Origin of the sequence: Asticcacaulis solisilvae, from assembly GCF_052327315.1 — a bacterium.
Lineage (GTDB): Bacteria > Pseudomonadota > Alphaproteobacteria > Caulobacterales > Caulobacteraceae > Asticcacaulis > Asticcacaulis solisilvae_B.
Window position 1 is genome coordinate 3,336,509 of the sequence record NZ_CP166196.1, and the last position, 56,882, is coordinate 3,393,390.

50 protein-coding genes and 1 other RNA gene (2 of these 51 running past the window's edge) are annotated in these 56,882 nt (G+C 63.9%); 21 read left to right on the forward strand and 30 right to left on the reverse strand.

All coding sequences use genetic code 11. From position 1 onward, the window contains the following. A protein-coding gene (locus AB8717_RS15840; RefSeq protein WP_443748284.1) for an alpha/beta hydrolase family protein crosses the window boundary here: on the reverse strand, window positions 1–176 show its 5' end (the start). The gene continues 1,801 nt to the left of window position 1, outside the view; the window shows 176 of its 1,977 coding nt (coding positions 1–176); it begins with the start codon at window positions 174–176; the stop codon falls past the left edge of the window. A 71-nt stretch (window positions 177–247) separates the two neighbouring features. Beyond that, window positions 248–1,135: a tRNA (adenosine(37)-N6)-dimethylallyltransferase MiaA gene (gene miaA, locus AB8717_RS15845; protein WP_443748285.1), complete on the reverse strand. Its 888-nt coding sequence runs from the start codon at window positions 1,133–1,135 to the stop codon at window positions 248–250. Window positions 1,136–1,211: 76 nt separating this feature from the next. Between miaA and AB8717_RS15850 the strand changes: the two genes are divergently transcribed. The 11 genes from AB8717_RS15850 to AB8717_RS15900 all read left to right on the forward strand — a co-directional run bounded on the left by AB8717_RS15850 (window position 1,212) and on the right by AB8717_RS15900 (window position 15,893). Next, a complete protein-coding gene (locus AB8717_RS15850) occupies window positions 1,212–2,348 on the forward strand; it encodes an Mrp/NBP35 family ATP-binding protein (RefSeq protein WP_443748286.1) in 1,137 nt (378 codons plus the stop codon). A gap of 40 nt (window positions 2,349–2,388) precedes the next feature. Then, entirely contained in the window at window positions 2,389–3,150 is a 762-nt protein-coding gene (locus tag AB8717_RS15855) for a FadR/GntR family transcriptional regulator (protein WP_443748287.1), read from the forward strand. Window positions 3,151–3,350: 200 nt separating this feature from the next. After that, window positions 3,351–4,538 carry an aldose epimerase family protein gene (locus AB8717_RS15860; protein ID WP_443748288.1) on the forward strand — a complete coding sequence of 396 codons (1,188 nt, stop codon included), beginning with the start codon at window positions 3,351–3,353 and terminating at the stop codon, window positions 4,536–4,538. Window positions 4,539–4,546: 8 nt separating this feature from the next. Then, window positions 4,547–6,352, forward strand: coding sequence for an IlvD/Edd family dehydratase (locus AB8717_RS15865; RefSeq protein WP_443748289.1), 1,806 nt, complete (start codon window positions 4,547–4,549; stop codon window positions 6,350–6,352). 204 nt (window positions 6,353–6,556) lie between these two features. Beyond that, a complete protein-coding gene (locus AB8717_RS15870) occupies window positions 6,557–7,918 on the forward strand; it encodes an Nramp family divalent metal transporter (protein WP_443748290.1) in 1,362 nt (453 codons plus the stop codon). A 166-nt stretch (window positions 7,919–8,084) separates the two neighbouring features. Continuing rightward, window positions 8,085–9,398, forward strand: coding sequence for an MFS transporter (locus AB8717_RS15875; RefSeq protein ID WP_443748291.1), 1,314 nt, complete (start codon window positions 8,085–8,087; stop codon window positions 9,396–9,398). A 72-nt stretch (window positions 9,399–9,470) separates the two neighbouring features. Continuing rightward, window positions 9,471–9,831, forward strand: a transfer-messenger RNA (tmRNA) gene (gene ssrA / locus AB8717_RS15880). A 354-nt stretch (window positions 9,832–10,185) separates the two neighbouring features. Then, a complete protein-coding gene (locus tag AB8717_RS15885; protein ID WP_443748292.1) occupies window positions 10,186–11,631 on the forward strand; it encodes a hypothetical protein in 1,446 nt (481 codons plus the stop codon). A 72-nt stretch (window positions 11,632–11,703) separates the two neighbouring features. Then, window positions 11,704–12,261: an SspB family protein gene (locus tag AB8717_RS15890; protein ID WP_443748293.1), complete on the forward strand. Its 558-nt coding sequence runs from the start codon at window positions 11,704–11,706 to the stop codon at window positions 12,259–12,261. A 153-nt stretch (window positions 12,262–12,414) separates the two neighbouring features. Further along, complete coding sequence (locus AB8717_RS15895; protein ID WP_443748294.1) at window positions 12,415–14,925, forward strand: serine hydrolase; 2,511 nt, start codon at window positions 12,415–12,417, stop codon at window positions 14,923–14,925. Between the two features lie 83 nt (window positions 14,926–15,008). Then, on the forward strand, window positions 15,009–15,893 hold the full coding sequence (locus AB8717_RS15900) for a DUF72 domain-containing protein (RefSeq protein ID WP_443748295.1): 885 nt from the start codon (window positions 15,009–15,011) through the stop codon (window positions 15,891–15,893). A gap of 14 nt (window positions 15,894–15,907) precedes the next feature. Here the strand turns inward: AB8717_RS15900 and AB8717_RS15905 are convergent, their stop codons facing one another. The 5 genes from AB8717_RS15905 to AB8717_RS15925 all read right to left on the reverse strand — a co-directional run bounded on the left by AB8717_RS15905 (window position 15,908) and on the right by AB8717_RS15925 (window position 19,655). Continuing rightward, window positions 15,908–16,195: a hypothetical protein gene (locus tag AB8717_RS15905; protein WP_443748296.1), complete on the reverse strand. Its 288-nt coding sequence runs from the start codon at window positions 16,193–16,195 to the stop codon at window positions 15,908–15,910. Between the two features lie 96 nt (window positions 16,196–16,291). Then, window positions 16,292–16,660, reverse strand: coding sequence for a RusA family crossover junction endodeoxyribonuclease (locus tag AB8717_RS15910; protein ID WP_443748297.1), 369 nt, complete (start codon window positions 16,658–16,660; stop codon window positions 16,292–16,294). Beyond that, window positions 16,660–18,978, reverse strand: coding sequence for an ATP-dependent helicase (locus AB8717_RS15915; RefSeq protein WP_443748298.1), 2,319 nt, complete (start codon window positions 18,976–18,978; stop codon window positions 16,660–16,662). The genes AB8717_RS15910 and AB8717_RS15915 overlap by 1 nt, the downstream gene beginning before the upstream one ends. Window positions 18,979–19,072: 94 nt before the next feature. After that, window positions 19,073–19,309 carry a ribbon-helix-helix domain-containing protein gene (locus tag AB8717_RS15920; RefSeq protein WP_443748299.1) on the reverse strand — a complete coding sequence of 79 codons (237 nt, stop codon included), beginning with the start codon at window positions 19,307–19,309 and terminating at the stop codon, window positions 19,073–19,075. Between the two features lie 136 nt (window positions 19,310–19,445). Next, window positions 19,446–19,655: a DUF4169 family protein gene (locus AB8717_RS15925; RefSeq protein ID WP_443748300.1), complete on the reverse strand. Its 210-nt coding sequence runs from the start codon at window positions 19,653–19,655 to the stop codon at window positions 19,446–19,448. 359 nt (window positions 19,656–20,014) lie between these two features. Between AB8717_RS15925 and AB8717_RS15930 the strand changes: the two genes are divergently transcribed. From AB8717_RS15930 to AB8717_RS15940, 3 genes are all read left to right on the forward strand, one after another. Then, complete coding sequence (locus AB8717_RS15930; RefSeq protein WP_443748301.1) at window positions 20,015–20,413, forward strand: YccF domain-containing protein; 399 nt, start codon at window positions 20,015–20,017, stop codon at window positions 20,411–20,413. A 49-nt stretch (window positions 20,414–20,462) separates the two neighbouring features. Then, window positions 20,463–21,491 (forward strand): alpha/beta hydrolase, encoded by a 1,029-nt coding sequence (locus tag AB8717_RS15935; RefSeq protein WP_443748302.1) that lies wholly within the window; start codon window positions 20,463–20,465, stop codon window positions 21,489–21,491. A gap of 151 nt (window positions 21,492–21,642) precedes the next feature. Then, entirely contained in the window at window positions 21,643–22,698 is a 1,056-nt protein-coding gene (locus AB8717_RS15940; protein ID WP_443748303.1) for a GIN domain-containing protein, read from the forward strand. A gap of 469 nt (window positions 22,699–23,167) precedes the next feature. Here the strand turns inward: AB8717_RS15940 and AB8717_RS15945 are convergent, their stop codons facing one another. Beyond that, the gene (locus AB8717_RS15945; protein WP_443748304.1) at window positions 23,168–23,908 is read right to left on the reverse strand and encodes an AAA family ATPase; all 741 of its coding nucleotides are present in this window, start codon (window positions 23,906–23,908) and stop codon (window positions 23,168–23,170) included. Window positions 23,909–24,050: 142 nt separating this feature from the next. Here AB8717_RS15945 and AB8717_RS15950 point away from each other — a divergent pair, with 142 nt between their 5' ends. Next, window positions 24,051–24,815, forward strand: coding sequence for a TOBE domain-containing protein (locus tag AB8717_RS15950; RefSeq protein ID WP_443748305.1), 765 nt, complete (start codon window positions 24,051–24,053; stop codon window positions 24,813–24,815). Between the two features lie 37 nt (window positions 24,816–24,852). On the opposite strand, the gene modA is transcribed toward AB8717_RS15950, so the two are convergent. The 3 genes from modA to fumC all read right to left on the reverse strand — a co-directional run bounded on the left by modA (window position 24,853) and on the right by fumC (window position 28,901). Further along, window positions 24,853–25,605, reverse strand: a complete 753-nt coding sequence (gene modA, locus AB8717_RS15955; RefSeq protein WP_443748306.1) for a molybdate ABC transporter substrate-binding protein — start codon at window positions 25,603–25,605, stop codon at window positions 24,853–24,855. 10 nt (window positions 25,606–25,615) lie between these two features. Next, entirely contained in the window at window positions 25,616–27,214 is a 1,599-nt protein-coding gene (locus AB8717_RS15960) for a porin (RefSeq protein ID WP_443748307.1), read from the reverse strand. A gap of 295 nt (window positions 27,215–27,509) precedes the next feature. Then, a complete protein-coding gene (fumC, locus tag AB8717_RS15965) occupies window positions 27,510–28,901 on the reverse strand; it encodes a class II fumarate hydratase (protein WP_443750906.1) in 1,392 nt (463 codons plus the stop codon). A 314-nt stretch (window positions 28,902–29,215) separates the two neighbouring features. Here fumC and AB8717_RS15970 point away from each other — a divergent pair, with 314 nt between their 5' ends. The 3 genes from AB8717_RS15970 (at window position 29,216) to AB8717_RS15980 (ending at window position 30,343) form a co-directional block, all read left to right on the forward strand. Continuing rightward, complete coding sequence (locus tag AB8717_RS15970; protein WP_443748308.1) at window positions 29,216–29,641, forward strand: MAPEG family protein; 426 nt, start codon at window positions 29,216–29,218, stop codon at window positions 29,639–29,641. 67 nt (window positions 29,642–29,708) lie between these two features. Next, complete coding sequence (locus tag AB8717_RS15975) at window positions 29,709–29,951, forward strand: AbrB/MazE/SpoVT family DNA-binding domain-containing protein (protein ID WP_443748309.1); 243 nt, start codon at window positions 29,709–29,711, stop codon at window positions 29,949–29,951. After that, window positions 29,948–30,343: a PIN domain-containing protein gene (locus AB8717_RS15980; RefSeq protein WP_443748310.1), complete on the forward strand. Its 396-nt coding sequence runs from the start codon at window positions 29,948–29,950 to the stop codon at window positions 30,341–30,343. The genes AB8717_RS15975 and AB8717_RS15980 overlap by 4 nt, the downstream gene beginning before the upstream one ends. A gap of 3 nt (window positions 30,344–30,346) precedes the next feature. On the opposite strand, the gene AB8717_RS15985 is transcribed toward AB8717_RS15980, so the two are convergent. After that, entirely contained in the window at window positions 30,347–32,188 is a 1,842-nt protein-coding gene (locus AB8717_RS15985) for an ABC transporter ATP-binding protein (protein ID WP_443748311.1), read from the reverse strand. 83 nt (window positions 32,189–32,271) lie between these two features. Beyond that, window positions 32,272–33,033, reverse strand: coding sequence for a hypothetical protein (locus AB8717_RS15990; RefSeq protein ID WP_443748312.1), 762 nt, complete (start codon window positions 33,031–33,033; stop codon window positions 32,272–32,274). 99 nt (window positions 33,034–33,132) lie between these two features. Between AB8717_RS15990 and AB8717_RS15995 the strand changes: the two genes are divergently transcribed. From AB8717_RS15995 to AB8717_RS16005, 3 genes are all read left to right on the forward strand, one after another. Continuing rightward, entirely contained in the window at window positions 33,133–33,999 is an 867-nt protein-coding gene (locus tag AB8717_RS15995) for a 50S ribosomal protein L11 methyltransferase (protein WP_443748313.1), read from the forward strand. A gap of 113 nt (window positions 34,000–34,112) precedes the next feature. Further along, window positions 34,113–34,613: a hypothetical protein gene (locus tag AB8717_RS16000; protein WP_443748314.1), complete on the forward strand. Its 501-nt coding sequence runs from the start codon at window positions 34,113–34,115 to the stop codon at window positions 34,611–34,613. 77 nt (window positions 34,614–34,690) lie between these two features. Further along, window positions 34,691–36,538: an aminopeptidase P family protein gene (locus AB8717_RS16005; protein WP_443748315.1), complete on the forward strand. Its 1,848-nt coding sequence runs from the start codon at window positions 34,691–34,693 to the stop codon at window positions 36,536–36,538. Here AB8717_RS16005 and AB8717_RS16010 read toward each other — a convergent pair. The 17 genes from AB8717_RS16010 to AB8717_RS16090 form a co-directional block, all read right to left on the reverse strand. Further along, window positions 36,535–37,269, reverse strand: coding sequence for an SDR family oxidoreductase (locus tag AB8717_RS16010; RefSeq protein ID WP_443748316.1), 735 nt, complete (start codon window positions 37,267–37,269; stop codon window positions 36,535–36,537). The two genes, AB8717_RS16005 and AB8717_RS16010, sit on opposite strands and share 4 nt — an antisense overlap. Beyond that, window positions 37,266–39,347 (reverse strand): NAD-dependent DNA ligase LigA, encoded by a 2,082-nt coding sequence (gene ligA / locus AB8717_RS16015; protein WP_443748317.1) that lies wholly within the window; start codon window positions 39,345–39,347, stop codon window positions 37,266–37,268. Before ligA ends, AB8717_RS16010 begins: the two co-directional genes overlap by 4 nt. A gap of 45 nt (window positions 39,348–39,392) precedes the next feature. Then, window positions 39,393–39,647 (reverse strand): hypothetical protein, encoded by a 255-nt coding sequence (locus AB8717_RS16020; protein WP_443748318.1) that lies wholly within the window; start codon window positions 39,645–39,647, stop codon window positions 39,393–39,395. A gap of 20 nt (window positions 39,648–39,667) precedes the next feature. Then, window positions 39,668–41,398 carry a DNA repair protein RecN gene (recN, locus tag AB8717_RS16025; protein WP_443748319.1) on the reverse strand — a complete coding sequence of 577 codons (1,731 nt, stop codon included), beginning with the start codon at window positions 41,396–41,398 and terminating at the stop codon, window positions 39,668–39,670. 121 nt (window positions 41,399–41,519) lie between these two features. Then, complete coding sequence (locus AB8717_RS16030) at window positions 41,520–42,362, reverse strand: outer membrane protein assembly factor BamD (protein ID WP_443750907.1); 843 nt, start codon at window positions 42,360–42,362, stop codon at window positions 41,520–41,522. 141 nt (window positions 42,363–42,503) lie between these two features. Further along, window positions 42,504–43,397, reverse strand: a complete 894-nt coding sequence (gene lpxC, locus AB8717_RS16035; protein ID WP_443748320.1) for a UDP-3-O-acyl-N-acetylglucosamine deacetylase — start codon at window positions 43,395–43,397, stop codon at window positions 42,504–42,506. A 148-nt stretch (window positions 43,398–43,545) separates the two neighbouring features. Beyond that, window positions 43,546–45,243, reverse strand: coding sequence for a cell division protein FtsZ (ftsZ, locus tag AB8717_RS16040; protein ID WP_443748321.1), 1,698 nt, complete (start codon window positions 45,241–45,243; stop codon window positions 43,546–43,548). 319 nt (window positions 45,244–45,562) lie between these two features. Further along, on the reverse strand, window positions 45,563–46,972 hold the full coding sequence (gene ftsA, locus AB8717_RS16045; protein ID WP_443748322.1) for a cell division protein FtsA: 1,410 nt from the start codon (window positions 46,970–46,972) through the stop codon (window positions 45,563–45,565). Between the two features lie 21 nt (window positions 46,973–46,993). Further along, on the reverse strand, window positions 46,994–47,935 hold the full coding sequence (locus tag AB8717_RS16050; RefSeq protein ID WP_443748323.1) for a cell division protein FtsQ/DivIB: 942 nt from the start codon (window positions 47,933–47,935) through the stop codon (window positions 46,994–46,996). A 277-nt stretch (window positions 47,936–48,212) separates the two neighbouring features. Further along, complete coding sequence (gene ftsH / locus AB8717_RS16055) at window positions 48,213–50,096, reverse strand: ATP-dependent zinc metalloprotease FtsH (RefSeq protein ID WP_443748324.1); 1,884 nt, start codon at window positions 50,094–50,096, stop codon at window positions 48,213–48,215. 182 nt (window positions 50,097–50,278) lie between these two features. After that, entirely contained in the window at window positions 50,279–51,523 is a 1,245-nt protein-coding gene (gene tilS / locus AB8717_RS16060; protein WP_443748325.1) for a tRNA lysidine(34) synthetase TilS, read from the reverse strand. Continuing rightward, entirely contained in the window at window positions 51,511–52,449 is a 939-nt protein-coding gene (locus AB8717_RS16065) for a tetratricopeptide repeat protein (protein ID WP_443748326.1), read from the reverse strand. Before AB8717_RS16065 ends, tilS begins: the two co-directional genes overlap by 13 nt. Window positions 52,450–52,638: 189 nt before the next feature. Next, a complete protein-coding gene (gene pal, locus AB8717_RS16070; RefSeq protein ID WP_443748327.1) occupies window positions 52,639–53,196 on the reverse strand; it encodes a peptidoglycan-associated lipoprotein Pal in 558 nt (185 codons plus the stop codon). Between the two features lie 165 nt (window positions 53,197–53,361). Then, window positions 53,362–54,693, reverse strand: coding sequence for a Tol-Pal system beta propeller repeat protein TolB (tolB, locus tag AB8717_RS16075; RefSeq protein ID WP_443750908.1), 1,332 nt, complete (start codon window positions 54,691–54,693; stop codon window positions 53,362–53,364). Window positions 54,694–54,797: 104 nt separating this feature from the next. Beyond that, on the reverse strand, window positions 54,798–55,700 hold the full coding sequence (locus tag AB8717_RS16080) for a hypothetical protein (RefSeq protein ID WP_443748328.1): 903 nt from the start codon (window positions 55,698–55,700) through the stop codon (window positions 54,798–54,800). Further along, entirely contained in the window at window positions 55,700–56,185 is a 486-nt protein-coding gene (locus tag AB8717_RS16085; RefSeq protein WP_443748329.1) for an ExbD/TolR family protein, read from the reverse strand. The genes AB8717_RS16080 and AB8717_RS16085 overlap by 1 nt, the downstream gene beginning before the upstream one ends. Window positions 56,186–56,198: 13 nt before the next feature. After that, window positions 56,199–56,882 carry the 3' portion of a MotA/TolQ/ExbB proton channel family protein gene (locus tag AB8717_RS16090; RefSeq protein ID WP_443748330.1) on the reverse strand. 21 nt of this gene lie beyond the right edge of the window, so only the last 684 of its 705 coding nucleotides appear in the window; its start codon lies beyond the right edge, outside the window — the gene reads right to left on this strand; it ends in the stop codon at window positions 56,199–56,201.

Below are 56,882 nucleotides of genomic sequence, written 5' to 3' on the forward strand. Positions count from 1 at the left end.
TCCGGCGACAGCGCGATATTCGACACCAGGGGCGAGCGGGCGTAAAGCTCGACCGAGGGCGCCGGTGTTTCCGGCTTGGCCGGCGCCTTCGCGTCTTCGGCGCGCGCCCCGAAAGCCAGTCCCAAACCAGCGCCCGCCCCTGCAAGCAGGATGCGGCGATTGAACGATGCGGTCATGATTTGCCCCCGGCGCCTAATAAACTTCGCCCTGCGACAACCTACGATGAAGTGGACTTTCCGGCAAGACGTCAGAGCGGCGTCCCTGAGCGTCCTCCGAACTGGTTGCGGAACCAGGTCATCTGGCGCTTGGCATAGTTGCGCGTCTTCTGCTGCGCCAGAGCCGTCGCCTCGGCGAGCGCGACGCGGCCTTCCAGGTAATCGACGGACTCCTTAAGCCCCAGCACGCGCATGACCGGCCAATCCTCCTCCAGCCCACGCGCCATGAGGGCGCGGACCTCTTCAAGCGCCCCGCCGGATATCATCAGGTCGAACCGCCGGTCGCAGCGCTCGTACAGCCACGCACGGTCCGGTGTCAGAATTTCGAGATGATAAGAATTATCCGGCAGGACGGGCGTCGTATCGTCCTGCCAGCCGCTTAAGGATCGTCCGGTCTCGAGCCAGACTTCCCAAGCACGGCAAAGCCTTTGCCGGTCGTTGGCCGCGATGCGGGCCTCGGCGCGCGGATCGACTTGCTTCAGGTTTTTCCGAAACGCTTCCTCGCCGAGACGGTCGAAATCACCCCGCGCCTCGCTTCGCGCCGCGCCGCCTATCTCCGGGATTTCGGCCAGCCCGTGGACCAGGCTGTTGAAATAGAGGCCGGTGCCGCCGGTGACGCAGACCGGCGCTCCGCCGGCCAGAGCCGCGTCGAGGAAGGGTTTGGCGGCCCGCACCCATTCGCCGGCCGACCAGGTCGCTTCGGGCGGCAGGTGACCGTACAGCACATGCTGCGCCCGGGCCTCATCGTCCCGCGACGGCCGCGCCGTCAGGATGGGCACGTCGGCATAGAGCTGCATCGAATCGGCATTGAGGATGATGCCGCCGGTCCGTTCCGCCCAGTCGAGCGCCAGGGCCGACTTGCCCGAAGCGGTCGGGCCGGCCAGCAGGCGGATCGGGGCATTGGAAGCGGACAGGGACATTTTGGGCTTTAAAGCGCGAAAGGTTGCGCCTATGTGAGGCGGCAGTTCCAATTAGTTCGCCGGAGACCGTTCGTCCATGCCCGATTTGACCAGGGAAGCCGTGCTCGATGTGCTCAACCGCATCCCCGATCCCCTCTCGGGCCAGGGCCTGTCCGAAGCGGGACTGGTGCGCGGGCTGGTCGTTTCACCCGAACGTGTCGGCTTCATGATCGAAGTGCCGCAAGACCAGGTGCCCGGCTATCAGGATGTGCGGTCCCAGGCCGAAGCGGTGCTGGCCCGTCTGCCGGGGGTCAAAAAGGCGCAGGTCGTGCTGACCGCGGAAGCCCCCGGCGCCCCTCCGCGAGACGCTCCGCGCGGTCCGTCGGCCAAGCTGTCGGACCGCGCCGTCAACGACGGCAAACCGAAGGCGCCGGTCGCCACGGCACGTCCGGATCATGTGCGCCACGTCATCGTGGTCGGTTCCGGCAAGGGCGGGGTCGGCAAGTCGACCCTGTCCCTGGCCATCGCGCTGGGCCTGAAGGCGCAAGGCCTGCGGGTCGGTTTCCTTGACGCCGACATCTACGGCCCTTCGGCGCCGGTCATGCTCGGCCTCCGTACGCCGCCCGAATTCGGCGAAGACAAGCGCATGGTCCCGCCCGAGGCCTTCGGGCTCAAGGTCAATTCTGTCGGCTTCCTGGTCGATCCGGACCAGGCCATGATCTGGCGCGGCCCGATGGCGTCGCAGGCCCTGACCCAGCTCCTGACCCAGACGCGCTGGGGCACGCCTGAGGAACCGCTGGACGTGCTGGTCGTCGACCTGCCGCCCGGCACCGGCGATGTCCAGCTGACCCTGACCCAAAAAACCCTGATCGACGGCGCCGTCGTCGTTTCGACTCCGCAGGAAATGGCTCTGGCAGATGCCCGCCGCGCCGTGACCTTGTTCGGAAAAACCGGAATAAACGTCCTCGGCATCGTCGAGAACATGGCGTGGTTTCCCGCACCCGACGGCGGTGAAATCGAGATTTTCGGCCGTGGCGGCGCCCGTGCCCTGGCCGGGACGCTGAACGTACCCTTCCTCGGCGAAGTGCCCCTCGATCCCGCCTTGCGCCAGGGCAGCGACACCGGCCGGCCGCTCACCGCCACGGAGCCCGGGGGCGCCATGGCAAGGCGGTTCTCTGAGATCGCCGCGGCCATAGCGCACGCCCTGGCGGCCGAAGGCCCCGCACGCAACTAATCGTTTGTACCGGCAGGCCAATTCATGGCATGACGCGGTTATGACATCGCTCGACAACACCGCCAAGACCTCGCGCCGCCTGCGCCCTGCCCCGCCTGCCGGTCGTGCCTATCAGGGCCGTATTCACGGCGCGCTGGCCTATCGCCTGGGGGTCGATATCCTCAACGGCGTTTATGCTCCGGGCGAAGTCTTGCCGAACGAGATCGAGGCCGCCGCCAAGCTGGCCATATCGCGCTCCGCCTATCGCGAAGCCATGCGGATTCTCGCCGCCAAGGGCATGGTCGAAAGCCGCCCCAAGACCGGCACCCGCGTCACCGAGCGCGAGCGCTGGAACCTGCTCGATCCCGAAGTGCTGGGCTGGATGTTCGACACCGAGCCGTCGGAAAGCTTCATCGCCTCGCTGTTCGAACTGCGCCTGATCACCGAGCCGGCCGCCGCCGAACTGGCCGCCCAGCGCCGCACCGAGGCCGAGATCGCGACCATGCGCGCCGCGCTGGTCACCATGAAGAGCGAAACCCTGATGACCGAGGCCGGCCGCCGCGCCGACCTCGAGTTCCACCGCACCCTGATCGGCGCCACGCGCAACGAAGCCCTGGTCTCCCTCTCGAGCTCGATCGAGGCCGCCGTCGCCTGGACGACGCGCTACAAGGCGCGCCACAACGCCCTGACCCGCGATCCGATCCCCGACCATGAACGCGTATGCGACGCCATCGCCGCCGGCGACCCTGCCGCCGCCCGCGCCTGCATGGATACGCTGATCCGCATGGCGCACCAGGACACGCGCAAGGTTTCGGCGGCCTGAGCCGATCTCGATAGAAAAAGTGTGAAGCGGTTTTTCGCAAAAAACATTGCGAAAAAACCGAAAAATCCGCATCGCGGATGGCGCGAAAATGTGCCGCAACGGAATTTATCTGTTGTATCTTATTGTCTGACCATTTAACGCCCGGTATGAATGAGGCGCCGCGTCAACGAGCGGCGTCCTATATGGGAGAGACAACGACCATGAAGACCTCCAGGTCCTTTCTGCTCAAAAGCGCCTTCGCGGTATCCGCGATCGCCATGCTGACACTGGCCGCCTGCTCGAAGCCGGCCGACAAGGCCGCGCCGTCGGCCGACGCCGTGACCGCCACCCGCGCCGACTGGGGCGCCCTGTCGGACGGCACCAAGGTCGAAGCCGTCGAACTCAAGAATTCCAAGGGTGTCAGCGCGCGCATCATCTCCTACGGCGCCACGCTCCAGGACCTGATGGTCCCCGGCGCCGACGGCAAGGCCGCCGACGTCGTCATCGGCTACGATTCGATCGATGGCTACGAAAAGACCCCGAACTATACGGGCGTCACGGTCGGCCGTTACGCCAACCGCATCGCCAAGGGCAAGTTCACGCTGGACGGCAAGGACTACACCCTGGCCATCAACAACAAGCCGAACGCGCTGCACGGCGGCCTCAAGGGCTTCGACAAGCATGTGTGGGCGATCGAGGACGTAAAGTCGGGCGCCGACGCTGCTTCGGTGACGCTGAAATACGTCTCGCCGGACGGCGAAGAAGGCTATCCCGGCACGGTGACGACCGAAGTCACCTATACGCTCAATGAAAACAACGACCTGACGATCAGCTACAAGGCCACCACCGACAAGCCGACCGTCATCAACCTGACCAACCACTCGCTGTTCAACCTGGGTGGCGTGCCGGTCTCGCGCCCCGCGACCGACGCCTATGTCAAGATCGAGTCCGATGCCATCCTGGCCGTCGACAAGACGCTGATCCCGTCGGGCGAACTGCCGGTCAAGGGTACGCCGTTCGACTTCACGACGCCGGGCCTGGTCTCCGACCGCATCAAGTCGGACCACCCGCAGATCGTCATCGGCAACCAGGGCATCGACCACAACTTCATCATCCGTGGCGGCCTGACGGCTACGCCGAAGCTGGCGGTGACGGTCGAGGACAAGGTTTCGGGCCGCGGCATGCAGATCTCGACGACCGAACCGGGCGTCCAGATGTATACCGGCAACTTCCTTGACGGCACCATCGTCGGCAAGGGCGGCCAGAAGCTGGTCAAGTACCAGGCCATGGCCTTCGAATCCCAGCACTATCCGGACAGCCCGAACCACCCGACCTATCCGACCACGCGCCTGGATCCGGGCCAGACCTATACCCAGACGACTGTTCATCACTTCTACACTGTGAAGTAACCCGACTTATGACTGCCTCCTCCAGAACACCCAAGGTTCCATTCCGCTCACGCGCCTGGTTCGACAATCCCGCCAATGCCGACATGACGGCGCTGTATCTTGAGCGGTACCTGAACTTCGGGCTGTCGCTGGAGGAGTTGCAGTCGGGCAAGCCGATCATCGGCATCGCCCAGACGGGTTCCGATCTCAGTCCGTGTAACCGCCACCACCTCGTGCTTGCCGACCGCGTCCGCGACGGCATCCGCGAGGCCGGCGGTATCCCGCTGGAATTTCCGGTCCATCCGATCCAGGAAACCGGCAAGCGTCCGACGGCGGGCCTCGACCGGAATCTCGCCTATATCGGCCTGGTCGAAGTCCTCTACGGCTATCCGCTCGATGCCGTGGTCCTGACCATCGGCTGCGACAAGACCACCCCGGCCTGCCTTATGGGCGCGGCCACCGTCAATATCCCGTCGATCGCCTTGTCGGTCGGCCCCATGCTCAATGGCTGGTACAAGGGCGAGCGCACCGGTTCCGGCACGATCGTCTGGAAGGCGCGCGAACTGCTGGCGGCCGGCGAGATCGACTACCAGGGCTTCATCAAGATCGTCGCCAGTTCAGCCCCGTCGACCGGCTATTGCAACACCATGGGCACGGCGACGACGATGAACTCTTTGGCCGAAGCGCTGGGCATGCAGCTCCCCGGCTCGGCCGCCATTCCGGCGCCGCACCGCGACCGCCAGGAGATCGCCTATCTCACCGGCAAGCGCATCGTCGAAATGGCCTACGAGGACCTGAAGCCGTCTGACATCCTGACCAAGGACGCCTTCATCAACGCCATCCGCGTCAATTCGGCGATCGGCGGTTCGACCAATGCCCCCATCCACCTCAACGCCCTGGCGCGTCACATCGGCGTCGAGCTGTCGATCGAGGAATGGCAGCAGTACGGCGAGGAGATCCCGCTGCTGGTCAACCTGATGCCCGCCGGCGAATATCTCGGTGAGGACTATCACCACGCCGGCGGCGTGCCCGCCGTCGTGCGCCAGCTGATGGACCAGAAGCTCATCAAGGAAGGCGCCCTGACCTGCACGGGCAAGTCGATCGGCGAAAACTGCAAGACCGCGATCATCGAAGACGAGAAGGTCATCCGCCCCTACGGCCAGCCGCTGAAGGAACGCGCGGGCTTCCGCGTGCTGTCGGGCAACCTGTTCGACTCGGCCGTCATGAAGGTCAGCGTCATTTCGCCCGAATTCCGCCAGCGTTACCTGTCGAACGCCGCCGACCCCGAGGCTTTCGAAGGCCGCGCCATCGTGTTCGACGGGCCTGAGGACTATCACCACCGCATCGACGACGAGTCGCTCGGCATCGACGAACACTGCATCCTCTTCATGCGCGGCGCCGGCCCGATCGGCTATCCGGGTGCAGCCGAGGTCGTCAATATGCGCCCGCCCGCCTACCTCATCAAGAAGGGCGTCCACAGCCTCGCCTGCATCGGCGACGGCCGCCAGTCGGGCACGTCGGGTTCTCCGTCGATCCTCAACGCCTCTCCGGAAGCGGCGGCCGGCGGTAACCTCGCCCTGCTTGTGACCGGCGATCGCGTGCGCGTCGATCTCAACAAGAATACGGTCAACCTGCTGATCAGCGACGAAGACCTTCAGGCCCGTCGCGATGCGCTGGAAGCCAAGGGCGGCTACCAGTACCCGCAAAGCCAGACGCCGTGGCAGGCCATGCAGCGCCGCACCGTCGGCCAGATGGGCACCGGCGCCTGCCTGGAAGACGCCGTCGAGTTCCAGCGCCTGGCCCAGACCATGGGCCTGCCGCGCGACAACCACTAAATTCAGCGGTCTTCGACCGCAGAATTTAGTGTTTTTAGCTCAAGCGCCGCATGGCTCGCGCAAACGTGCGCGGCGGGCGGTCGCCCTTGCCAACGGCGATACAAACGCCGTTGGAGATAGAGCTCCAAACCTGAACAAAGCCTCCGTCCCCAAGACGGAGGCTTTTCGGTTGGCGTTTGCGGAAATCCTCCCTACCTTGGCTGCATGTTCAGCCGCATCACCCAGTTCGGCCACGCCACGGCGCGCGCCCTGAAGCTGCCCGGTACGGCGACCGCGCCGTTTTGTCCCAGCGAGGTCCAGGGCATCGTCGAGGTCGCGCCCCGGACCACGCCGCTCAGGCGCTTCCTCAGCTTCGCCGGTCCGGGTCTCCTGGTCGCCGTCGGCTATATGGATCCCGGCAACTGGGCGACCGACATCGCCGCCGGTTCGCAGTTCGGCTACGGCCTGCTGTTCATCGTCCTGCTGTCGGCCCTGGCCGCCATGCTGCTGCAGGTCCTGGCCGCGCGCCTTGGCCTGGTCGCCCGTCTCGACCTCGCCCAGGCCTGCCGCGCCCACTACCCCCGCTTCGTCAATCTCGGCCTGTGGGGCCTGGCGGAACTGGCCATCATCGCCACCGATATCGCCGAGGTGCTGGGCGCGGCGCTCGCCTTCAAGCTCCTGTTCGGCCTGCCCCTGATGTGGGGCATCGCCCTGACCTCGTTGGACCTGCTGATCGTGCTGGGGCTTAAAGGCCGCGGCTTCCGCCAGGTCGAGGCTATCATCCTCAGCCTCGTCACCACGATCGGCCTGTGTTTTCTGATCGAGCTTTTCCTCGCAAAGCCGTCGGCCGGCGGCATACTGATGGGCGCCGTGCCCGATCTCGGCCGCCTTGGCGATCCCGAGGCCCTGTACCTCGCCATCGGCATAGTCGGCGCCACCGTCATGCCGCATAACCTGTACCTGCACAGTTCGATCGTGCAGACGCGCAAAACCGAAGCCGGACTGCACGGCACGCGCGAAGCCATCACCATGACGACGCTCGATACCGTCGTGTCGCTGGTGCTGGCGGCCTTCGTCAACGCCGCGATCCTGATCCTGGCGGCGTCGGCCTTCCACGCGCACGGCCATACGACCGTCGCGGATATCGAGGACGCCAAGGCACTACTGTCGCCGCTGACCGGCGCCGCGGCCGCCGGGCTTCTGTTCGCCGTCGCGCTTTTTGCCTCGGGCCAGAGCTCGACCTTCACCGGCACCATAGCCGGCCAGGTCATCCTGGAAGGCTTCCTCGACATCAGGATTCCCTGCTGGCAAAGGCGCGTCATCACGCGGGTCCTGGCCATCGTGCCGGCCTTGATCGGCGTCGCCGTCATGGGCGAGCATGGGGTAGGCACGCTGCTGGTCATGACCCAGGTGGCGCTGTCGCTGCAACTGCCATTCGCCGTCTGGCCACTGATCCGCCTGACCGGGCGCAAGACGGTCATGGGCGCCCATACAACGCCGGTCTGGATGCAAGTCACGGCCTGGGCGCTGTTCGCCGCCATCCTCGCCGCCAATGTCATCATGGTGGCGCATCTCTTCCCGCACTGAGGTCCGGGGCGGTATCTGATCACACAATTCGCCCGCCGCGCGAACGGCCGAACGGCGTTATTCCTTATTCGATTTTTTAGCCTTGCCACCGGTGTCATGAGTTGCATAGTATGCAAGCCGAAGAAACCGGGTTAAATCTCGGCCAAGCAAAAAAACAGGGATCGTCATGTCGCAGGCCAAAGCCACCACTGCCAAAATCGGCAATTACCGATGGGGCATCGTCGCCCTGTTGTTCGCCGCCCTGGCCATCAATTACACGCACCGTCAGATGCTTGGCCTGTTCAAGCCCGAGCTTGAAGCCAAGTTCGGCTGGAGTGAGGAAAGCTATGCCGGCCTCGTCTTCTGGTTCCAGTGCGCCTATGCCATCGGGCAGCTCTGCTTCGGCCGCTTCCTCGACGTCGCTGGTGTGCGCATCGGCTATACCATCGCCTACGCCGCCTGGACCCTGGCGCACATGGCGACCGGCATGGTCACCGACCTGACCCAGTTCACCATGGCCCGCTTTGCGCTGGGCCTGGGCGAATCCGGGTCCTTCCCGTCCAGCCTCAAGGCGATCACCGAGTGGTTCCCGCAAAAGGAACGCGCCCTGGCCGCCGGCATCTTCAATTCCGGCACCTCGATCGGCGTCATGATCGCCGCCGCCGGCGTGCCGTTCATCGCCCTGACCACCTTCAAGATCGGCACCTTCCCCATGGAATTCCATGGCCTGGGCCTGGGCTGGCGCGGGTCGTTCATGGTCACCGGCGCCCTCAGCCTGCTTTGGCTGGTTCCCTGGCTTCTGATGTACCGCCGTCCGCACCAGCACAAGAAGCTGACCCCGGCCGAGCTTGAGCACATCCGCCAGGACCCGGCCGACTCCGTCGAAAAGGCGCCGTTCTGGAAGGTCGTGTCGAAGAAGGAAACCTGGATCTATGCCCTGGCCAAGTGCATGATCGACCCGATCTGGTGGTTGTACCTGTTCTGGCTGCCGGACTTCTTCCACAAGAACTACGGCCTCGATATCTCGTCCTTCGGCGCGCCGCTGGTCGTCATCTACCTGATCTCCGATATCGGCAGCGTCGTCGGCGGCTGGATGTCGTCCTTCCTGATCGGACGCGGCCTGTCGGTCAACGTGTCGCGCAAGGTAACCTTCTTCCTGTTCTCGCTGTTCGCCCTGCCGATGTTCTTCATCCACATGGTCCACGACCTGTGGCCCGCCGTCCTGATCATCGGCCTGGCCACGGCCGGCCACCAGGCCTTCTCGTGCAACGTCTACACCATGCCGTCGGACCTGTTCCCGCGGTCGGCCGTCGGCACGGTACTGGGCATTGGCGGCGCCATGGGCGCGGTCGGCGGCATGGTGATGTCGCTGTTCGTCGGTTGGATTTTGCAGACCACGCATTCCTATACGCTGATCTTCGCGATCGCCGCCTTCACCTACTTCACGGCATTTGTCTTCGTCCACTTCCTGACGCCGAAGTACAAGCGCGTCGAACTCTAGGCGTAAAATACGATCGATCAGGAAACGCCCGCCGTCACCACGGCGGGCGTTTTTCGTGGATGGCGCCGGAAAGCTCTTCCCCTTCCCGGCCGCCTTCCCTATATTGGAAGGGTCCGGGCAACCGGACTATGGGGATAAACGCCCACGTAATAAGCGGACTGGACCCGGGTGCGATTCCCGGCGGCTCCACCATCATCCTCCAAGGCTTTTTGGCGGGAACTATGGGGCCGATCAGCATCGACAGACGTGTAAAGGTGAAGCTTTCCCTCGGCATGGGCTCCCGCGATCGGCCCATTTTTTAAATGCGAACGATAACTTCGCTTCGGAATACGCCCTCGCTGCGTAATGCAGTCGGGTAATTCCAATCAAACTCCTGGGGAATAAGCCCTCCAGGCGGGGCCCGCCGGACGCCTTGCAACAGAAGTCCGGCACCTTCCAACATCTTCCTTCGCAGGCGCCGGCGATTCTCAGTAGCGCTAACGCTGCGCTTTTTCAGCGCGGCGGACGCCTTGCAACAGACGTCCGGCACCTTCCAACATATTCCTTCGCAGGCGCCGGCGATTCTCAGTAGCGCTAACGCTGCGCTTTTTCAGCGCGGCGGACGCCTTGCAACAGACGTCCGGCATCTTCCAACATCTTCCAACATCTTCCTCCGCAGGCGCCGGCGATTCTCAGTAGCGCTAACGCTGCGCTTTTTCAGCGCGGCGGACGCCTTCCAACAGCAGTCCGGCACCTTTCCTAACCTAGCCTTCACCCCGAATTAAACGCCATTTGTTAGGCTTCCGCCATGAAGCCGCAAACCGCAGCCGCAGCCCTGCCCGCATCGCGTCCCAATATCGGCGCGTGGGTTTCCGCCCATGCGGCGGCCGCGCTGGCGCTTCTCGTCTTTGCGCTGGCCCTGTGGCCGCCGGCCCTGCTCAACGATACAGACACCTGGTGGCACCTGGCGGCGGGCGACTGGATGGTCGCCCATCATGCGGTACCGCATGCCGATCCCTTCTCCTGGACCTTTGCCGGCAAGCCATGGGTGGCGCACGAATGGCTGTCCGAAATTATCCTGTCGCGTGCCTTCCTGTTCGGCGCCTGGCCCGGCGTGATGGTGCTTACGGCAGCCTGCTTCGCCACCGGAATCGGCCTGATGGCGCGCGAAGCCGCGAAGCATATCGGCGGCCTGGCCCTGTGGCTGCTGGTGCTGATCGCTGCCGCCCTGTTCGGGCCGCACCTGCTGGCGCGCCCCCATATCCTGGTCCTGCCGGTCATGGTGCTGTGGTTGTCAGCCCTGTCCCGCGCCAAGACGCCGCCATGGGCCTGGCTGCCGTTGATGACGCTGTGGGCCAATATGCACGGCAGCTTTATTGCCGGCCTCGCCCTGATCGCGCCGTTCGCGCTTGAAGCTGTGCTCGCATCGGACACACGGTCCAAGGCGGTCCTGATGTGGGCCGGCTTTACCGTCGCCGCCCTGGCCGCCGCCCTGCTGACACCCTTCGGTGTCGACGGCCTGCTCTTTCCGCTCAAGCTCTTTACCATGCGCAATCTCGACGGCATCGGAGAATGGGGCCCGGTCGCCTTCACCAAGCCGCAACCGCTGTTCATCGCGGCCGCTGCCCTCGCCTTCGCTGTCTGGCGTGTCCGCCCCCGCCTCAGTCTTGTCCGCTGGGCGGTGCTGGCCGGCCTGTTCGCCATGAGCCTGCATCAACAGCGCCATGAGATGGTCCTGGCGGTCGCCGCCGTCCTGATCCTGGCGCAACCGCTCGGCCAGGCGCTGGGCCAAAGCCGCGAAACCGCCAGACCGTCGCCGTGGCCCGCCCTTGCCGCGGTCCTCCTTGCGGCGGCGCGCCTTGCCATTCCCATGGCCTCACCGGTCACGGCGTCGGACCCGTCCGAAGCCCTGGCCCACGTGCCGGCCGGGCTTGCCCACGCCCGCGTCTTCAACGCCTACGATATGGGCGGCTATCTGATCCGCGCCGGCATTGCCCCCTATATCGACAGCCGCGCCGACCTGTACGGCCCGGCCTTCCTCGACCGCTATGCGGACCTCGCCGCCGGAAGGTCCGATGTCATGGCCAAGGCCTTCGATAATGACGGCGTGAAATGGACCTTTCTGCGCCCCGACACGCCTATGGCGCGCGCCATGGACCGGCTTCCCGGTTGGCGCCGCGCCTATGCGGACGGAAATGCCGTCATCCATGTCCGGCGCGACTCACGGAATTTTGTTGACGGCCACGATTTTTAAGTTCCGTTTTCGCGGGCGCGTGATACACCTCGGCTTCGAATTTTTCCGAAAAGTCCTGCCTGAAGTTTTCCCATGTCAGAAGACCAGATGCCCGTCGATCTGATGGATTATGCCGCCCTGACCCAGAACGCCCTGCGCGGCGTGATCCGTCAGGCCCTGCTCCGTGCGGGCTCGCGGGACGGCCTGCCGGGCGAGCACCACTTCTACATTACCTTCCTGACGCGCGGTCCCGGGGTTTCGATCCCCGACGATCTGCTGGCGCGGTATCCTTACGACATCACCATCGTCCTGCAGCACCAGTTCCGGGACCTGCGCGTCACCGAGGACTTCATGCGCGTGACGCTGACCTTTGGCGGCGTGCCCAAGATCCTGACCGTGCCCTATGCGGCGATCACGCGCTTCCATGATCCGTATGCCCAGTTCATGCTGGAGTTCGAGGTCGACGATACGGCGGCCCTGACCCAGGACCTCGATCCCAGCGAAGGCTCCGCCGAAGGCACGCTGGCTGAGACCGGCGCCGACATGCCGGTCGAAGCCGCCACCGAAAAGACGGACGCCAGGACCGACGACGGCGAACCCGATCCCGACGCGCCCAAGGTTGTTTCGCTGGATCAGTTCCGCAAGAAATAACGCGGGAAAACCGCGCCCGGAACGCGAAAAAAGCCGGGCAAAAACAGCCAGAATCGCTTAGCTTCGCGTCAGGTAGGACGCGTAACAGAAATCGGGCACAATATGATGTGGCGGCGTGTGGTTAAGGCCTTTGGCTCTGCTCCCCGGCGCGGCGTGGCAGCCGCAGCCCTCATGGCGGTGCTGATGTCGGGCCCGGCGGTGACGCTGGCTCAGGACGCGACGCCGGAACTGCATCCCTTCGTGCCCGAAAAGACGCCGGAAAAGGCGCCCGAAAAAACGCCTGAAGCCACCCCCGCTGCCGCACCGGCAGCAGCGGCTTCATCGTCGTCGGCCTCCACGTCTTCCGCCGCGCCCAAGCGCGTCCATCCCAAGGTTCCGCATCCGGCGACACCCGCCGCGCCTGGCCAGGTGCCGGTCGCAACGACGCCGGGCGTGCCAAAGCCTGTGACGGCGCCCGCGCCCCAGCCCCGCCCGATCCCGGCAACGCCCGCACCCGGCGCCGCGCAGCACCCCGTCCAGACGGCACCCGCCCCCACGCAGCCCCGTCCAGCGACGCCGGTGGCGGCTACTCCGCCCGCACAACATCCGGTGCAGGCCCCTGTCGCACCGCCACCGCCGCCGGGCCTGCCGGCGACCTTCCCGACGGTGAACGGCGCCCCGCCGCCCGCCGTTACCGTCGCCACCAATCCCAGCCTGGTGTCGGCCCAACCCGTGAACGCGGCGACGCCGCGCAACCCCGCGACGCCGATCAGCGCCGACGATATCGAAACCTATACGGACTCGGTCGTGCGCACCCTGATGCAGCGCGACCACGTCATGGGCGTGACCGTCGCCGTCGTCCAGGGCAATACGCCGATCCTGGTCAAGGGCTACGGCTACGACCGCCTGTCGCCCGTGCGCCGCGTCGATCCGAACAACAGCCTGTTCCGCCTGGGCTCGATCTCCAAGGTCTTCACCTGGATCGTCGCCCGCCAGGAAATCGAGGCCGGCCGGATCAAGCTCGACGCCCCGATCGCGCAATACGTGCCGAACGACATCTTCAACGACGACCGCCGCTTCCGGCCGCTGACCCTGCGCGCCCTGATGGACCACACGGGCGGCTTCGAAGACACCAGCCTCGGCCACCTGTTCCAGCTCAATCCCAACCGCATCCCGGGCGTCGATTCTTATCTGCGCCACCATCAGCCGCACCGCGAACGCGATCCCGACGTCTTCAGCTCCTATTCCAACTTCGGTCCGGAGCTGGCCGCCAGGGCGCTCAGCCAGACCGCCCAGGCCAAGGACGTGCCGTCACTGATGGAGGCGCGCGTCTTCCAGCCGCTCGGCATGGACCATACCTCGCTGCGTGAGCCCTACGCGGTCGCCAGCCCCGAGGTCGACGGCCTGCCACAGCCCTTGTCGGCCGTCCTGACCCAGGACCTGTCCGACGGCTTCGTCTGGGACGGCGCGACCTATGAGGCCCAGCCCTTCGACCACGTCATCCCGATGTCAGGAGCGCTCGGCGCCTCTTCGACCGCCAAGGACATGGCGCGCTTCATGGCGCTGATGCTGGGCAATGGCGTGCTCGACGGCGTTCAGCTGTTCAACGCCGATTCCGCCCGCGCCTTCCGCACGCCGATGCTGGCCATGCCGGCGGGCTATAACGGCTGGGCGTCCGGCCTGATGATCCGCACGGCGCCATCGGGCTATGTCACCTACGGCCACGGCGGTTCCACCCTGTGGTTCAATTCGAACATGGTCATCGTGCCCGAGCTCAACCTCGGTATCTTCATCAGCACCAACACCCAGACCGGCGAGAACCTCGCCAACGCCTATCCCAGCCTGCTGCTCGACCACCTGTCGGGTGACCTGGTGCGTCCGCCGCTGATGCCGACGCCCGACCAGGCCTATGCCAACCACAAGGACTACTACAACGGCCTCAAGGGCCAGTACGTCTCGACGCGCCGCGCATACGGCGGCCTGGAAGGCGCCATCACCCGCCTGATCAACACGGTCGAGGTGACGGTCGACAATGACGGCCGGCTGATCCTGACGACGCGCAACGGCCTGTCGGCCTTCGTGCCGGCCCAGGCCCAGGGCTTCTTCAACCAGCAGGACAGCGAAGACCCGGGCCCCGCCGCGGCGACCGGCGGCCTGCACTTCCTGATCAAGGGCAGCAAGGCCACTGCCTTCGAGACCGCAACCAACCTCAACCGCTATGAGCGCGTCGGCTGGTGGATGAGCCCGGATACGGCCAAGGTGCTGACCGTCATCACCCTGATCACCTGCGGCCTGACCTTCCTGTCCCTGTTCCAGGGCGCCGACCGCCACTATCGGCCGACCGAGGAGCAGGTCCGCGCCAGCATCATCTCGGCCGGCATCGCGGCGCTGTGGATCATCGCCGTCGCCGTCTTCCACCACTGGCTGTCGAACCTCGACGATGCCTCGACCCTGTTCGTCCACTGGCCAGCCGGCCCGGTACAGTTCGCCTCGGTCCTGGCCTTCATCGCGACCCTGGGGACGGTCTACCAGATCATCACCTATTACTTCGTCTACAACGAACGTAACCGTTATGGCGACGGCTGGTCCGAGTGGCAGAAATACGCCCACGCCGGGCTGCTGGCGTGGTGGGCCTTCTATGCCGTCATCATCGCCCTGTGGGGCGGCCTGGCCTGCTGGTCGTAACAATGGCGCCCTGACAGGCCACGCTGTCCGGCCCGATTGAAACCTGATGCCTCCGGACGGACCCTGCCGTCCGGAGGTTTTTCATGGCGGACACCCGACCAGACGTTCCCGTCGTCAGCAAGCGCGCCGCGCGCCGTGCCAAACAGCGCGAAGCCAACCCGATGCGCGCCGAAAAGATGCACAGGCTACGGCTGGAAAAGCCGTTGCCGCCCCTGCCTCTGTCGCGCGAACTGCCGCGGCTGAATATCGGCTGTTCCGGCTGGTTCTACTGGGACTGGAAAGGGCTCTTCTACCCGACGCAGATGCCGACCAGCCAGTGGTTTCCCTATTATGCCGAGAGCTTCGACACGGTCGAAATCAATGCCTCCTTCTATTCCTGGCCGACCCAAGCCGGCGTCAAGGCGTGGATGAAGGATCTGCCGGACACGCCGTTCGTCTTTACGGTCAAGGCCAACGAACTGATCACCCACGTCAAGCGGTTCGAGGACACGGAGACGCTGGTCAAGGATTTCGGTTACGTCGCCGATATTCTCGGCGAGCACATGGGCTGCCTGCTGTTCCAGTTACCGCCCAGTGCACGCTATTCCAGCGGCCTGTTGCGAACGATCGTCGCCCAAATGGAGCCAGGCCGCCGCAACGTCGTCGAGTTCCGCCATGCCAGCTGGTGGAACGAAGACGTCTATGCCGCCTTCCGCGACGCCGGCATCATCTTCTGCGCGTGCTCGGGGCCGAAGCTGCCCGACGACATGATCAAAACCGCCGATGAGGTCTATGTCCGCTTCCACGGCGTCGATGCCTGGTACAAGTATCGCTATTCGGAGGACCAGATGCGCGACTGGGCCAGACGCATCGCGGACTCAGGCGCCAAACGCGTCTGGGCCTATTTCAACAACGACTATGACGGCAACGCCATAGACAATGCCCACCAGTTGCGGGCGATGCTGGAACAGATGGGTGTGGGGCGGTAAGGGCCGGCGAGCGATTATTTTTCAATAATGTAGGTGAACGGCTTGCCACGCGATTCCGGGTCCCAGCCGACGGCCATGGCTTCCTTGATACGCGCGGCGACATCGCTTTTGGACACCTTCGGCCGCTGCTGATGACGATTCGGCGGCGGGAAGGGATATTCCATCAGCAGGATCTTCTGAGGATTTTCCTGGGGTTCGACCGCGATGCACAGGCCCTTGGCGCCGTCGTTGGTCGACCATTGCGGCTCGCGATGAATGTGCCAGCGATACGCGACACCGTCGATAACGGCGATATCGCTCATATCTCGTTTTGCCTTCGCCACCATGGCCGATTGTCTCCCGATTTCCCGATGACATAAGACCGCGGCAGAGGGCCGTAAAGTCTAAACGGCGCAGGCTTAGCGCTTCAACGCATAGACCCGGATGGTGATCTGCTCGCGGTCGCCGGGATGGCGTTCGACCAGCAGGCGCGCCACCTGGCTGTCGTCGTGAAACACAAAACCCTTGATGGCGTCGAGCAAGGCCTTGGCCAGGTTGTCGAGGTCCATCCACGGCGGATCGCCGACGTGCTCCATGCGGATTTCGACGGCATGGTCGCCCCAGGCCGGGCGGCTGCCGCGCCACTCCTTGCGGAAGAATTCATAGACCAGCGGCTTGTAATAGCGGCCTTGCGTCGTCAGTCCGTCGATGAGGATTTCGAGCCCACCACCCTCGGCGTCGGGCACTTCGCGGGCCCGGACCTTGCCTGACGTTATCCAGCCATCCATCAGGCGCGATCAACGAAACTGTCGATGACCTTCTTCTCGCCGCTGGTCTCGAAGTCGACGACCAGCTTGTTGCCTTCGACCTCGGTGACAAAGCCGTAGCCGAACTTGACGTGGAAGACGCGCTCGCCGATCTTCAGATTTTTGCTTTCCGGCTTGGCGGCCACCGTCTGGCGGTGCGGCTGCGGACGGGGATAGTCGGGCGCCGCGCGCGTCCCGCTGAGAACATTCGACCGCGCCGCCTGGGCAGGCGTCGTGTTGCCTTCCCGCCCAATCTCGCGCTTTGCATAGTTGGGCTCATATCCCGCCTTGTCCCAACGGCTTTGCGGCTGCGACCAGCCCGAATTGCCGTAGCCCGTGACCGACGACGCATCGACGTTTTCGATCGGCAGTTCGTCGACGAAGCGCGAGGGAATCTGGCTAGTCCAGCGGCCGTAGACCTGGCGGTTGGCGACGAAGCTGACACGCGCTTCTTCGCGCGCCCGCGTCAGGCCGACATAGGCCAGGCGGCGTTCTTCCTCCAGGGCCTTCAGGCCGTTCTCGTCCATGGCGCGCTGCGACGGGAAGATTCCCTCCTCCCAGCCCGGCAGGTAGACGACGGGAAATTCCAGCCCCTTTGCGGCGTGCAGCGTCATCAGGCGCACGGAATTGCCGCCGTTGTCGCGTTCCAGATCCATGACCAGGGCGACGTGCTCCAGGAAGGCTTCGAGGTTGTCGAAGGCCGCCATCGAGTCGCCGAGTTCCTTGAGGTTGTCCAGCCGCGCCTGGCCCGACGTCTTGTCGGCACGCTGCATGTCGTAATAGCCGCTGTCGGTCAGCAGCGTGTCGAGCACGCCTTCCGCCTTCATCGACTTCGACAGCTCGACCCAGCGGTCGTAGTCGCGCAGGAACGCGATCAGCGGCGTTTTCGTCCGCGACGGCAGTTCGTCCGTATCGACCAGGTCGCGCACGGCGGTCATGACGCTCTGGCCGCTCAAACGCGCCTGTTGCAGCAGCTTCTGCACCGTGGCGTCGCCGATGCCGCGCTTGGGCACATTGACGATGCGTTCGAAGGCCAGGTCGTCGTCCTGCGACTGGATCAGGCGCAGGTAGGCGATGGCGTCGCGGATTTCGGCGCGTTCGAAGAAGCGGGGGCCGCCGACCACGATGTACGGGATCTGCAGCATGACGAAGCGTTCTTCGAAGGCGCGCATCTGGAACGAAGCGCGCACCAGGATCGCCATGTCGGCATATTGCCGGCCGGCCTTTTTCTGGCGTTCGACGTCCTCGGCGATGAACTGGGCCTCGGCGGCGCCGTCCCAGATACCCTGGACGCGCACGCGCTCTCCGCCCTGCTGGTCGGTGAACAGCGTCTTGCCCAGCCGCGCGCTGTTGGCGCGGATCAGACCCGACGCGGCGGCCAGAATGTGCTGGGTCGAACGGTAGTTGCGCTCAAGGCGCACGACCTTGGCGCCCGGAAAGTCCCGTTCGAACTTCAGGATGTTGTCGACCTCGGCGCCGCGCCAGCCATAGATCGACTGGTCGTCGTCGCCGACGCAGCACAGGTTGCGCGACGCGTTGGTCAACAGCCGCAGCCACAGGTACTGGGCGACATTGGTGTCCTGGTATTCGTCGACCAGCACATAGCGGAAACGCGCATGATAGCGTTCCAGCACGTCGGGATTGTCGGTCAGCAGCTTCAGGTTATGCAGCAGCAGATCGCCGAAATCGCAGGCGTTGAGGATACGCAGCCGCTCCTGGTACATGGCATACAGCTTCTGGCCGCGGTTGCCGGCGAATTCGGTGCCGTCGCCGCGCACCTTGTCCGGCGTCAGCCCCTTGTTCTTCCACTGGTCGAGGTGCCAGGTGAAGGATTTCGGCGTCCAGCGTTTCTGGTCGATGTTCTCGGCTTCGAAGATCTGCTTGATCAGGCGCGTCTGGTCGTCGTCGTCGAGGATGGTGAAGTTCGATTTCAGGCCCACCAACTCAGCGTGGCGGCGCAGGATCTGCGCGGCGATCGAGTGGAAGGTGCCGAGGTTAGACAGGCCTTCCGCCGACAGCCCGACCAGGCGCTCGGTGCGTTCGCGCATCTCGCGCGCCGCCTTGTTGGTAAAGGTGACGCACAGGATTTCCCACGGCCGGGCCAGGCCCGAATTCAGGATATGGGCGATGCGGGTGGTCAGCACGCGCGTCTTGCCGGTACCTGCCCCGGCCAATACCAGAACGGGGCCCTCGGTGGCGCGCACGGCTTCAAGCTGTTCGGCGTTCAGGCCGTCGAACATGTTGGTTTGTGCCGCGCGGGGCGACGCCAGATCGCTGATTTTCGTCGTTACAGATTCCATCGGTGCAGATTAGTACACCCTATGTTCTCATCCAACGCATATAATCAACGCTCACACAGAATTATGACGCGCCCGGTCAGGGCGCGTCATAATATCAGGCACGTTTGCGTTTTAGAGCACCGCCGGTTTGCGCATAGGCAAGCGCCGACAAGCGGCAATAGGATGCCAGAAGGCTTTCGCCCCGGCGCTGGTCCAGTTCGGCGATCAGGGCTGCAAGACTGATTCGACGTTCCTTGGACATGGTTTCCAGCACCGCCCAGAACTCGGGTTCCAAGGCGACGGAGGTTGCGTGTCCGGCCAGATTAACTGATCTTTTTTTTAGGCCAGGCATGAGTTTCTCCCGGTTTCATGACCTTTGCCTCCCCCTCCAGGCGGCTGCGTGAATAACCGCTGGTCCGGGACGCTTTTCGCGTGTTCCCGGTATTATTTGCCCCAGACCCTGTCGGTTGGTGTAAATCTGTCGCCTTTTATTGATCGTCGTCAACCTTTTTCTTTTCAACGCCGTCATCAAGCCGGTTTTGCGCCCAGCGCTGCTGTGCCTTCAATTCGGCTTCCTGGGCGGCCTTGCGCTCGGCGGCGGGCAAACCGTAAACGGCACGGTTACGTTCGGCGGTCTTTTTCTGCGCCTGTTTTGTCTTATTTTTCCGTACCCTGTTCAGATTTATGATATCGCTCACATTGCACTCCTTCGCGCCGCGCCGCTATGTTATCACAAATATAACGGTCAGGATGATCACAAAGCGAATGACACCGCAGGACCTGCCGCCACCCCCGCCCTACAGTAAAAAGCGCGCCAGCGTACAAGGCTTCGGCTATTTCTTGGGCAGTGCAGCAAGAAAAAAGTCAGCTTAATTGAAATCGATTCGCAACCGTCAAAGTAGACGAGCACCCTAAAACAGCGAATTGTAAGCGTTTCCAGACGCAACGTGATCACAAACCGTCCGAACAAATGACGCAAAATTAACATGCGCAAAACGCGCCATCCGGCTACCGTATCGCGGTGCGGTGGCAACTCCATACCCACGAAAGGACCGGCATGACGCTTATTCTGAACCTGCTTTGGCTGCTGTGCGGCGGCTTTTTCGCCGGCCTGGCTTGGCTGTTCGGCGGCTGCGTGCTGGCCGTCACCGTCGTCGGCCTGCCGTGGAGTTTTTCGGCATGGCGCATCGCCAGCTTCGTTTTCTGGCCGTTCGGCCGCCAGATCGTCGACCGCGCCGCCTATACGGGTGAAGACAATCCTGTCGCCGGCTGCCTGGGCGTCATTCTCAACATTATCTGGTTCTTGTTCGCCGGCTGGTACATCGCCCTGATCCACGTTTTCAGCGCCGCGCTGGAGGCTATAACGATCATCGGCATTCCGTTCGCCTTCAAGGACATCCAGCTGGCGCAACTGGCCCTGGCGCCCGTCGGCAAGATGGTGGTCGACAAGCCCTGATTTTTATCCCAATCTGTGCGCACACAACTCACATGTTGGAGATGCGCGAATGATCGGCAGGCGGCAATTTTTCGGCGGCAGCCTTGCGGGGGCTGGCCTGCTGGCGTCCGGCGCGCTATCGGCTTCGGCACAGACCCCGCCGCCGGAGAACGACGTGCCTCCCGAAAAACGCAATACGATTGCCGGCTGGCCGGCCCCTACCGAAACCATCGACCTGTGGCCGGGCAGCGTCGCACCCGGCCTGCTCAACCCGGGCCTGGTCGAGGCCGTGACCGAGGCCAGCAAGGATCCGGCGGTCTATCACCGCTCGGTCATGGGCATTTCCAGGCCGCGCCTGTGCGTCTTTCCCGCGAAAAATCCCAACGGCGCCGCCATGATCATAGCCCCCGGCGGCGGCTATGCCCGCATCGTCCTCGATCACGAGGGTTATGAAATCGCCGCCTGGCTCAACAGCCTTGGCATTACCGCCTTCGTCCTGTTCTACCGTCTGCCCGCGGAAGGCTGGGCCAACGCCGCCGACGCGCCGGTCAGCGACGCCCAGCGCGCCATGCGCCTCGTCCGCGCCCGGGCGGCCAAATACGCAATCGATCCGGCGCGCGTCGGCATGATGGGCTTTTCCGCCGGCGGCCATGTCTGCGCCAGCCTGGCCACGCGCTACGACGCGAAGGTCTATGCGCCGGTGGACGACGCCGATGCGTTGAGCGCCCGGCCTTATCTGGCCGCACCCATCTATCCGGTGCTGTCCATGGACGCATCGATCGCGCATATGGGATCGCGCATCAACCTGCTCGGCAAGACGCCGTCGGATGATGCCATCGTCACCTATTCGCCCGACCGCATGGTGACGCGCGACACGCCGCCCTGCTTCCTGACGCATTCGGAGACCGACACATCGGTGCCGATCGAAAACACGCTGGTTTTCCGCGCGGCGTTGAAAAAGGCCGGCGTCACGGTCGAAACGCACCTCTTCCCCGAAGGCGGCCACGGCTTCGGGCTGCGCAATGTCGTAGGCAAGCCGACCCATGCCTGGGGCGACCTGTTCCTGGCCTTTGCCAGGGCAAGAGGTCTTTACGCGTAATTGCCTTCGCGGCCGCAAAACCATAACCAGACGCGTTACATTTGCTTCATGACTCGATTTTAATTTGATTTAGCGGGATCGGCACTCCATCCTAGATCGTGACCGAACAGGCGTATTCCGTACGCCCCGGCCAAAAAGTTGGAGAGTATGAATGCGTTATCTGGTTTCCCTGTCTGCTGTCAGCTTGCTGGCCCTTGGCGCCGCGACCGGCGCCGACGCCCAGTACCGGCTGCTGTCGGACGGTCCCCAGGTCGAATTCCGCGACATGGTCGCCCGCGTCGTCGTCACGCCGGAAGACCGCAGCGACGTCGATATCCGCGTGCGTTACGGCAAGGTCAAGGTGCCGACCCTGATGGTGTCAAAGCGCGGCAATGTCACCGTGCTCAATGGTCATCTCAGCGCGTCGAACGGCGGCAATATCAACCTGCGCATCAATCTCGACGATGTCGGCGACGATTCCCGCGGCACCATCTTCCTGTCGGGCCTTGGCGCGGTCAATGTCAACGACCTGCCGCTGGTCTTCGTGCGCGTGCCGATGAACGCCATCGTCAAGGACAGCGCCTATGTCTTCGGTCAGGTCGGCCCGGCGAAGACCCTCGATTTCGTGCTGAACGGCAGCGGCAACTGGAATATCGCGCCGGTCAACGGCCAGCTCAACATTATCGACAGCGGCGCCGGCCATATTCATGCCGGCCCGGTATCGGGCGACGCCATCATCGACAGCATGGGTTCGGGCGATATCGCGCTGGATGGCACGCGCAATCTCAAACTGTCGCTGTCGGGCTCGGGCGCTTTTTCGGTGCGCCAGGCCGGCGATGTCGACCTGCAAAGCCAGGGCTCGGGCGACATGCAACTGGGCCGCATCCGGTCCCTGCGCGCCGGCCTCAACGGTTCCGGCGATCTTCAGGTCGATACGGTCGGCGGCAATTTCGCCCTGGTCAACAACGGTTCCAGCGACGTCGAGATCCAGCGCCTTAACGGCACAGCCTCGCTGGAAATGTCGGGCTCAGGCGACGTGCGCATCTCCGAGGGCCAGGCCCAGACCTTCATGATCCGCGGCTCGGGTTCGGGCGATGTCGATTTCGGCGGCACGGCCGGCTCGGTCAATGTCGACAGCAACGGTTCGGGCGACGTGACCATCGGCAAGGCCACAGGTCCGGTGCAGACCCGCGTCACCGGCTCGGGCGAAATGCACATCGGCCACTAGACGTCCCGACAATCTGATTTCAAGAGCCGCCCCTCCGGGCGGCTTTTTTGTGGGTGCGACAGGCTGCCGCAGTCAAAATTTTGCGAAAACCGCCGCTACAGTTCGGAAATTTTCCGAATTTTCGCGGTGCGATTACTAAAAATGATGCACCGCACAAAAATCCACCGATCCTAACCATTTTGTAATTTTAACTTATTGATTTTATTAATTTATTAAATCACGTTCATGACGGATCGTTAATTTGAAAATCATGTCCGGAAGGCGCATATGGTGTGCATCGCAGCATAACCTAAGGAGATTGACACCATGACTGCCCAAATCGCTTCCGTCTCGGCCCTGTTCGTCGGCACCGTCGCCATGCTGGCCGCCCTTCTGACCGCCGGCCTGTTCTAAACCACCGTCCTACCCAAACAGAAATAAGGCGCGGAGAGCCCGGCTCCCGCGCCTTATTCTTTGTCCTGGGCCTCAGTCACTCATCATCGAGAATGACGTCCAGCATGGCGTCGCGATTATTGAGGAACTGGCGCGTAATCTGGAAGTGCTCGGTGTCCTCGTACGCCACCTTTTCCAGCCCGAACTTCGACACCTGCCAGATATCCGCATCCGGGTACCCCATGATGATCGGCGAATGGGTGGCGATGATGAACTGCGATTCCTCTTGGATCAGGTCGTGCATGCGCGCCAGGAAGGTCATCTGGCGCGACGGCGACAAGGCCGCCTCGGGTTCGTCGAGGATGTAGAGGCCGTGGCCATGGAACCGATTTTCGAACAGGGCGAAAAAGGATTCGCCGTGCGACTGTTCGTGCAGGGATTTGTCGCCGTAATTGTGACCGACGCCGAGGCGCTCTATCTCCGTGCCCACATTGAAGTAGCTTTCCGCCCGCAGAAAAAAACCGTCACGAGCCCGGCGCACGCCCCGCGACGGCCGCACGAACCGATGCAGGTCCGAATGCGAAGCCCGCGTGGCGAAATTGAAATTGCGCGACCCGCCTTCGGCGTTAAAGCCCCACGCAATGGCCAGGGCCTCGATCAGGGTCGACTTGCCCGAGCCGTTCTCACCGACGAAAAACGTAACCTTGGGATGGAATTCGAGACGATCGAGCGTCCGCACCGCCGGCAGGTTGAACGGGTAGCGTTTCGGGTCCCACGCAGGATCGTCCCGGCGGAAAATCGCCTCCAGCCAATAGTGCCTTGCATCGACCGCCCGCACGCCATCCCCCGTTAGAGTCCGCGCCAACAGTGCCGCGATCCCCGCCGGACGCCAAGCCCTTTTCAGCACCGTCGGATACGGCTACGGTCCGCTCCGCAAGGAGGCCGCCATCACGCAAGACACGCTCCAGGCTCTGATCCAGTTGAAACGCGCCGGTGAATCCGTCGGCGCGGCACGCATCCGCCTGCTCGAAGAGATCGAACGCCACGGCTCGATCTCGGCGGCCGCCAAGGCCGTTGGCTTAAGCTATAAGGGTGCGTGGGATGCTGTCCAGGCGCTCAATAACCTGTCGCGCCAGCCGCTTGTGCTGGCCACGGCCGGCGGCCGTGCAGGCGGCGCCGCCAGCGTATCGCCGGCAGGTCGTGCCCTGATTGCCGCCTTCGGGCGGGCCGAGACCGCGCTGTCCGCCTATGCCGCCGAGGTCCAGGCCGTGCTCGATGGCGAAGGCGTTGATTTCGGGGATTTCCTGCGGAGCATCACCATGAAGACTTCGGCGCGCAACGCCTATCACGGCACGGTCACCACCGTCATCGACGGCGCCGTCAATGCCGAAGTGACGCTGAAGGTGTCGGACAGCATCGACCTTGTCGCCATCATCACGCGCGAAAGCGTCGCGGCCATGGACCTGAAGCCGGGCGCCGCCGTCGTCGCCCTGATCAAGTCGAGCTTCGTGCTGCTGGCCTCAGGCCATGAGCGCTTGGGAATCTCAGCACGCAACCGGCTTCTCGGCACCGTCTCGGCCATCACCACCGGCGCGGTCAACGACGAGGTGACGCTGGCCTTTGACGCCGGCAAGACCCTGATCGCCATCATCACCCACGGCGCCTGCGTCGAGATGGGGCTGGAGGTCGGCCAGCCCGCCCAGGCGCTGATCAAGGCGTCGCATATCATCCTGGCCAGCGGATAAGAAAAGGGCGGCCGATAAATCCGGCCGCCCTGTAATCTTACTTCACTTCATAACCGTAGGACCTGATGATCCTGATGGCATCGGGCGACTTCAGGAAGTCGAGATAGGCCTTCGCCGCCGGGTCGCTTTCGCCCGGCTTCAGCAGGATGGCCTGCTGGTCGATCGGCGTATAATCGTCCTTCGGCACGCTCCAGACCGAGCCGCGCGGAAACTTGTAGACCTGCGACAAGGCGATGAAACCCAGTTCGGCTGAGCCCGAATTGACGAAGGTATAGGCCTGGGCAATCGAGCTGCCCTTGACGATCTTGGGCTGGAGCTTGTCGTAAAGCCCCAGCTTTTTCAGCGTCTCGACCGCGGCGACGCCATAGGGCGCCGCCGCCGGATCGGCGATGCTCAGATGCTCGAACTGCCCCTTGGCCAATACGGCGCCCTTGCTGTCGACAAAGCCCGGTGTGGCGCTCCACAGCACCAGGGTGCCGTAGGCGTAGACGAAGCGCGTGCCCTTGATGCCAAGGCCTTCGGCCTCAAGCTTCACAGGGCGTTCGGCGTCGGCCGACAGGAAGACCTCGAACGGCGCACCCTGCTCGATCTGGCTGAGGAAATTGCCCGACGAACCGAAGCTCATGGTCACCGTATTGCCGGTCTTCTTCTGGAAGGCCGCGGCCAGTTCCTTGGCCGTATCGGTGAAGTTGGCGGCGACGGCGACCTTGACGTCGGCGGCGAAGACCTGGCCGGCAAAAGACAGGGCCGCGAGCGAAGCGGCCAGGGTCAGGAAGGATCGTTTCAACATGGGAGACACCTTAGAAGTTGAACTGGCTACGGACGGCGTAGGCACTGTATGTCTGGCCGATCTGGGCGCCCGCGCTGTTGAGGCGGTCGATCTTCACCGACTGGCCTTCGAAGACGAAGCGGACATCGGTATTGAGCTGCCAGTCGAGACCCAGCGACGAGATGTCCTGCTGGCCGCCCAGCACACGATCGGCGGCGAGCGTAGCCCCTTCATGGTAGTTGAGGTCGAGCGTCGAATAGCGCGCCACCAGTTCGAACGCGCCCCACTTGCCGGCCTTCGGATCGAAATTGACGCGCGGCACGACGCCGTCGAAGGCGGCCGTCTGGGTATTGTACTTGCGCGCCTCGCCGGTCAGCGACCAGCCGCCTTCGACGTACCAGCCCTTGAAGGTCGGGTTGGTGACGCCGGTGGCGGCGTTATAGCGCTCGACCTTGTAGGTGAAGGCTTCGCCCTGCGCGAACAGGCTCTTGTACTGGCCGGCCAGTTCGAACCCGGTGGCCGAGGCCGATTGCGCATTGAGCGCGCCGGTGTCGATCAGGCGCGTGCCGTCGACGCGCAGTTCCGGGCGGTCGCGCAGCTGGACCGGATAGCGCGTGGCGGCCGACGCGCCGGCGTCGGCCGGATTGATGACACCCGTATAGTTGACACCGACATGGACCAGCCAGTCAAAGCCGCGCAGCGGCGTGCCCGCCAGGCGCGCGGCGACGCCCAGCTGTTCATCCGTATTGGCGGCGGTGAAACCCGTCGCCTGGGTGTTGAGCGTCGAAATCGTATTGCCTGTCAGGGCCAGCGAATAGAGCCAGCGATCGCCATAGCCGAACACGCCGGCCGACATACGATAATCGCCGGCCGACAGGCTGCGCGCCACTTCGGCCGAGGCGGGCCGTTCCATGAAGGGCTGGGAATTGGTCGAAGCGGCATCTTCCAGCCCAACCAGCGGCGGATAGGCGCCGATGCGGATCTTGGCGTGGTCGAACTTCGAATATTGCAGCCACATTTCCTGCAGACGGCCGGCGTCTTCGGCGCCCGAACCGCCGAATTCGGCCAGGATGTTATAATCGAAGTCGCTGAACAGCTTGCCGTTGATGCCCAGGCGCGCCCGGCGGAAATTGGTGCCGGAATTGAGGTCGCGCGCCGTGACGGCCGCCGGCAGGGCCTTGTCCTGGTCGTAACTGGCGGCATCGAGCTGCATGACGCCGTGGATCGCGACGGTGAAGGCGCCGTCGGAAGACGCGACGCTGGCTGTGCCCTTCTTCATGGCGACGGTCGTATCCGGCTTGGGCAGGGCCGCCGCGACCTGCGGCGCCAGTTGCGCCACGGTCGGCGCGGGCGGAATGGCGGCGACTTGCGTTTTGGTCGCCTGCAATTGCGCCGTCAGATCGCTGACCTTCGATTGCAGCGCGTCGATCTGCGCCTGCTTGGCAGCTTCGGCCTGGTCGAACTCGGCCTTCTGGGCGTCGAGCATCTTGCGCGTTTCGGCCAGGATGTCGGCCTGAAGATCGGCCTGCGATTTCGTAGCCTTGTGCGGCTTGGCGTAAGCGCCCGAAGCGATGGCCAGAACAGCCAGGCTGGCGCCTAGAACAAAAGACTTTGCAATGGGTTTGCGCATGAATACCTCGATGGACGCCCCTTGTGGGGTCTCGTCGTGCGGAAAAACGGAAACATGGCGCCGCATAGTCGGCGCCGATGGCCGCGTCCTTGCGGCCTTGCCCTGAGGGCACAAGGGCGCTCGCCATTGAGCTGCCCTTGCCATGTCCTCGCTGACCATGCCTTCGTTATGAAGTCAATCTTCATAACGACGCCGTTGCGAGATATCCATGCGAGCGTCACCAGACTGCCACATATGGAAAAAACCCCGCTCAACCTAATGGGCGGGGTTTTAAAAGATGAGTTGCCGGAAGGGCTTAGCCCGGATGGACCATGTTTTCCGGACGGACGAACTGGTCGAACTCTTCATTGGTCAGGTAACCGCCGCCGACGGCTTCGTCACGCAGGGTCGTGCCGTTCTTGTGCGCGGTCTTGGCGATCTTGGCGCAGATATCGTAGCCGAGGCGGCCGTTGAGCGCGGTGACCAGCATCAGCGAGTTTTCGAGACCGCGCTTGATGTTGTCGAGGCGCGGTTCGATGCCGACCACGCAGTTGTCGGTGAAGCTGATCGCGGCGTCCGACATCAGGCGCACGCTTTGCAGGAAGTTATAGGCCATCACCGGGTTGAAGACGTTGAGCTCGAAATGGCCCTGGCTGCCGGCGAAGGTCAGCGCCGCCTGGTTGCCGAAGATCTGCACGCAGACCTGCGTCAGCGCTTCGCACTGCGTCGGATTGACCTTGCCCGGCATGATCGACGAGCCCGGCTCGTTTTCCGGCAGGGCCAGCTCGCCCAGGCCCGAACGCGGGCCCGAACCCAGGAAGCGGATGTCGTTGGCGATCTTGAACAGCGAGGCGGCGACCGTGTTGATAGCGCCGTGGCTGAACACCATGGCGTCGTGCGCCGCCAGGGCTTCGAACTTGTTCGGCGCCGTGGTGAAGCCGAGGCCGGTGATCTGCGCGATCTTTTCAGCCACGCCTTCGGCGAAGCCGACCGGGGCGTTCAGGCCGGTGCCGACGGCCGTGCCGCCCTGCGCCAGTTGCATCAGCTTCGGCAGGGTCTGCTGGATGCGCTCGATGCCGTTGGTCAGTTGCTGGGTATAGCCCGAGAATTCCTGGCCGAGCGTCAGCGGCGTCGCGTCCTGGGTGTGGGTGCGGCCGATCTTGATGATGTCCTTCCACGCTTCGGCCTTGTCGTTCAGGGCGTTGCGCAGGGTCTGCAACGCCGGCAGCAGGCGGTGAACGATCTCTTCGGCGCAGGCCACGTGCATGGCGGTCGGATAGGTGTCGTTCGACGACTGCGACATATTGACGTGGTCGTTGGGGTGGACGGGCTTCTTCGTGCCCATCTCGCCGCCCAGGATTTCAATGGCGCGGTTCGAGATGACCTCGTTGGCGTTCATGTTCGACTGCGTGCCGGAACCCGTCTGCCACACGACCAGCGGAAAGTGGTCGTCGAGCTTGCCTTCGATGACCTCGTTGGCGGCCTGGACTATAGCAGCCCCGATCTTGGGGTCGAGCTTGCCCAGCGCCATATTGGCTTCGGCCGCGGCGCGCTTGACGATACCCAGCGCCCGCACGATCGGCAGGGGCTGCTTTTCCCAGCCGATCTTGAAGTTGCCGAGGCTGCGTTGCGCCTGCGCGCCCCAGTAGCGGTCGGCGGCGACTTCGATGGGGCCAAAGGTATCGGTTTCAGTGCGCGTCTTGGACATGTTCCTGGTCTCCGTGGGTGGAGGTGCGGGCGGTTCGCTTCCCGACGGTCCGGCCTGCGGCGCGTCGACCGTCTCGAATTTGGCGCCATTGTTCGGGCGTTTCTTGTCCTTGGAGCCTTTACCCCAGCCAAACATCCGCAACTCCTTACATTCGTGCGCGTGTCCCTTATACTCTGAAGGTGAAAGTGCAATGAAAATCCGACGTTTGGAAGTGAATCACGCCGCCGTGCGTGGCGATTGCGCCGCAGTGCGGCATCCATGCCTGTTCACGCGGCGTATATCGTGGCAGGTTCACAAAAACGAAGGGGAACGGCATGCTCGACAAACACCTGATCCTTTGGCCGATGGCCGCGCTGGCGGCGCTGACCTTTTTCGTCCTGACCGTCATGCCCTTCGTCCGCGTCGTCGCCGTACGCTCGGGCAAGGCGCGCGTCAGCGACTTCAAGCTGGGCGAAAGCGAGCGCGTGCCGGAACGGGCGCGCATCATCAACCGCAACTATATGAACCTGCTGGAACTGCCGCTACTGTTCTATGTGGCGTGCCTGATCGCCTTTGCCGACAATCGGGTGAATGCGCTGACGCTGGGCCTGGCCTGGGTATTCGTGGGCCTGCGGTATGCACACAGCCTCGTCCACTTGACGATCAACAAGGTCTTGCTGCGCCTGGCCCTGTTTGCCTCGGCCGCCACGGTGCTGCTGGGGCTTTGGGCCGCGATCTTCTGGCAAATAGCGGGTCACTAATCGACAAGAAAACATTGCCTTACATTACGCCTTACTATAAAATAAGGCGTATTTAGGAGATGCATCCATGTCCGCCGCCACTATCACCAGCAAGGGCCAGATCACCATACCGGCCGATGTCAGAAAGGCTCTGTCCGTCAATGCCGGTGACCGGGTGGAATTCGTGTCGCTGGAACCCGGCAAGTTCCTGTTCGTCGTTGCAAAAACGCCCGTCACCGATTTGAAGGGACTGTTTGGAAAGCCGAAGAAAACGGTAACGATTGACGAGATGAATGCAGCGATCGCTGCGAAGGGCGCCGAGGCGAGATGATCGGCCTCGATACCAATGTCATTATTCGCTATGTGATGCAGGACGATGCGAAACAGGCAGCCGCAGCGACGAACTTGATAGAAAGTCTGACGTCCGACGATCCTGGATTTATCACGATCATATCTATCGTCGAGAGCGTCTGGGTCCTATCATCCAGCTACGAACTGACCCGCGAACAGATTGCGCTCTTTCTTGAAAAGCTACTGAGTACGCAAGGTTTGAGGATTGATCGCGCTGAAGACATCTGGCGTGCCTTGCGCGTATATCAGTCGTCCAGGGCGGATTTCGCGGATTGTCTGATTGAACGCACGGCCTTTTCAGCCGGGTGTTCGCAGACCGTCACCTTCGACATTCGTGCGTCGAAGGCGGCGGGCATGGTCCTGCTGAGCTAGCGCCTAAACCGTCTCCGCGATAAACCCGCCGGTCTGGCGCGCCCATAGCCGGGCGTAGAGCCCACCCTGGGCGATCAGCTCGGCATGGCTGCCGACCTCGATGATGCGGCCGGCATCCATCACCACCAGCCGGTCCATGCGCGCGATCGTCGACAGACGGTGCGCGATGGCGATCACCGTCTTGCCGGTCATCAACTCCAGCAGGCTTTCCTGGATGGCGGCCTCGACTTCGGAATCGAGCGCCGAGGTCGCTTCGTCCAGCACCAGGATCGGCGCATTCTTCAACAGCACGCGCGCGATGGCGATGCGCTGGCGCTGGCCACCCGACAGCTTGACGCCGCGCTCGCCGACCTTGGCGTCGTAGCCGCCGCGATCCTTGCTGTCGACAAGGCCGGGAATGAAGCCCGCCGCATGGGCGCGTTCGGCCGCGCGGACGATGTCGGCTTCCGACGCCCCCATCAGGCCATAGCCGATATTGTCGCGGATCGAGCGGTGCAGCAACGACGTGTCCTGCGTCACCATGCCGATATGGGCGCGCAAGGATTCCTGCGTGACCGCCGCAATGTCCTGGCCGTCGATGAGGATGCGGCCGCCCGACAGGTCGTAAAGCCTGAGGAACAGGTTGACCACGGTCGACTTCCCCGCGCCCGACGGCCCGACCAGGCCGATCTTTTCGCCCGGCCGGATCGTCAGGTCGAAGTCGCGGACCGCCGCCACCTCACCGTAACTGAAGGCGATATGCTCGAAACGGATTTCGCCCTTGCTGACGTCAAGCGGCCTGGCGCCGGCCGTGTCGACCACCGTATGCGGACGCGAAATCGTCTCGATACCGTTCTGCACCGTGCCGATATTTTCGAAAAGGCTGGTGACCTGGAACATCACCCAGCTCGACATGTTGAGGATGCGCTGGGTCAGCGCCCCGACCAAGGCGATGGCGCCGACCGTAATGGCGCCGTGTGCCCACAGCCAGATGGCCAGCCCGCCCATGACCAGCAGAAGACCTGAATTGAGGATCGAGGTCGAGACGTCCAGCCCTGTGATCAGCCGCTGCTGCACGCGCCACTTCGCACCGTTGAGGTCGAGCGCCTCGCGCACATAGTCCTCTTCGTGACGCGTATTGGCGAACAGCTTGACGGTCTGGATATTGGTGTAGGAATCGACGACGCGCCCGACCAGGCTGGAACGCGCTTCCGACGCTTCGTCCGCCGATTTCGACAGGCGCGGCACGAACCAGCTGCAGACGGCGGCATAGACGACGCTCCACACGATCAGCGGCACGACCAGGCGCATATCGGCCTTGAAGAAAAGATAGAGCGCGCTCGAGAAATAGATAACGACGTAGAGCAGCGTGTCGCACAGGGTCACCAGCGTGTTGCGCACGGCCGACGCCGTATCGACCACCTTCGACGCCACGCGCCCGGCATAGTCGTTGGTGAAGAAGCTCAAGGACTGGCGCACGACGTGGCGATGCGATTGCCAGCGGATAAGCGTCGGGAAGTTGGTCGTCACCGCCTGGCGCAGCAGCAGCGAATGGGCAAAGCCGATAAGCGGCCAGACGACGCCCAGCACCACCACCATGATGACGAACTGATGGCCATGCTGCCGCCACAGGTCGGCAGGCTTGGTATGGGTCAGAATGTCGACGATATCGGCGATATAGCGGAAGACCGTGACTTCGGTGACCGTATAGAGGAAGCCCGCCACCAGGATGGCGGTAAAGATCGGCCAGACCTGCTTAAGGAACATCCAGAAGAAGGCATAGAGACCCGTGGGCGGCGTCCGGTCCGCGTAATCGCGGAACGGGTCGACCAGGCGCTCGAAGCGGGAATAGAGGGCGTTGAGCATGGGACTCTCGGAGTTTTCGGTGCCGTACAGGCAATAAAAAAGCGGGCCCGAAGGCCCGCTTTTGTCAGCATGGCGCTTCGGTATTACTTCGCGCCGAACAGACGGGCCCAGAAACCGGGCTTCTTCTTGGTGGCTTCCGCCGCCTTGCCCGTGATTTCGTGCGCCTTGTCGGCGGCCTTCGACGTGATCTCGTCGGCCTTTACAGCGGCTTCTTGGATCGCCGGCTTTGCTTTTTCCACGGCGTCGTCGATCTTGGCCTTGGCGGCTTCGAGAGCGGCTTCGGCCTTCTCGGTGGCTTCCTTGACGTGCGGCTCGGCAGCGGCAACCGCCTCGTCGATCCTGGCCTTGGCGGCTTCCTTGGCTTCGTCGATCTGGACCTTGGCCTTTTCCACGACCGCCTCGACCTGGGCCGTAACCTTGGCCTTGGGCGCGGCAGCCTTCGGAGCAGCCGGCGCCTTGGCGGCGGCGGGCTTTGCAGCAGCCTTGGCGGCCGGCTTCGCCGCTGCTTTCGCCGGAGCAGCCTTTACCGGAGCAGCCTTCGCCGCAGCAGGCTTCCTGGCGGGCGCCTTCTTGTCGGCCACGACCGCGTCCTTGACATCGTTGACCAGCGCCTTGGCGGGTGCCTTCCTGGCTGCCGCCGGCTTTTGGGCCGCCGTTTCAGCCTTGGCCGGAGCCGTTTTCGCCGGAGTCTTTGCGGGCGCAGATTTCGCTGAAGTCTTTGCCGGGGCGGCTTTCGCCGCGGGCGCCTTGCGCGCGATCGTCTTTTTCACGCCGGCATCAGCCGGAATGTCGTCCGCCGCAGATTTCGTGTCGCCCGTTTTCGATTTTGTGGTAGCTCTCGCCATCATTCGTCCCTAAGTGCTTTCGCCGAAGATTTCGTGCACCTTGAAAAGACGCAAGGTAGCTGAGTCCCTTTGACGAATCAACGTTCACCGCAGAGCAGCATGACCTATAATCCTCAACAAATCATCGCCAGAGGCCCGCGCGCCGTCGCCGAAGCCGCAGCCGAGGCCATCGACGCCGACGCCCTGCTGGAAGGCGCGACCTATTCGATCCTGGAAGAGGACGAGAATCATAATGTCTGGCGCATCGACGCCTTCCCGACGACCGAGGAAGAAGACACGCAACTGCTTGAAGTCCTTGGCGGTTTTGACGACCTGAACGTCGTGCGCGAACAGCTGGCCGACGCCGACTGGCTGGCCATGGCGCTGTCGGGCCTGCCGCCCGTGCGTGCCGGCCGCTTCTTCGTCTACGGCATGCATGACCGCGGCCGCGTCCCAGCCGGGACGGTCAATCTGCGCATCGAAGCCGGGGCAGCCTTCGGCACCGGCCATCACGGCACCACGGTCGGCTGTCTTCTTACCTATAGCGACCTGCTGAAAAAGCGCGGCTTCGCCCGCGTGCTCGACGTCGGCGCGGGCACGGGCGTGCTGGCCATCGCCGCGGCGCGTACAGGTACCAAGGTTGCCGTCGGCACCGATATCGACCCGGTCAGCGTGCGTATTTCCAACGAAAACGCCCGCCTCAACCACGCCAATGCCCGTTTCGTCTACGCCAACGGGCTGAACCACCGCCTGGTGCGCAATGACGGTCCGTACGACCTGGTGTTCGCCAACATCCTGGCGCGGCCGCTGGTCACCCTGTCGCATCCGATCCGCGATGCCTTGAAACCCAAAGGCCTTGTCATCCTTTCGGGCCTGCTTCGTACGCAGGAACGTTTCGTCAAAGCGGCCTATCTCAGCCATGGCTTCCGCCTGATCCGTCGTCTGCACCGTGACGCCTGGTGCACACTTGTATTACAAAAAGTGTGACGGCCCTCTCTCCCTCTTGATTTTCGTCGTTTTTGGCGCATGAAATAACGAAATCAAAAATAAGAAAGCCCGGACAATCAGGTCCGGGCACTTGTAAACAGGGAGAGTAGCCTATGATTTCACGCCGCAGCCTTATTGCGTCCGCCGCCGGAATGACCGGCGCCCTGGCGTTTGGCGCCCGCGCCGCCGACAAGCCGGCGCCCATGGTCGTTTATGACGACGAATTGAAGAATGGTTGGCAGAACTGGAGCTGGGCCACGGTCGAGCTGTCGGTGCCGGCCGGGCAGGTCAAGCCCATCAAGGTCGAGGGCGGCGCGTGGAGCGCCCTGGCCCTGCACCACGATCCGTTCTCGACGGCCGGATACACAAAGCTGACCTTCTTTATCAACGGCGGTCTCGACGGCGGCCAGTCCCTCGCCGTCAAGCTGAAGACCGGTGACAAGATGATCGATTCGAACGCGATCATGGCGCCGCTGAAGCCCAAGATGTGGCAGCCGGCGGAAATCAATCTGAAGGACATCGGCGGCGTCAATACGACCATCGACACCGTCCTGTTCCAGGGCCAGGCCGACGCCTACAAGCCCTATTACATCACCAAGATTCAGTTCGAATAAGGTGGGGTCAAACCTGTAGATTTTGGCGAGGCGGTGGTTATATGTGTAACCACCGCCTTTTGCCTTGAGGGTCCGCCATGACCGCCGATTCCGCCCGCCCCGTCTTCCAGACCTACGACGTCACGACCCATCCCTCGCAAGGCGCCGTCAATGTCGCGGCTCTAAGGGGGGAAATGACCAAGCTGGGCCTGGACGGCTTTATCGTGCCGCATGAGGACGAGCACCAGAACGAATACCTGCCCGACGCCAATGAGCGCCTGGCCTGGGTGTCGGGCTTTACCGGCTCGGCGGGCGCCGCCATCATCCTGCAACACCGCGCCGTCCTCTATGCCGACGGCCGCTATACCCTGCAATCGCGCGAACAGACCGATCCCGCCGTCTTCGAGGTCAAGGACTTCCACGGCACGGCGCTCAGCGACGAAATCGCCAGCCTGCCGGCCGGCGCCGTCGTCGGCTACGACCCGCGCCTGGTCACGCCGGACGCCCTGACGCGCCTGGGCACGGCGGCGGCCGGAGCAAAGGTGAAGCTGGTCCCGGTGTCGCCCAATCCGCTCGATATCGCCTGGGGCCCGGCGCGTCCCACCCAGCCCATGGCCGGCATCGTCCCGCAGCCGCTCGCCCAGGCGGGCCTGGCGTCCGCCGACAAGCGCGGCGCCATAGCCGGCTCCCTGCGCGCCAATGGCGTCGCTGCCGCCATGGTGACGGCGCCGTCGTCCCTGGCCTGGCTGTTCAATATCCGCGGCGGCGACGTTATTCGCTCGCCCCTGCCGCTTGGCCAGACCATCCTGAAGAACGACGGCTCGGCCGAGCTGTTCATCGAAGCCGGCAAGGTCAGCGACGGCCTGCTGGAATGGCTGGGCAACGAGGTGTCGGTTAAGACTCCGGATGAGATCGCAGCAAGCATGTCCGCCTTAAGCGGCAAGTCGGTGCTGATCGACGCCAATACGTCGTCGGCCTTCTGGCTGGAAGCCATCCGCGCCGCGGGCGCCACGCCGGTGACAGCCGACGATCCGTGCCTGCTTCCCCGCGCCTGCAAGAACGCCACCGAAATCGCCGGCACCAAGGCCGCGCATATCCGCGATGGCGCAATCCTGTCGACCTTCCTGCACTGGGTGGCGACCGAGGCGCAGGACACGCTGCCGACCGAAATCGACGTGGCGCAGAAGCTCGAGTCGCTGCGTGTCGACGGCCTCGGCACCGGCGCCGAGCTCAAGGACCTCAGCTTCGACACCATTTCCGGTTTCGGACCGCACGGCGCCTTGCCGCATTACCGCGTCAACACCAACAGCAATATCGCAATCAAACGCGGCAACCTCCTCCTGGTCGATTCCGGCGGGCAGTATGTCGACGGCACGACCGATGTGACGCGCACCATGGCGATCGGCACGCCGACGCCTGAACACAGGCGCATGTTCACCCTGGTGCTGAAAGGCCATATCGCCCTGGCGACGGTGAAGTTCCCGGCCGGCACGACCGGCACGCACCTCGATATCCTGGCGCGACAATTCCTGTGGGCGGAAGGCTTCGACTACGACCACGGCACCGGCCACGGCGTCGGTGTCTATCTCGGCGTCCACGAAGGCCCCCAGCGCATTTCCAAGGCGCTCAACCGGTATGCCCTGCAAACCGGCATGATCGTGTCGAACGAGCCCGGCTTCTACAAGGAGAACGATTTCGGCATCCGCATCGAGAACCTGCAGTTCGTCACAGGGGCTGTCATTCCGAGGGGCGGCGAACGCGCCATGCACGGCTTCGAAAACCTGACCTGGGCGCCGATCGATCGCGACCTGATCGACGTATCGCTGCTGACACCGCAAGAGCGCGCCTATATGGACTGGTATCATGCCGAGGTGGTGAAACGGGTCGGCCCGCTGGTTTCGGCCGAGGTCCGCGCCTGGCTTGAGACGGTCTGCGCGCCGCTCTAACCGCGGCCGTAGAGCGGCATGTTCGACGCCATGATCGTGACAAACGAGATATTGGCTTCGGGCGGCAGGGTCGCCATGTGCACGACCGTTCGCGCCACGTGTTCCACATCGAAGCGCGGTTCCGTCCGCGTTTCGCCGTCAGCCTGAAGCACACCCGCATCCATGCGTTCAGACATGTCGGTGACCGTATTGCCGATATCGATCTGGCCGCACGAGATGCCGAACGGCCGGCCTTCCAGGATCAGCGCCTTGGTCAGGCCCGTCATGGCGTGCTTGCTGACTGTGTAGGCAGTGGCGTGCAGGCGCGGCGCATAGGCCGACACCGAGCCGTTATTGACGATGCGCCCGCCTTGGGGCGACTGCGTCTTCATCACGCGCATGGCTTCGCGCGCGCACAGCATGGCGCCGGTGACATTGGTGGCGATCAGGGTATGGATATCGGCTGGCGGCACGGTATCGAGCGGTGCGGCTGCGACATTCATTCCGGCATTGTTGAACAATAACGCGACGCGACCGAGGTCGGCCGCCTGGTCGAACAGGCCGGCGACGGCCTTGGCATCGGTGACGTCGGCGACGACGACATGCATGTCGCGGCCGAGCGCCGCCGTCGCTTCCAGGGCCTCACGGCGGCGGCCGGCCAGCACGACTGCAAAGCCCGCCTGTTCGAGCGCTATGGCGACAGCGCGGCCGATACCGCTACCTGCACCGGTGACGACGGCAACCGGCCTCATGCGCCGATCATCTCCAGCCACTGGTCCTCCGTCAGGACCATGATGCCGAGTTCGGTGGCGGTCTTAAGCTTGGAGCCCGCGCCCGGCCCGGCGACGACGATATCGGTCTTCTTCGACACCGAGCCCGACACCTTGGCGCCCAGCCGTTCCGCCTGCGCCTTGGCTTCGTCACGCGTAAGCTTTTCCAGCGAGCCGGTGAACACTATGACTTTTCCGGAAACGTTGGAGTCGGCTGCGACCACCTCGGCGTCCTTGACACGGACCTGCGCCAGGAAGCGGTCGTAGATGGCGCGCTGATAAGGATGGGCGAAGTAGCTTATGACCGAATTGGCGACGACCGGGCCGATCTGGTCGAAATGCTCGATCGCGTCGCGCGCCTCTTCGTCGCCTTCCGCCGCCGCGGTCACCGTGGTGCGGAAGGCCTCTTCCGACCCGAATGCGCGCGCCAGAAGCTTGGCTGTCGTTTCGCCGACGTGCTTGATACCGAGGGCCGCGATGAAACGATCGAGCGGCAGATCGCGGCGGGCCTCGATCGAGGCGAACAGGTTCTTGACGCTGAGATCGCCCATACCTTCGCGATCCTTCAGCTTTTTCAGATTGGTCGCGTCGCGGGCTTCCAGCGTGAATATGTCAGCCGGCTCCTGGATCAGCCCGTCCTCATAGAACTTCTGAAGCTGCTTTTCGCCAAGGCCTTCGACGTCGAGGACGCGGCGGCTGACGACGTATTTCAGGTATTCGACACGCTGGTACGGGCACGCCTGGTCACCGGAACAGCGCCGCGCCACGCCTTCGGCGCCGCCGGCGGTCGATTCGCGCACCACCTCAGTCTTCAGCGGACAGATGCAGACGGTCGGGAATTCATACTCCGCCGTCCCTTCCGGACGTTCGGACAGCTCGACGCCGACGACCTGCGGAATAACGTCGCCGGCGCGCTGCACGCGGACCATGTCGCCGATGCGGATATCCTTGCGCGCGATCTCGTCGGCATTGTGCAACGTCACATTGGTCACCACGACGCCGCCGACATTGACGGGTTCCAGCCGCCCGACAGGTGTCAGGGTGCCGATACGGCCGACCTGGATGTCGATGCCCAGCAGCCGCGTCAGCGCCTGCTCGGCGGGAAACTTGTGCGCGATCGCCCAACGCGGCGAGCGCGACACGAAGCCCAGACGCCGCTGCCAGTCGAGGCGGTCAACCTTATAGACCACGCCGTCGATATCGTAGCCGAGGTGCGAGCGGTCCTTCTGGATGCGGTCATAGACATCCATCAGGCCCGCCGCGCCTTCAACGCGAGTGGAATTCGGATTGACCTGGAAGCCCCAGGCGCGGAAGCAATCGAGCGCGCCCGATTGCGTTGTGGTGAAGTTGGGATCGCTGACCTCGCCCCAGGCATAGGCGAAGAAACGCAGGGGCCGTGACGCCGTGATCGAGGCGTCGAGCTGGCGCAAGGCGCCCGACGCGGCATTACGTGGATTGGCGAAGACCTTGCCGCCGTCTGCCGCCGCCTTCGCATTCATTTCAGCGAATTCGGAAAGCGGATAGTAGACCTCACCGCGAATTTCTATCCGTTCCGGAAATCCAGAACCTTGCAGATGGTGCGGGATGCCTTTGATCGTCTTGACGTTTTCGGTGATGTCCTCACCGGTCGTGCCGTCACCGCGCGTCGCCGCACGCGTCAGTTCGCCGTTCACATAGAGGATGTTGCAGGACAGGCCGTCGATCTTGGGCTCGGCCGTATAGGCGACAACGTCTTCGTCGGACAGTTTCAAAAAGCGCTTCAGGCTCTTCTCGAAATCGGCCACGTCTTCGGCGTCGAAAGCGTTGTCGAGCGACAGCATGGGCACGCCGTGAACGACGGCCGAGAACTTTTCCGAGATCGGCGCGCCGACGGTAGCCGTCGGGCTGTCAGCCGTCTTCAGTTCGGGAAAATCTTCCTCAAGCGCACGCAGACGCCTTTCCAGCGCATCGTATTCGGCGTCGGTCAGTTCCGGTGTCTCTTCACGGTAATAGAGATCGCGATGATATTTGACCTGCGCGGCCAGTTCGTCGTGAAGCGCACGCGCATCGTCCAAGGTCATTCAAGGCATCCCCAAATCAGTCTGATAGCTCTACTGCCACAGTCGTCAAAGCTTGTCAGTGTCGAAAGGGTCCGGCCGGTCGTCGAGCCCCTTCCTGGTCAGGTGATAGCAGATGACGACCAGGACAAAGAGCCCGCCGGCCGCCAGGCCGATCCGGGCGTAACCATCCAGATCCTGACGGAACCACTGCGTGTCGGCATAGGCGATGCCCTTGCCGTAAAGATCGTTGGCGGCAAATCCGCCGGCCACCGCCGCGACAACGACGGTAAACTGAAGAGCAAGCAGGACGAGACGTTTCATCGCACCTCTCCAAAAGGAGTCTAAGCCAACTCAGCGGCCCTCAGCCTTTGCGCCGCCGCGCGCGCTTCCGGCGTGATTTCGGCACCGGCCAGCATGCGCGCCAGTTCTTCGAGCGTCTGGGCTTCGTCGAGCTGCTGCACCGTCGATTTTACGCTTTCCGCGCCGTCGATGCTATAGACGGCTTTGGATACTTTCAGATGCTGGTCGCCGCGCGCCGCTACCTGCGGCGAATGCGTCACCACGATGACTTGCGACTGCTCGGCCAGGCGCTTCAACCGCAAGCCCACGGCATCGGCAACCGCGCCGCCGACCCCTTGGTCGACTTCGTCGAAAATCATGACAGGCGATGCAGCCCCCACGCCGCCGCGTGTCGAAAGCGCCGCCTTGAGCGCCAGGGCAAAGCGCGCCAGTTCACCGCCCGAAGCGATAACCGCAAGCCCACCCCATTCGGCGCCGGGATTGGTCTTAACCTCGAAGCTGACAGCGTCACCGCCGCCGGCGCCATAACGCTCCGGCTCAAGCGCCTTGATCGCCACCCGGAAGCGCGCCTTGTCCAGCTTCAACGGCACCAGTTCCGCCATCACCGCCGCCGCCAGGGTTTCGCCGGCGGCCTGACGCTTCAGGCGAAGAGCCTCAACGGCCGCCGTAAACGCTACTTGTGCCGCATGAATCTCGCGATCGAGGCGCGCCAGGTGCTGATCCAGATCCTCGATTTCACTCAAGGCCTTGGCGATGCGTGTCCGCTCCCTGGGGAGGTCTTCGACCAGCACGCCCAGTTTGCGCGCCATGGCGCGAATAGCGAACAAACGTTCTTCCACGCGGTCGAGTTGGCCCGGTTCGATATCGAGGCTGTCCGCCGCCTGGTCCATCAGAGCCAGCGCCTCATCCGCGGCAATCAGGGTGCGGTCGAGCGCGTCCGCCGCCGCCGTCAACCGCTTCAACACCTCGTCCTCGCTGGTGGCGCCGGCCTGCATGGCGCGGGTCCGGGCGTGATCGAGCGCGCGGAACGCCTTCACCAGGCGCTGCGACAGCTGATCGCCACCGACGGCATCGCGCGCCTCGGTAATGTCTTCCAATGCGCGTTCGCCCGCGCCCAGCAGGGCGCGTTCCGACGCCAGACTTGCCTCCTCATCGGGTTCGGGATTCAAACGGTCGAGTTCCTGCAACCGCGCCGTCATCACTTCCAGTTCGGCCTTGTCGCTTTGCGCGCGCTTGACCAGATCACGGTGTTCGTCCTTCAGCGTCTTGAGCGCCTTCCAGGTTTCCGACACGCGCGCCAGTTCCGCCGCGCAGCCGCCATAGGTGTCGAGCATGCCTTGATGGGCGCGCGAATCGAGCAGGCCGACCGTTTCATGCTGACCGTGGACTTCGAGCAGGCTGTCACCAAGCGCCTTCAGCACGGCGACGCTGACCGGCTGATCGTTGACAAAGGCCTTTGACCGGCCGTCACGCGTCACGACGCGGCGCAACAGAAGCGCCTCGCCCGATTCGAGTGCCAGCCCCTTGTCTTCGAGGAAATCATAGACGCCGTGGTTCGGCGCCAGGTCGAATTCGGCCGTCACCGAAGCCTGGTTTGCACCAGACCGGATCAGGCCGGCATCGGCGCGTGCCCCGGTCGCCAGACCCAGGCTGTCAAGCAGGATGGATTTCCCCGCCCCCGTTTCGCCGGTCAGGACACTCAGGCCCTGGCGAATGTCGAGGTCGAGCCGATCGACAAGGACGACGTCGGAAATGGTGAGGCGGGTCAACATGCGGCATTATCCGAATGCAAATGGGGCGCCCGCGATGACTCGCGAACGCCCCATTAGAACCCATATCCCGCGACACGACAAGAACATTTCGCGAACATTTTCGTGTGTTACGCCTAAAGCCTTATTTTGCTTCGGGCTTTTTCATGCTGAACCAGCTCTTCTTCTTGGCGTCCGGGGCGTCAGGCCCCTTCTTGCCCTTGGGATCGGGCATGACGGCCGGCTTGGAACCCTTGGTGGTCAGCAGCTTGTAGGCAGCCGAATACCAGCGGTCGCCCGGATAGTTATAGCCCAGCACGGCGCCGTCACGCACGGCTTCGTCGTGCAGGCCCAGCATTTCATTGGCCTCGACCAGGCGATACAGCGCCTCAGGCGTATGGCTGGTCGTCTGGTAGTCGCCGACGACGGTCTTGAAACGGCCGATGGCGGCCAGGGGCTGGTTTTCGGTCAGGTACCAGCGGCCGATTTCCATTTCCTTGCCGGCCAGCTGGTCGGCGACCATGTCAAGCTTGACACGGGCATCGCGCGCATACTCGCTGTCGGGATAGCGGCGGACGACGTCGTTGAGCAGGCCCTGCGCCGTCGTCGTATAGCCCTGGTCGCGGCCGACATCGACGATCTGTTCGAAGGCGCAGATGGCCTTCATATAGTAGGCGTAAGGCGTCAGTTCGCTGCCTGGATAGAGATGGATGAACTGGTCGGCGGCCGTCGAGGCTTCATCGTAGCGATCGCCCATATAGTTGGCGTAGATCGACATGATGATGGCGCGGCGCGACCATTCGGAATAGGGATGCTGGCGCTGCACTTCTTCGAAATACTGGACGGCGTCCGTCCAGGACTTTTCGTCGAGGCGCTCCATGCCCGTCGAATAAAGCAGTTCGACCGGGCGCTCTTCGTAGACGAGATGCCGGACCTTGGGTTTACCGGCGCAGCCGCTTAAGGTGGCGACCGAAGCCACACCCAGCATCAATACCGTAGCGGAGATCTTGAAAAGCCGCGAAGCTCGCACGCAATAACCCTCTTCCCTGTCGCCGGTGAACCGGCGCATCGCCGTCTTGTGAAGTCAGATGGATATCTACACGAGGGCAGAGCCCGCGCCAACCGTGAATTAACCGGCCTCTGCGAGGTCGGCGCCTTTCACGACGATACGGTAGGCATCCGGCGCGGACAGTAGGGCACGAACAAGGGCATTATTAAGGCCGTGTCCGGCCCGAATTCCTTCAAAACGGCCAAGGATCGGCATGCCCAGGACGTACAGGTCACCGATGGCGTCGAGCGCCTTGTGGCGAACGAATTCGTCGGCAAAACGCAGGCCGCCTTCGTTGAGGATGCGGTCGCCGTCGATGACGATGGCGTTGTCGAGCGAGCCGCCGCGGGCCAGGCCCGCCGCGCGCAGGGCTTCCACGCCTTGCAGGAAGCCAAAGGTGCGGGCAGCGGCCAGTTCTTCACGGAAGGACTCTTCGGTGATGACCAGGTCGACCGCCTGATGGCCGATCGGGCTGCCCGGGAAGTCGATTTCGAAGCGCACTTCGAAGCGGTCGCACGGCAGCAGCACGGCGCGCTTGTCGTCTTCGACGACTTCGATCGGCTTCAGGATTTCGATGGCGCGCTGCGGCGTGAACTGGCGGCGGAAACCCGCCTGGTCCAGGATCTGCACGAAGGGCAGCGACGAGCCGTCCATGATCGGCACTTCCGGACCGTCGAGTTCGGCATAGACGTTGTCGATGCCCATGGCGGCGAAGGCGGCCATGACGTGTTCGATGGTCGAAACGGAAACGCCGTCGGCATTGGTGATGACGGTGCCAAGACGGGTCTGGGTGACGTTGTGAGCCAAGGCGGCAACGCGATTGTCGCGGTCGCTGACGTCCGAGCGGACGAAAACGACGCCGGCGCCGGCGGGCGCGGGACGCACGACCATACGCACGGGGACACCCGTGTGGAGGCCGATGCCCGCGATGATAGCAGCGCGCGCCAGGGTCTGTTCGTTCTGATCGGTTACCATGTGGCTAAACCTGCGCCTTGCCCCGCCCCCATTGGCCTGGGCATAAAAAAAATGCGGGAACAATACTGTTCCCGCATTAACTCTATGATTTTTGGCGCCGGATAACAAACGAACTTCTATTTCCGTTTGTAACGCTTGCTTCCTGTCTTCAGTTAGCGAGGCGCCTTAAGAAAGAAGGGATTTCCAGGTCGTCCTCCGTATCCATGGAGGGCTGTTCGACCGGACGTGAAGCGGGCTGGGCCGTGCCGCGCGCCGGTGCCGGCGTATAGCGATCGGCCTCGTCGTCGGGCTGACCGGCAGAGGGGGCGGCCGCCTGCGTCGGGTTCAGCGGCGTGAAGTCATTGCGCTGACGCTGCGGAAACAGGCCACGCCAGAAGGACTCGCGGCCCTCTTCCTCGGTCGACAGGCGCGGCGGCTGGGCCACCGGACGCTGGACCTGGGGTTGAGGCGCAGGCGCGGCAGGCGCCGAAGTCTGCGGTTGCGGATAGGTCGGACGGGTGATCTGCGGACGCGAAATCGCAGGCTGCGGCGCAGGCGTCACGGCCGGCGCGGGGGCTTCGGCCACGGGCGCCACGTCTTCGCTGACCATCGGATCGACGATCTTGGCGACAATGCGCGGCTCTTCGACGACGGGAGCCGGTTCCGGGGCGGGCTGCGGCGCAGGCGCCTGGGCGACGGGCGCCTCGAACAGGCTGGAGCGCGGAGCGGCGGGGATCGGAGCTGCCGGAGCGATACGTTCAGCGGCCGGTGCGACCGGAGCAGCCGCCGCGGCCGGTTGCGGCGCGGCGGCTTGTTGCTCGGTACGCGAACCATAACCCAGGCCGAAGGTCGGCGGCGGGGTTTGCGCCTTGACGGGCGTGTTCAGCGGGGTCTGCAAGGCGACGCCGTCCATGCCGGTGGCCACCACCGACACGCGCAGCTTGCCTTCCAGCGTCGGATCGAAGGCGGCGCCGAAGATGATATTGGCTTCCGGATCGACTTCCGACGAGATGGCGTTGGCCGCTTCGTCGACTTCGTGCAGCGTCATGTCGAGGCCGCCGGTGACGTTGACCAGCACGGCCTTGGCGCCCTTGAGCGTCGTCTCGTCGAGCAGCGGGTTCTGGATGGCGTTCTGGGCCGCCAGCAGCGCACGGTCCTCGCCCGAAGCCTCGCCCGTGCCCATCATCGCCTTGCCCATGTCGGACATGACCGAACGGACGTCGGCGAAGTCGAGATTGATCAGGCCCGGCAGGACCATCAGGTCGGTGATCGAACGGACGCCGGCGTGCAGCACCTGGTCGGCCATGCCGAAGGCTTCAGCGAAGGTCGTGCGCTCGTTGGCGATACGGAACAGGTTCTGGTTCGGAATGACGATCAGGGTGTCGACATAGCGCTGCAGCTCGGCGATGCCGGCATCGGCCAGGCGCATGCGGTGACGGCCTTCGAAAGTGAAGGGCTTGGTCACGACGCCGACGGTCAGTATGCCGCGTTCGCGTGCGCACTTGGCGATGATCGGCGCGGCGCCGGTGCCGGTGCCGCCGCCCATGCCGGCGGTGATGAAGACCATGTGGGCGCCGTCGAGGTGCTCGTTGATCTCACCGGAGGATTCTTCGGCGGCCGTCATGCCGACCTCGGGATGAGCGCCCGCGCCCAGACCCATGGTGACACCGACGCCGAGCTGGATGCGGCGCTCGGTACGCGAGAACTGAAGCTGCTGCGCGTCGGTATTGGCGACGACGAACTCCACGCCCTCGAGGCCGGCCTCGATCATGTTATTGACCGCGTTGCCCCCTGCCCCGCCGACGCCGAACACGACGATACGCGGCTTGAGCTCCTGGGTACGCGGCGCTGAAAGAGAAATAGCCATGACTTCCGGACCAACCTTTCCAATCTTCTTCGTCCCGGCCGCTCTTCAGGGTCTCGGGCGACAAAAGAGGACGATTCTCATCCCTCTTAGCAGAGAAGCATGAGACATCAAATATCCTTAACGATTGGTTACCCGATAGCTTGAGTCGGGCGTTTTTGAACCCGGTTTGATAAGATTTTTTAACAAAGATTACCAAAGTGTGACCTTCGGCAGACACCTTGTGAATCGTCGGGAATCCAATTGTCTTGACGCCTTATATGACGTGTCGGGATCGGATGGAAATACCGGCCACGAAATGACCTTATTTCCCGGTATGCGGCTACAGGTTAGACTGGAGCCAGCCGATAATGCGCTGGATAAGTCCGCCCTGGCCGGCCGAGGGCGCGTCCTTGGGGCCGATCTTCGCCGTCATGATGCGCTTGACCTGAACCACGTCACGCGGGCCGTAAAGCGTGCGCAGGATAACGCCGGCGGTGGCGGCGAAAGACGGGCCGGCCGCCGCATCGCCCAGATGCGGCACGCGCATGGGGCGGCCGAGACGCACCGGGCGGTCGAAGACGCGCACGGCCAGTTCACGCACGCCCGCCAGTTGCGAGGCGCCGCCGGTCAGGACGATGCCGGCGCCCGGCTCGATCTGCACGCCCGACGCCTTGATCTTTTCGCGCAGCAGCTCGAACGTTTCTTCGACGCGCGGCGCGATGATGCCTTTAAGGATCGAGCGCGGCACCACGATCGGCGCGCCGCCGCGGTCGTCGCCGCGCGGCGGCGCCTCGACCGTCTCGCGGTCCTCGTTGGCCGACGCGATCGCCGATCCGTGCAGGGTCTTGAGGCGCTCGGCGCCCGCCAGGGTCGTCGACAGGCCGCGCGCGATGTCGGCCGTGACGTGGCTGCCGCCGACGTTCAGGCAGTCGACATGGATCAGGCAACCATTGGCGAAGATGGCCGCCGTCGTCGAGGACGCACCCATATCGATGCAGATGCAGCCCAGTTCTTTTTCGTCTTCTTCCAGCGCGGCCACGGCGGCGGCCAGCGGCGCCGACACGATGGCCTGGACTTCCAGGTGCGCCAGGCCGACGCATTGCAGGATGTTGTTGAAGACATTCTCATCGATCGTGACGACCAGAAGCTCCAGGCCCAGCGCCCGGCCATTGAGGCCGCGCGGGTCGCGCACGCCCGCCTGGTCGTCGACGCTCCACGCCACCGGCAGCAGGTGGATGGCGCGGCGGTTGGGGAAGCGGACCTGTGCAAGGGCCGACGCAATGGCGCGGTTCAGGTCGTCGTCGGAAATCGGCTTCAGGCCCAGCGAGACCTGCGCCGACACGCGGTGCGATGCCGTCTGCGCGCCCGGGATGGTGACGCGCACGCCCTGGATCGAGACATTGGCCATGGCTTCGGCGCGCTCTACGGCCTGGGCAATGGCCTGCGAGGCCGCTTCCATGTCGATGATGGCGCCGGCGCGGATGCCGCGCGACTGCACATAGCCGACACCGGCGACGCGGATCGACTGGTCGGACTGGCGCGCGCCTTCGGGACGCATGATGAAGCAGCCGATCTTCGACGCGCCGAGGTCGAGCGAGGCGATCAGGCCCGAGGCGATGACCGGGCGGACGGCCGCCAGCGCCTCGGCGGCCGCGCCTGTGCGTGCGGCCGGCATGACGGGGGCAGCCGGTTGCCGGCTTGTGCGGGTCGCCTGGAACTTGGCGTGCTGGCGATCTTCAAAACGGGACATTAGCAATCTGGGGAGGGATTGTTAAAGCGAAGGGGCGGATTGGGCGGCGGAATGGCTGTCGAGCGGCACGACCTGAAGCGCGTTGGGGTCCAGCAGGTCGATTTCGGCGAAGCCCTGGTCAAGTACGCGATGCTGGCCCATCAGCATGTCGAGACGCGACATGGCCTGATCCTGGTTCAGCGCCGGCAGCTTGATGATGGCGCCGTTCTTCAGGTGGATGTCCCAGCGCCGCGTATTCACGCGCACCAGGGCGTAGGTCTTCTGCATCAGGGCGGGGCGGGCGTTCATCAGCTCAAGGATATCGGCCGCCGATTCATTGGCCCCCTCGCCGACGACCAGCGGCAGGTTGAGGAAGTTGACGGCGTGGGCTTCCGGGATGACCTGGCCCTGATCGTCGATGACGGTGTCCTTGCCCTGGTATTGCCACACCGCCAGCCGCGGACGCTGCACGATGGTGACGACCAGCAGGTCGGGAAACTGGCGGCGGACGGTGGCCTGCTTGACCCAGCCGACATTCTCGACCGACTTCTGCACGGCGTTCAGGTCCATGAGCGCCAGCGGGTCGCCGCGATGGACATCGAGCGCCTTGGTGATGTCCGACCATGCCGGATCGGTGTTGACGACGCCTTCCAGGCGGACGTTCTGCACATTGATGCCAAGGCTGGAAATACGATGATCTGCGAAGCTGACGACAGCGCCGCCGAGCGTCTGGGCGCGATTGCCGGTGGCGAGAATGACGGTCAGCAGGGCCAGCACCATCAGGACGGCGAACCATGCCGTAACCTCGGTCGGCACGGCGACCGAACCGATGACCTGGTACTTGCCCGCCGGCTTGGCGCCTTTACGCGCAGCGCCCCGCGCGCGGCCGCCGCCCTTGCCGGCCGGTTTGGCGCCGCCCGGCGCCTTCGGCGTTTCGGCGGCCTTGTCTGCTTGTCGCCTGCCTCCACGTACGACAGCCGGCATGGCATTCTCCACGATCACGTCTCGTTCCGACGAAAGCATCGGAACGCCGGCCCGCCGCGACGTCGTTCGGACGGGCGGAGAGACGGCTTTTAGTTGAAAAATTAGGACCGCATAAAACGCCCAACGTCCTTAACAATCTCATAACGAAATGCGATTCGTTTAAGGGTTCGGGAACCATTCCCCGCGCTGCAATTGAGCATAAACCGCTGTAAAGAAAACAAAAACGGGCAGGATCGCACCTGCCCGTTTCGCATTTTCTGAAAGATCGCTCAGGTAACTATTCCGCCGCGACTTCCGTTTCCGGCACCGCCACGTTCGACGACAGCTCGACGGCGACGCCAGTCGCTTCGTCGCGCTTGATCTCCTCGCCGTTCAGCACCTTGACGATCTCGTCGCCCGTCAGGGTTTCGAGTTCAAGCAGGACCTTGGCCAGGCGATGCAGGCCTTCGAGGTTCTCGATCAGCAGGCGCTTGGCTTCGTCGTAACCGGCCTGGACCAGGCGCTTGATCTCATCGTCAATCTTCTGGGCCGTCGCTTCGGACGTATCGCGGCCCAGGGCGCCGTACTCGTCTTCCGAGTCCTTGTAGTTGACCAGGCCCAGCGTCTCCGAATAGCCCCAGCGCGTGACCATGGCCTTGGCGAGGCGGGTCGCCTGCTGGATGTCGGACGACGCGCCGGACGTGATCTTGTCCTTGCCGAAGATCACCTCTTCCGCCACGCGGCCCCCCATCAGAATGGCCAGGCGCGACGTCATCTGCGTGAAGTTCTGCGAATAACGATCACCTTCCGGCAGCTGCATGACCATACCCAGGGCACGGCCGCGCGGAATGATCGTCGCCTTGTGCACCGGATCGGCTTCTGGGACCTTCAGCGCGATGATGGCGTGGCCGCCCTCGTGATAGGCCGTCAGCTTCTTTTCTTCCTCGGACATGGCCATCGACTTGCGCTCGGCGCCCATCAACACCTTGTCCTTGGCGTCTTCGAAGTCGCGCATGGTGACCAGCTTGCGATCCTTGCGCGCCGCCATCAGCGCCGCTTCGTTGACCAGGTTGGCGAGGTCGGCCCCCGAGAAGCCCGGCGTACCGCGCGCAATGACCTTGACATTGACGTCGACGGCCAGCGGCACATTCTTCATGTGCACGCGCAGGATCGATTCACGGCCGATCAGGTCGGGGTTCGGGACGGTCACCTGACGGTCGAAACGGCCGGGACGCAGCAGCGCCGAGTCCAGCACGTCCGGACGGTTGGTGGCGGCGATCATGATGATGCCTTCATTGGCTTCGAAGCCGTCCATCTCGACCAGCAGCTGGTTGAGGGTCTGCTCGCGTTCGTCGTTGCCGCCGCCATGACCGGCGCCGCGGTGACGGCCGACAGCGTCGATTTCATCGATGAAGATGATGCACGGCGCATTCTTCTTGGCCTGGTCGAACATGTCGCGGACGCGCGAGGCGCCGACGCCGACGAACATTTCCACGAAGTCCGAACCCGAGATCGAGAAGAAGGGCACGCCCGCCTCACCCGCGACGGCGCGGGCCAGCAGCGTCTTGCCGGTGCCCGGAGGACCGACCAGCAACGCGCCCTTGGGGATCTTGCCGCCCAGCTTCTGGAACTTCGACGGATCCTTCAGGAAGTCGACGACCTCCTGCAGCTCTTCCTTGGCCTCGTCGACACCGGCGACGTCGGCGAAGGTGACGCGGTTCTTGTGCTCGGTCAAAAGGCGGGCCTTCGACTTGCCGAAGCCCATGGCGCCGCGGCCGCCGCCCTGCATCTGGCGCATGAAAAAGATCCAGATGCCGATGATCAGGATGACCGGCAGAAGGGTCGATATCACGCTCATCAGCAGTGAGGTGCGGTTGGACTGGTACTGGACAACGACCTTCTTGGCGTCGAGCGCATTGTCGAGGGCAGCATGTTCAAACGGCGGCAGAGTGACCTTGAACTTGGTCTTGCCGTCGATAAAGGTCCCCTGCGCGTCGTCGTTATGGATGGTCAGGTCCTTGATCTGACCCTCGTTCACCCGTTGCATCAGCTCGGAATAGTTGATGTCCTTCGGGGGCGTACCGGTCAGCGGCGACACGTTCATGTGCGCCGACACCATGATGTAGAGCCCGACCAGCAGAGCCAGAACGACGCCGATAATCGCGAGGGATCGCATGTTCATGCAGGTTCAATCCTCAAAAGCAGACGGCCGAAAGCACGGCCGGCTCAAAATGTTAGTCTCGTTTCACCGCCCCGCCAATCGGCGAAACGTTTCCTTCGCGCAAACGGGGCATAAATCCCCGGATAACGTGTCGGTTCAGCCCTTGCGATATAGGGAGGGTCGTGACGTTTTGCTACAGGCGTTTATACGTCCGTAGCAAGATCACTTTCCCGTGTCACCGCACCGGTCGCCGCATTAAAGCGCGGCAGGACCAGACAGCGGCTCCGCACCGTCCCACAATGGTCATCCGTCCCAGGCCAAGCAAGAAGCGGGCCTTCGCCGAAGTCGATTGTCGGCACCACCGTACGCAGAACCGCCGGAAGCCTTGAAAGCGCCGCGCGATCGCGCTCAGACAGGGCAGACCTTACGGCTCCCGAAGGCCTGGCGACCGCATCCCGGCGCGTTTCAAGGACGAAACGGCCATCCCACACGGTTTCCTGCCCGGCTTCGAGCGCCAGTTCCGGCTGTCCGTTGCGGCCGATATCGCCGAAGTCGCGGATAATCATGCTATTTTCGATGCGCGCGCCGGCCAAAGTCGCGGTCTTTCCTGAGCGGATCGCCTCAAGCGCGCGCTCCAGGCTGTCCCGGCGCGGCAGACGGTCGCGCCCTCCCGCGCAGACAGCGGCGGCCGACAAAAGGCGGAGCGCGGCCTCGTGCGGCAGGTCTTTCGGATCAAAAGGCAGAAGCCCCAGATCAGCCAACGGCGACGCCATGATGACATGGGGCCGGACCGGTCGCGGCGTCACGTCCGCGGGCACGGCCTGCCCGGCCAGGGCTTTGCGCGCACGGGCCCGCAAGGACGCCGGATTGTCGTTGGCCGGGTCTTCGATCCAGCCGATATTCCGCCCGCGAAGCCACGCCCGAAGGTCGTCCCGGCGTTGCCGGAGCAGAGGACGAAACAGGAAAATGTCGCGGCCCTGCGGCCAGGCCGGAGACGGGCTCCACACGGCCGGCGCCCCCACGCTCGAGCCCTGCGCCCGCATCAGCCGCGCCTCGGCAATATCGTCAGCCGTATGCGCCAGGCACAGGACGCGAATATCGGCCTGGCGCGCCGCTTCGGCCAGCAGGGCATGGCGCGCCGTTCGCGCCGCGGCGGCCAGCCCGGTGACCGGCTTTTCGCCACTCCACCGCAAGGCCGTGAAATCCGCGCCGGCCGCTTCGGCATGACGCGCGGCGCTGTCCGTCCACTGGCCGCTCAACGGATTGATGCCGTGGTCGACGCAGAAGACATGAAGCGGGCGGCGGCCCCATTCGGCCAGCCTGTACAGCAGGGCGACGGAATCGCCTCCGCCAGAAACGGCAACGCCGACCGGGTGGTCGGCGCGTCCGTCGAGATAATGGTCAAAAAGGAGGAAGTCGTCCTTCAGCGCGTGCGTCAGGCCGGGCACTTGGCGCGAACCTTGACGGTCTTGGCCAGGGCCTTCGAGTCGGTCGTCGCCATCTTGGCATAGAGCTTGTCGAACTGCGCGACGGCCTGGCAGGCCTCGGTCGGACGGTTGGCGTCGGCCAGGGCATTGGCCAGCTTAACCGTTGCTTCCGGTGCCCACGAAGTCTTGGGCCAGCCCTTGAGCGCCGTGGCATAGGCCGCGATGGCGCCGGCATTGTCCTGCTTCATGGCGCGCAGCTGGCCGAGGCGGAACCAGGCCTCCGGCAGTTGCGCGGCTTCCGGCCAGGTCGTGGTGAAGGATTCGAAGGCGCGCGTGGCGTCATCGGTCTTGCCCGAGGTCATCAGGTTGAAAGCGCGCTCGAAATCGCTTTGCGCGTCGCCGGTCGAAGGCGGCGGCGGCGGCGGCGGCGCCAGTTGCGTATCGATGTCCTTGAGGTGCGCTTCACTGAGGTCTGCGCGCTTGGTCAGGGTGTCCATGCGCGCTGTCAGGGCATCGAGCTTGGTTTGCAGCACCTGGTTCTGGTGCTGCGATTCCTCGAGTTGCGCCGTCAGTTGCGTGATGGTGGCATTGTGCTGGTCGAGCTTGCGCGACAGGGTATCGACGGTCGCCTGAAGCGCCACGACTTCCGGATCGGGCTCGATCAGGATCGGCGGCGCCGCCTTGTTCTCGACGCGCGCCACGGAACGTTCCAGCTTGCGGACATTGCGGTCGAGCTTCTGCAGGCGCTTGGCGTCCCACACCGTGCTGTCGGTCGGCTTCTGGTTGGGATCGTCCTCGTCGTCGTCCGTCTTGAACAGCTGCGCGTGCGCCGACGTCGGCGCGAAACTGGCCGAAAGCGTCGCACCCAGCGACGCCACCAACGCCAGGCCGGTCATACCGGCCGCCAGCTTCATCCTCAGCCCATATCCCAAGCGATGGTCCCGCATGATGTCTCCCCGCCTTACAAACAAACACCCCGGACGGCGGTCCCGGTGCATCAGCTATTTTCGCCGTCCTGGCTAACACCTTAGCGGGGCTGAAATAAGACGTAAATCCCCACCGTTACACGCGCACATACTGAACATGAAAAAGCCCCCCGCAACAGCGGGGAGCTTTGAAACTTTCTGGCGAAACGCTTACTTGGCGCCCGCGGTCAGCGCGGTGTGCGCGTTGCGGTTGGCCGCCCAGGCGTCTTCATCCGAGCCAGGGTTGATCGGCTGTTCCTTGCCGTAGGAAATCGTCGAGACACGCGACGGATCGACGCCCTTCGAGGTCAGGAATTCCGAAACGGCTTCGGCGCGGCGGGCGCCGAGCGCGAAGTTGTATTCACGGGTGCCGCGTTCGTCGGCATTGCCTTCGATACGGATGCGGACGGCCGGGTAACGGTTCAGCCAGGCGGCTTGCGCGCTCAGGATGCCTTGCGCATCGGTGCGGATCGACGACTGGTCGGTGTCGAAATAGACGCGGTCGCCGACATTGACGACAAAGTCCTGCTGCGAGCCCGGAACGATGCCGGCCGGCGCGGTTTCGACCGGACGTACCGGGGGCGGAGGCGCCGGGGGAGCCTGCTCAGCCACCTTGGGGGGCGGCGGGGCCTCGACCACGGGCTTCGGCTTTTCCGAACAGGCAGCGACAGAGGTCAGAACAAAGGCCACAAGGGCCGTTTTGACAACGGTTTTGGTCTTGATCGACATATCTTATCCTTCACCAAAGGTGGAACCTCGCCCGGGTTCCTTCTCATAGTTTTGTGACTGGAATATGCACAAAAGGCGTTAATCTTTTCACCTTCTTATGCAATTTCGCTTTTGTCAAACACAAGTGTTAAAATCGCTGCACAAGCGAAAAAATGTCCCCGTCACCTATTTCGAAAGGGGAGACCAGGCCGGGTCGGACGCCCCGCCGGTATAGGGAACCGGCCGTTCGATACGCCCGCCCGCCTCGACCATCCACAGCGACGGCGAACCGCCCGGCGGTTCGCGGAAGAACATGATGTAGCGGCCGTTGGGCGCCCAGGTCGGCCCCTCTTCCAGGTAGGACGAGGTCAGAAGCTTTTCGCCCGAACCGTCGGGCTTCATGACACCGATCGAGAAGCGGCCGCCCGACTGTTTCGTAAAGGCGATCAGGTCGCCCTTGGGGCTGAAGACCGGCGTCGAATAGATGCCGCCGCCGAAGGTGATGCGGCGGACATTGCCGCCGTCGGCGCCCATCAGGTAGATTTGCGGGCTGCCGCCGCGGTCTGACGTAAAGGCGATCTGCGAACCGTCGGGCGAGAAGGACGGCGAGGTGTTGATGGCCGCGCCGCTGGTCAGCCGTGCCGTGCGTTTCGACGACAGGTCCATGACATAGATGTTGGTGGCGCCGGCCTGCGACACGCTGAAGGCCAGCTTGGAGCCATCGGGCGAAAAGCGCGGCGCGAACGCCATGCCCTTGACCTCGCCGACCGATTCCTGGCGGCCGGTCTCGAGATTGAAGATGTAGATGCGCGCCGAATCCGCCGACAGGGCCATGTAGGCGACCAGTTGGCTGTCCGCAGAAAAGCGCGGCGTCATGACCTTGAGCGAGCCGTCGGTCAGGTAGGATGCGCCGAAACCGTCCTGGTCCATGATGGCCAGGCGCTTGACGCGGGCGCCGCGCTTGCCGCTTTCGGCGACGAAGACGATGCGGGTGTCGAAGTAGCCGTCCTGGCCGGTCAGCTTTTCGTAGATGAGGTCGGCGATCTTGTGGGCCACGCGCCGCCAGTTTTCCGGCGCCGCGGTCATGGTCTGGCTGATCAGCACATCCTTGGGATCCTTGGTGCCGAAGACATCCCACAGCTGGAAGTCGACCGCCAGCCGGCCGTCCGCATCGGTGCGCACCTGGCCGTTCGACAGATATTGCGCGTTGATCGTGCGCCAGTGGTCGAAGTTCGGCATGACCTTCACGTCGAGTTCATGGTCGATGAAGGCGTTGGGATCGATCGGCTTGAAATAGCCCGAACGTTCGAGGTCGGCAGCCACGACCTTGGAAATCTGCGCGCCCAGCGAATTGCCCTGGGCGTCGGCCGGCGAGGTGATGTCGATGGCGATCGGCAGCGGCTGGATATTGCCCTGGTCGACCGTGCCGTGCAGCCCGCTGTCCTGCGCGAGGACCGAAGGCGCCGCCATCAGTCCGGCCGTGCCCGCCGCCATGGCCAGCAGGCTGCGCTTGGTCATCGGGAAGACGGAGGGCGGTGTCGGCATGGGTCTTGTCCTCTTGTGTTTCAGTCTCGTCGTAAATGCACTTATGTGCATTTTTATGGCGCGAATTTCGCCACCGGTCAGCTGCAGGCGCCATGACCATCGAAGGTGATGGTTATCCACTGGTTATAAAGCTCTTTCGGCAGGTCGTCGTACAGCTCGCCCTGCTTGACGGCGCTCTTGGCGCGCGACGCGGCGGCTTCCCAGATCGGATCCTTGCGGCCGTTGACCCATTCAGGTCCCTGGACCACGCGGCCGTTCGGCGAAATCATGAAGCGGATGTCCGGGTGCACGGTGTTGAAGCCCGGCACGTCGCAGCTCGGATTCCACAGGCCCTGCAGCCGCTTGGTCAGGGCCGTCAGCGCGGTCTGGGCGCCGGCATCAGCCGGTGCCGCGCCGAAGTTCGAATTACCGTTGGTCGCGTGGGTATTGGCCTGGGCCGGGGTGCGCGTATGCGACTTCGACGGCTGGGCCGCGATCTGCGACAGGGCATTGAGGTCCAGCGACGGCTTGGGCGGCGGCGCGGCCTTTTCGGCCGGCTTGGCCTTGGTGTCGGGCTGCGGCTTCTTCATGCCGTTCTTGTCGGGCGGCGCGGGCGTTTCCTTGGCCACGGGCTTCGGCGGCGCAGGGGTCGGCTTTACCGGCGGCGTCTTGACCGGCTCGGGCTTGACCACTTCCTTCTGCGGCGCCGGCACGGGCAGCTTGGGCGCAGGCACAGGCTGCGGCGTCGGCTTGGGCGTTTCCTCGGGCGCCGGTTCCGGCGTCGGGGTCTTCACCGCCAGCTTGTCGACCGGCGTCTCCATCTGCTCGTGCATCGGCACCTGCGACACCAGTTCCACCGGCACGCTGGCGACCACGGCCGGTTTCGGCGCGGCCACCCACGACACCCAGGCCAGCAGAACCAGGCCGACGTGCAGCAGCAGGGCCGCGATGAACGGCAGCCCGTATCTGTTGTTCCTGGACCTGTCGGCGGTGCTGATCATTACTGAGCGGCGGCACTGGAGCTGGAGGCGGCGGCGGTCTTGCCCATGGTCTCGGTCAGGAGATTGATCTTGACGAAGCCCGAGGTCGACAGCTTGGCCATCACCTTGGCCACCGTGTCGTAGGACGCGGCGCCGGCGGCGCGGACATAGATGGGCTTGGACGTATCGCCGCTGGTCATGGCCAGCAGGCGCGGCGCCAGCTGCTCATAGGTCGCGGGATCGTCCTTGACGTACAGCGCGCCCTTTTCGTCGATCGACACGGTGACGGGCTCGCCCTCGTCCTTGAGCGCGGCCGCCTCCGTCTTGGGCAGCTGGATCTTGATGCCAGACGTCAAAAGCGGCGCCGAGATCATGAAGATGATCAGCAGCACCAGCATGACGTCGACCATCGGGGTGACGTTGATTTCCGACAACGCGGCACGCCGGCCACGACGGCTGGACCGCCGGCGGCCGCCCGAACCCGAACCTGATCCTCCGAGAGCCATGGTTCCCTCTCCCTCAGCTCGCGACCTTGTCGCCGATGCGGCGCGTCAGCGACACCATCAGCTCGTCGGCGAAACCTTCCATGCGCGACACGAAGCGCGACACCTTGGCATTGAACAGGTTGAAGGCGATGTAGGCCGGAATGGCCGCGCCCAGGCCCATGGCCGTGGCGAACAGCGCTTCGGAAATGGCTGGGGCCACCGTCGTCAGGTTGGTGTCGCCCTGGCTGGCGATCGCCGAGAAGGCGTTCATGATGCCCCAGACCGTACCGAACAGGCCGATGAAGGGCGACGCCGTGGCGATGACCGCCAGCAGGCTGAGGCCCTCTTCGATCGAGTCCGCCTCGCCCGAAATGATGTGGTTGAGCTCACGGTCGGCCTGGGCGATCAGGATGTCGCCCGAGGCGCCCGACAGCGGCCGGCCCTTGGCGTCGCGCCAGACGCCGGTCACGACGACCAGCAGTTTCTGGAACGGTTCCTTGGGATGGTTGCCGAGGCCGGCGGCGATGTCGTCGAGCGCGCGGCCCGACCCCAGCGTCGCCTCGAAGCTGTCGGCCTCCTTGTTGACGCGGCCCAGCGCAAAGGTCTTCTGGATGATCACCGCCCACGACCAGAGCGACGCCAGCGCCAGCGCGCCCATGATCACCTGGACGACGATGTCGGCATGCAGGAACAGCTGAATGAAGTTCAAGGCGCCTGC

What these genes read in the sequence shown, in the direction of transcription:
- miaA (WP_443748285.1), bottom strand. Translation starts at nt 1,135, where the DNA reads ATGTCCCTGTCCGCTTCCAATGCCCCGATCCGCCTGCTGGCCGGCCCG.
- AB8717_RS15850 (WP_443748286.1), top strand. Translation starts at nt 1,212, where the DNA reads ATGCCCGATTTGACCAGGGAAGCCGTGCTCGATGTGCTCAACCGCATC.
- AB8717_RS15855 (WP_443748287.1), top strand. Translation starts at nt 2,389, where the DNA reads ATGACATCGCTCGACAACACCGCCAAGACCTCGCGCCGCCTGCGCCCT.
- AB8717_RS15860 (WP_443748288.1), top strand. Translation starts at nt 3,351, where the DNA reads ATGAAGACCTCCAGGTCCTTTCTGCTCAAAAGCGCCTTCGCGGTATCC.
- AB8717_RS15865 (WP_443748289.1), top strand. Translation starts at nt 4,547, where the DNA reads ATGACTGCCTCCTCCAGAACACCCAAGGTTCCATTCCGCTCACGCGCC.
- AB8717_RS15870 (WP_443748290.1), top strand. Translation starts at nt 6,557, where the DNA reads ATGTTCAGCCGCATCACCCAGTTCGGCCACGCCACGGCGCGCGCCCTG.
- AB8717_RS15875 (WP_443748291.1), top strand. Translation starts at nt 8,085, where the DNA reads ATGTCGCAGGCCAAAGCCACCACTGCCAAAATCGGCAATTACCGATGG.
- AB8717_RS15885 (WP_443748292.1), top strand. Translation starts at nt 10,186, where the DNA reads ATGAAGCCGCAAACCGCAGCCGCAGCCCTGCCCGCATCGCGTCCCAAT.
- AB8717_RS15890 (WP_443748293.1), top strand. Translation starts at nt 11,704, where the DNA reads ATGTCAGAAGACCAGATGCCCGTCGATCTGATGGATTATGCCGCCCTG.
- AB8717_RS15900 (WP_443748295.1), top strand. Translation starts at nt 15,009, where the DNA reads ATGGCGGACACCCGACCAGACGTTCCCGTCGTCAGCAAGCGCGCCGCG.
- AB8717_RS15905 (WP_443748296.1), bottom strand. Translation starts at nt 16,195, where the DNA reads ATGAGCGATATCGCCGTTATCGACGGTGTCGCGTATCGCTGGCACATT.
- AB8717_RS15910 (WP_443748297.1), bottom strand. Translation starts at nt 16,660, where the DNA reads ATGGATGGCTGGATAACGTCAGGCAAGGTCCGGGCCCGCGAAGTGCCC.
- AB8717_RS15915 (WP_443748298.1), bottom strand. Translation starts at nt 18,978, where the DNA reads ATGGAATCTGTAACGACGAAAATCAGCGATCTGGCGTCGCCCCGCGCG.
- AB8717_RS15920 (WP_443748299.1), bottom strand. Translation starts at nt 19,309, where the DNA reads ATGCCTGGCCTAAAAAAAAGATCAGTTAATCTGGCCGGACACGCAACC.
- AB8717_RS15930 (WP_443748301.1), top strand. Translation starts at nt 20,015, where the DNA reads ATGACGCTTATTCTGAACCTGCTTTGGCTGCTGTGCGGCGGCTTTTTC.
- AB8717_RS15935 (WP_443748302.1), top strand. Translation starts at nt 20,463, where the DNA reads ATGATCGGCAGGCGGCAATTTTTCGGCGGCAGCCTTGCGGGGGCTGGC.
- AB8717_RS15940 (WP_443748303.1), top strand. Translation starts at nt 21,643, where the DNA reads ATGCGTTATCTGGTTTCCCTGTCTGCTGTCAGCTTGCTGGCCCTTGGC.
- modA (WP_443748306.1), bottom strand. Translation starts at nt 25,605, where the DNA reads ATGTTGAAACGATCCTTCCTGACCCTGGCCGCTTCGCTCGCGGCCCTG.
- AB8717_RS15960 (WP_443748307.1), bottom strand. Translation starts at nt 27,214, where the DNA reads ATGCGCAAACCCATTGCAAAGTCTTTTGTTCTAGGCGCCAGCCTGGCT.
- fumC (WP_443750906.1), bottom strand. Translation starts at nt 28,901, where the DNA reads ATGTCCAAGACGCGCACTGAAACCGATACCTTTGGCCCCATCGAAGTC.
- AB8717_RS15970 (WP_443748308.1), top strand. Translation starts at nt 29,216, where the DNA reads ATGCTCGACAAACACCTGATCCTTTGGCCGATGGCCGCGCTGGCGGCG.
- AB8717_RS15975 (WP_443748309.1), top strand. Translation starts at nt 29,709, where the DNA reads ATGTCCGCCGCCACTATCACCAGCAAGGGCCAGATCACCATACCGGCC.
- AB8717_RS15980 (WP_443748310.1), top strand. Translation starts at nt 29,948, where the DNA reads ATGATCGGCCTCGATACCAATGTCATTATTCGCTATGTGATGCAGGAC.
- AB8717_RS15985 (WP_443748311.1), bottom strand. Translation starts at nt 32,188, where the DNA reads ATGCTCAACGCCCTCTATTCCCGCTTCGAGCGCCTGGTCGACCCGTTC.
- AB8717_RS15990 (WP_443748312.1), bottom strand. Translation starts at nt 33,033, where the DNA reads ATGGCGAGAGCTACCACAAAATCGAAAACGGGCGACACGAAATCTGCG.
- AB8717_RS15995 (WP_443748313.1), top strand. Translation starts at nt 33,133, where the DNA reads ATGACCTATAATCCTCAACAAATCATCGCCAGAGGCCCGCGCGCCGTC.
- AB8717_RS16000 (WP_443748314.1), top strand. Translation starts at nt 34,113, where the DNA reads ATGATTTCACGCCGCAGCCTTATTGCGTCCGCCGCCGGAATGACCGGC.
- AB8717_RS16005 (WP_443748315.1), top strand. Translation starts at nt 34,691, where the DNA reads ATGACCGCCGATTCCGCCCGCCCCGTCTTCCAGACCTACGACGTCACG.
- AB8717_RS16010 (WP_443748316.1), bottom strand. Translation starts at nt 37,269, where the DNA reads ATGAGGCCGGTTGCCGTCGTCACCGGTGCAGGTAGCGGTATCGGCCGC.
- ligA (WP_443748317.1), bottom strand. Translation starts at nt 39,347, where the DNA reads ATGACCTTGGACGATGCGCGTGCGCTTCACGACGAACTGGCCGCGCAG.
- AB8717_RS16020 (WP_443748318.1), bottom strand. Translation starts at nt 39,647, where the DNA reads ATGAAACGTCTCGTCCTGCTTGCTCTTCAGTTTACCGTCGTTGTCGCG.
- recN (WP_443748319.1), bottom strand. Translation starts at nt 41,398, where the DNA reads ATGTTGACCCGCCTCACCATTTCCGACGTCGTCCTTGTCGATCGGCTC.
- AB8717_RS16030 (WP_443750907.1), bottom strand. Translation starts at nt 42,362, where the DNA reads ATGCTGGGTGTGGCTTCGGTCGCCACCTTAAGCGGCTGCGCCGGTAAA.
- lpxC (WP_443748320.1), bottom strand. Translation starts at nt 43,397, where the DNA reads ATGGTAACCGATCAGAACGAACAGACCCTGGCGCGCGCTGCTATCATC.
- ftsZ (WP_443748321.1), bottom strand. Translation starts at nt 45,243, where the DNA reads ATGGCTATTTCTCTTTCAGCGCCGCGTACCCAGGAGCTCAAGCCGCGT.
- ftsA (WP_443748322.1), bottom strand. Translation starts at nt 46,972, where the DNA reads ATGTCCCGTTTTGAAGATCGCCAGCACGCCAAGTTCCAGGCGACCCGC.
- AB8717_RS16050 (WP_443748323.1), bottom strand. Translation starts at nt 47,935, where the DNA reads ATGCCGGCTGTCGTACGTGGAGGCAGGCGACAAGCAGACAAGGCCGCC.
- ftsH (WP_443748324.1), bottom strand. Translation starts at nt 50,096, where the DNA reads ATGAACATGCGATCCCTCGCGATTATCGGCGTCGTTCTGGCTCTGCTG.
- AB8717_RS16065 (WP_443748326.1), bottom strand. Translation starts at nt 52,449, where the DNA reads ATGCGGGACCATCGCTTGGGATATGGGCTGAGGATGAAGCTGGCGGCC.
- pal (WP_443748327.1), bottom strand. Translation starts at nt 53,196, where the DNA reads ATGTCGATCAAGACCAAAACCGTTGTCAAAACGGCCCTTGTGGCCTTT.
- tolB (WP_443750908.1), bottom strand. Translation starts at nt 54,693, where the DNA reads ATGACCAAGCGCAGCCTGCTGGCCATGGCGGCGGGCACGGCCGGACTG.
- AB8717_RS16080 (WP_443748328.1), bottom strand. Translation starts at nt 55,700, where the DNA reads ATGATCAGCACCGCCGACAGGTCCAGGAACAACAGATACGGGCTGCCG.
- AB8717_RS16085 (WP_443748329.1), bottom strand. Translation starts at nt 56,185, where the DNA reads ATGGCTCTCGGAGGATCAGGTTCGGGTTCGGGCGGCCGCCGGCGGTCC.